At 66.5% G+C, this 40,444-nt stretch carries 36 protein-coding genes, 3 pseudogenes and 1 riboswitch (1 of these 40 only partly in view); of the genes and pseudogenes, 22 read left to right on the forward strand and 17 right to left on the reverse strand.

Annotated features, from left to right (window positions below):
- On the forward strand, positions 1-2,670 hold the 3' portion of the coding sequence (locus tag NFU08_RS02795) for an FAD-binding and (Fe-S)-binding domain-containing protein (protein ID WP_251420590.1). It extends 210 nt beyond the left edge of the window; 2,670 of the gene's 2,880 nt are visible here — the last part of the coding sequence; the start codon falls outside the window, past its left edge; it ends in the stop codon at positions 2,668-2,670.
- Positions 2,671-2,766: 96 nt separating this feature from the next.
- Here NFU08_RS02795 and NFU08_RS02800 read toward each other — a convergent pair whose 3' ends face one another.
- Both NFU08_RS02800 and NFU08_RS02805 read right to left on the reverse strand, forming a co-directional pair.
- Entirely contained in the window at positions 2,767-5,649 is a 2,883-nt protein-coding gene (locus tag NFU08_RS02800) for an ATP-binding cassette domain-containing protein (protein WP_251420593.1), read from the reverse strand.
- Positions 5,646-6,203 (reverse strand): hypothetical protein, encoded by a 558-nt coding sequence (locus NFU08_RS02805; RefSeq protein ID WP_251420595.1) that lies wholly within the window; start codon positions 6,201-6,203, stop codon positions 5,646-5,648. The genes NFU08_RS02800 and NFU08_RS02805 overlap by 4 nt, the downstream gene beginning before the upstream one ends.
- Positions 6,204-6,321: 118 nt before the next feature.
- Here NFU08_RS02805 and NFU08_RS02810 point away from each other — a divergent pair.
- A pseudogene (locus NFU08_RS02810) lies at positions 6,322-6,771 on the forward strand (DUF222 domain-containing protein); the annotation flags it as partial.
- A gap of 309 nt (positions 6,772-7,080) precedes the next feature.
- Here NFU08_RS02810 and NFU08_RS02815 read toward each other — a convergent pair.
- On the reverse strand, positions 7,081-7,554 hold the full coding sequence (locus NFU08_RS02815) for a GNAT family N-acetyltransferase (protein ID WP_251420647.1): 474 nt from the start codon (positions 7,552-7,554) through the stop codon (positions 7,081-7,083).
- A 264-nt stretch (positions 7,555-7,818) separates the two neighbouring features.
- Between NFU08_RS02815 and NFU08_RS02820 the strand changes: the two genes are divergently transcribed.
- From NFU08_RS02820 to NFU08_RS02860, 9 genes are all read left to right on the forward strand, one after another.
- Complete coding sequence (locus NFU08_RS02820; protein WP_251420597.1) at positions 7,819-8,898, forward strand: alpha/beta hydrolase; 1,080 nt, start codon at positions 7,819-7,821, stop codon at positions 8,896-8,898.
- 75 nt (positions 8,899-8,973) lie between these two features.
- Positions 8,974-9,870: a helix-turn-helix transcriptional regulator gene (locus NFU08_RS02825; RefSeq protein ID WP_251420599.1), complete on the forward strand. Its 897-nt coding sequence runs from the start codon at positions 8,974-8,976 to the stop codon at positions 9,868-9,870.
- A 327-nt stretch (positions 9,871-10,197) separates the two neighbouring features.
- Positions 10,198-10,575, forward strand: coding sequence for a cyclophilin-like fold protein (locus NFU08_RS02830; RefSeq protein WP_251420601.1), 378 nt, complete (start codon positions 10,198-10,200; stop codon positions 10,573-10,575).
- A gap of 51 nt (positions 10,576-10,626) precedes the next feature.
- A complete protein-coding gene (locus tag NFU08_RS02835; protein ID WP_251420603.1) occupies positions 10,627-11,898 on the forward strand; it encodes an MFS transporter in 1,272 nt (423 codons plus the stop codon).
- Positions 11,899-11,950: 52 nt separating this feature from the next.
- Positions 11,951-13,102: a sorbosone dehydrogenase family protein gene (locus NFU08_RS02840; protein WP_251420605.1), complete on the forward strand. Its 1,152-nt coding sequence runs from the start codon at positions 11,951-11,953 to the stop codon at positions 13,100-13,102.
- Positions 13,103-13,280: 178 nt separating this feature from the next.
- Positions 13,281-14,141, forward strand: coding sequence for a phosphatidylinositol-specific phospholipase C/glycerophosphodiester phosphodiesterase family protein (locus NFU08_RS02845; protein ID WP_251420607.1), 861 nt, complete (start codon positions 13,281-13,283; stop codon positions 14,139-14,141).
- Between the two features lie 29 nt (positions 14,142-14,170).
- Positions 14,171-15,211: a metallophosphoesterase gene (locus NFU08_RS02850; RefSeq protein WP_251420609.1), complete on the forward strand. Its 1,041-nt coding sequence runs from the start codon at positions 14,171-14,173 to the stop codon at positions 15,209-15,211.
- A gap of 178 nt (positions 15,212-15,389) precedes the next feature.
- Complete coding sequence (locus tag NFU08_RS02855) at positions 15,390-15,863, forward strand: SRPBCC family protein (RefSeq protein WP_251420611.1); 474 nt, start codon at positions 15,390-15,392, stop codon at positions 15,861-15,863.
- Positions 15,864-15,883: 20 nt separating this feature from the next.
- Positions 15,884-16,135 carry a hypothetical protein gene (locus tag NFU08_RS02860; protein WP_285835567.1) on the forward strand — a complete coding sequence of 84 codons (252 nt, stop codon included), beginning with the start codon at positions 15,884-15,886 and terminating at the stop codon, positions 16,133-16,135.
- 527 nt (positions 16,136-16,662) lie between these two features.
- On the opposite strand, the gene NFU08_RS02865 is transcribed toward NFU08_RS02860, so the two are convergent.
- From NFU08_RS02865 to NFU08_RS20945, 3 genes and pseudogenes are all read right to left on the reverse strand, one after another.
- Positions 16,663-18,060, reverse strand: a complete 1,398-nt coding sequence (locus NFU08_RS02865; protein WP_251420616.1) for an aldehyde dehydrogenase family protein — start codon at positions 18,058-18,060, stop codon at positions 16,663-16,665.
- A 22-nt stretch (positions 18,061-18,082) separates the two neighbouring features.
- Positions 18,083-18,694, reverse strand: a complete 612-nt coding sequence (locus NFU08_RS20890) for a hypothetical protein (RefSeq protein WP_397425051.1) — start codon at positions 18,692-18,694, stop codon at positions 18,083-18,085.
- A 113-nt stretch (positions 18,695-18,807) separates the two neighbouring features.
- A pseudogene (locus tag NFU08_RS20945) lies at positions 18,808-18,948 on the reverse strand (hypothetical protein); the annotation flags it as partial.
- A 301-nt stretch (positions 18,949-19,249) separates the two neighbouring features.
- On the opposite strand from NFU08_RS20945, the pseudogene NFU08_RS02875 reads away from it, so the two are divergent.
- Positions 19,250-20,439 (forward strand): annotated as a pseudogene (locus tag NFU08_RS02875) (IS110 family transposase).
- A 68-nt stretch (positions 20,440-20,507) separates the two neighbouring features.
- Here NFU08_RS02875 and NFU08_RS02880 read toward each other — a convergent pair.
- The 6 genes from NFU08_RS02880 to NFU08_RS02900 form a co-directional block, all read right to left on the reverse strand.
- Positions 20,508-20,804, reverse strand: coding sequence for a putative quinol monooxygenase (locus tag NFU08_RS02880; RefSeq protein WP_011689585.1), 297 nt, complete (start codon positions 20,802-20,804; stop codon positions 20,508-20,510).
- 138 nt (positions 20,805-20,942) lie between these two features.
- Positions 20,943-21,869, reverse strand: a complete 927-nt coding sequence (locus tag NFU08_RS02885) for a PLP-dependent cysteine synthase family protein (RefSeq protein WP_285835564.1) — start codon at positions 21,867-21,869, stop codon at positions 20,943-20,945.
- Between the two features lie 456 nt (positions 21,870-22,325).
- Entirely contained in the window at positions 22,326-22,673 is a 348-nt protein-coding gene (locus tag NFU08_RS20900) for a hypothetical protein (RefSeq protein WP_309296824.1), read from the reverse strand.
- Complete coding sequence (locus NFU08_RS20905) at positions 22,670-22,906, reverse strand: hypothetical protein (protein WP_309296825.1); 237 nt, start codon at positions 22,904-22,906, stop codon at positions 22,670-22,672. The genes NFU08_RS20900 and NFU08_RS20905 overlap by 4 nt, the downstream gene beginning before the upstream one ends.
- A gap of 51 nt (positions 22,907-22,957) precedes the next feature.
- Positions 22,958-24,262: an NAD(P)/FAD-dependent oxidoreductase gene (locus NFU08_RS02895; protein WP_251420618.1), complete on the reverse strand. Its 1,305-nt coding sequence runs from the start codon at positions 24,260-24,262 to the stop codon at positions 22,958-22,960.
- Positions 24,263-24,319: 57 nt separating this feature from the next.
- The gene (locus NFU08_RS02900) at positions 24,320-24,676 is read right to left on the reverse strand and encodes a cupin domain-containing protein (protein WP_308421986.1); all 357 of its coding nucleotides are present in this window, start codon (positions 24,674-24,676) and stop codon (positions 24,320-24,322) included.
- Positions 24,677-24,797: 121 nt separating this feature from the next.
- Between NFU08_RS02900 and NFU08_RS02905 the strand changes: the two genes are divergently transcribed.
- The 3 genes from NFU08_RS02905 to NFU08_RS02910 all read left to right on the forward strand — a co-directional run bounded on the left by NFU08_RS02905 (position 24,798) and on the right by NFU08_RS02910 (position 26,465).
- Entirely contained in the window at positions 24,798-25,385 is a 588-nt protein-coding gene (locus NFU08_RS02905) for a TetR/AcrR family transcriptional regulator (RefSeq protein ID WP_251420620.1), read from the forward strand.
- Positions 25,386-25,887: 502 nt separating this feature from the next.
- Positions 25,888-26,022: a hypothetical protein gene (locus NFU08_RS20815; protein WP_268238380.1), complete on the forward strand. Its 135-nt coding sequence runs from the start codon at positions 25,888-25,890 to the stop codon at positions 26,020-26,022.
- A gap of 98 nt (positions 26,023-26,120) precedes the next feature.
- The gene (locus NFU08_RS02910) at positions 26,121-26,465 is read left to right on the forward strand and encodes a hypothetical protein (RefSeq protein WP_174174911.1); all 345 of its coding nucleotides are present in this window, start codon (positions 26,121-26,123) and stop codon (positions 26,463-26,465) included.
- Positions 26,466-26,526: 61 nt separating this feature from the next.
- Here NFU08_RS02910 and arsA read toward each other — a convergent pair whose 3' ends face one another.
- The 3 genes from arsA to NFU08_RS02925 all read right to left on the reverse strand — a co-directional run bounded on the left by arsA (position 26,527) and on the right by NFU08_RS02925 (position 30,105).
- Positions 26,527-28,290, reverse strand: coding sequence for an arsenical pump-driving ATPase (gene arsA / locus NFU08_RS02915; protein ID WP_174174910.1), 1,764 nt, complete (start codon positions 28,288-28,290; stop codon positions 26,527-26,529).
- Positions 28,291-28,412: 122 nt separating this feature from the next.
- Complete coding sequence (locus NFU08_RS02920) at positions 28,413-29,660, reverse strand: NYN domain-containing protein (protein WP_251420622.1); 1,248 nt, start codon at positions 29,658-29,660, stop codon at positions 28,413-28,415.
- Between the two features lie 124 nt (positions 29,661-29,784).
- Positions 29,785-30,105 carry a hypothetical protein gene (locus tag NFU08_RS02925; RefSeq protein WP_174174908.1) on the reverse strand — a complete coding sequence of 107 codons (321 nt, stop codon included), beginning with the start codon at positions 30,103-30,105 and terminating at the stop codon, positions 29,785-29,787.
- Between the two features lie 116 nt (positions 30,106-30,221).
- On the opposite strand from NFU08_RS02925, the gene NFU08_RS02930 reads away from it, so the two are divergent.
- Positions 30,222-31,004: a GPP34 family phosphoprotein gene (locus tag NFU08_RS02930; RefSeq protein WP_251420624.1), complete on the forward strand. Its 783-nt coding sequence runs from the start codon at positions 30,222-30,224 to the stop codon at positions 31,002-31,004.
- A 79-nt stretch (positions 31,005-31,083) separates the two neighbouring features.
- Here NFU08_RS02930 and NFU08_RS02935 read toward each other — a convergent pair whose 3' ends face one another.
- Complete coding sequence (locus NFU08_RS02935; protein WP_251420625.1) at positions 31,084-32,430, reverse strand: rhodanese-like domain-containing protein; 1,347 nt, start codon at positions 32,428-32,430, stop codon at positions 31,084-31,086.
- 166 nt (positions 32,431-32,596) lie between these two features.
- Positions 32,597-32,881: a DUF427 domain-containing protein gene (locus NFU08_RS02940; protein WP_174174902.1), complete on the reverse strand. Its 285-nt coding sequence runs from the start codon at positions 32,879-32,881 to the stop codon at positions 32,597-32,599.
- A 176-nt stretch (positions 32,882-33,057) separates the two neighbouring features.
- Here NFU08_RS02940 and NFU08_RS02945 point away from each other — a divergent pair, with 176 nt between their 5' ends.
- From NFU08_RS02945 to NFU08_RS02970, 6 genes are all read left to right on the forward strand, one after another.
- Positions 33,058-33,393 (forward strand): hypothetical protein, encoded by a 336-nt coding sequence (locus NFU08_RS02945; RefSeq protein ID WP_174174900.1) that lies wholly within the window; start codon positions 33,058-33,060, stop codon positions 33,391-33,393.
- 125 nt (positions 33,394-33,518) lie between these two features.
- A riboswitch (glycine riboswitch) is annotated at positions 33,519-33,616 on the forward strand.
- 161 nt (positions 33,617-33,777) lie between these two features.
- Positions 33,778-36,648 carry an aminomethyl-transferring glycine dehydrogenase gene (gcvP, locus tag NFU08_RS02950; protein WP_251420627.1) on the forward strand — a complete coding sequence of 957 codons (2,871 nt, stop codon included), beginning with the start codon at positions 33,778-33,780 and terminating at the stop codon, positions 36,646-36,648.
- 10 nt (positions 36,649-36,658) lie between these two features.
- A complete protein-coding gene (gene gcvT / locus NFU08_RS02955; RefSeq protein ID WP_174174896.1) occupies positions 36,659-37,792 on the forward strand; it encodes a glycine cleavage system aminomethyltransferase GcvT in 1,134 nt (377 codons plus the stop codon).
- 227 nt (positions 37,793-38,019) lie between these two features.
- On the forward strand, positions 38,020-38,403 hold the full coding sequence (gcvH, locus tag NFU08_RS02960; protein ID WP_251420629.1) for a glycine cleavage system protein GcvH: 384 nt from the start codon (positions 38,020-38,022) through the stop codon (positions 38,401-38,403).
- The gene (glyA, locus tag NFU08_RS02965; RefSeq protein WP_285835565.1) at positions 38,400-39,737 is read left to right on the forward strand and encodes a serine hydroxymethyltransferase; all 1,338 of its coding nucleotides are present in this window, start codon (positions 38,400-38,402) and stop codon (positions 39,735-39,737) included. The genes gcvH and glyA overlap by 4 nt, the downstream gene beginning before the upstream one ends.
- 68 nt (positions 39,738-39,805) lie before the next feature.
- Positions 39,806-40,444 (forward strand): serine dehydratase beta chain (locus NFU08_RS02970; protein ID WP_285835566.1); only part of this gene is annotated, 639 nt, incomplete at its 3' end.

Below are 40,444 nucleotides of genomic sequence, written 5' to 3' on the forward strand. Positions count from 1 at the left end.
GGTGGAACCAGCCTCAGCGGACAGGCCGTCACCGACGGCGTGCTGGTGGACGTGCGGCGCAATTTCCGGGACGTCGAAGTGCTCGACGGCGGTGCGCGCGTCCGGGTGCAGCCCGGCGTCACGGTGCGGGCGCTGAATGCCCGGCTGGCACCCTACGGCCGGAAGTTCGGGCCCGATCCGGCCAGCGAGGCCGCGTGCACCATCGGCGGTGTGGTGGCGAACAACTCGTCCGGCATGAACTGCGGCACCGTGGACAACGCCTACCGTACGCTCGAGTCCCTCACCGTAGTGCTTCCGTCCGGGACAGTCATTGACACCGGCGCCCCGGACGCGGACACCAAGCTGCGCGCGCTGGAGCCGGAGCTTTACCAGGGTTTGGCCCAGCTGGCGGAGCGGGTGCGCGGAAACAGTGAGTCCGTGCGCAGGATCCGGCAGCAGTTCGCCATGAAGAACACCATGGGCTACGGCCTCAACACGCTGCTGGACTTCAGCAGCCCGGTGGACATCATGGCCCACCTGATCGTCGGCAGCGAGGGAACCCTGGGCTTCGTGGCCGAGGCCGTCTTCCGCACCATCCCGCGGCTGCAGCACGCCGCCACCGGGCTGCTCGTCTTCCCGGACCTGCGGGCGGCCAACTCCGCCCTGCCCGCGCTGGTGGAAACCGGCGCAGCCACGGTGGAGCTCATGGACGCGCTGTCCCTCAAGGTGGGCCAGACGCTGAAGGGGACTCCCGCCGTCGTGCGTGACCTGGTGGTGCGGGACCACGCTGCCCTGCTGGTTGAATACTCGGCCGAAGGGCAGGACCGGCTCGCGGAACTGCAGCAGGGCGGTGAAAGCATCCTCAAGGAGCTGAGCCTGTCCGCCGAAGCCCACTTCACGGGTGACGCCAAAGCACGGGCGGGGCTCTGGCACCTGCGCAAGGGCCTGTACGCCTCGGTGGCGGGAGCCCGGCCGCAGGGGACCACCGCTCTGCTGGAGGACATCGTGGTCCCGGTTCCCGTGCTCGGCCGCACCTGCCAGGAACTCATCGGGCTGTTCGACAAGTACAGCTACAGCAACAGCGTGATCTTCGGCCACGCCAAAGACGGGAACGTCCACTTCATGCTCACGGACGGGTTCAGCACAGCGGAGGAGCTGGACAGGTACAGCTCGTTCACCGAGGACATGGTGGACCTGGTGCTGGGGGAGGGCGGCTCACTCAAAGCCGAGCACGGCACTGGACGGGTGATGGCGCCCTATGTGCGGCGGCAGTACGGGAATGAGCTGTATGGCGTGATGCTCAGGATCAAGGAGCTGTTCGATCCGCGCGGGATCCTCAACCCCGGCGTCATCCTGGACGACGATCCCGAGGCGCACCTCCGGCACATCAAAACGGCGCCACCCGTGGCCGAAGAGGTGGACCGCTGTGTCTCCTGCGGCTACTGCGAGCCGGTGTGTCCCAGCAAGGACCTCACCCTTACGCCGCGGCAGCGCATCGTCACCCTGCGTGCCATCGAGGCCGCGCGTCTGGCCGGGGACACGGCACTCGTGGAACAGCTGGAGAAGGACTACGACTACGAGTCCGTGCAGACCTGCGCGGTGGATGGTATGTGCCAGACGGCCTGTCCTGTGGACATCAACACGGGGCTCCTGGTCAAGCGGATCAGGCGATCCGACGCCGGGTCCGTGGCCAACGGCGCCTGGAACGCGGCTGCCAAGCACTGGGAAGGGGTGACCCGCGGCGCTTCGCTCGCGCTCACCGTGGTCAACAAGTTGCCGGCCGCCGCGCTGGTCCCGCCAAACAAGGCAGCCAGGGCCGTCCTGGGCACCGACACCGTCCCGCTGTACTCGGCCGAGCTGCCGGGCGGCGGTTCCGTGCGGAAACGTCCGACGCCGGACCGGGCACCGGACGCCGTCTACTTCCCCGCGTGCGTGGGCACCATGTTCGGGCCCGCCGGTGCGGATCAGTCCGGCACGCCCGGGCCGGGCGTCCAGTACAGCTTCGAGCAGCTGTGCGAACGGGCCGGGATCACCCTGCTGGTGCCGCAGGGCATCGATGGCCTGTGCTGCGGCACCCCCTGGTCCTCCAAGGGCATGGTGGCCGGCCAGGCGACCATGCAGGAGAAGACCCTGGCCGCGCTGCGGGAAGCCACCCGGGACGGCGAACTGGCCATCATCTGCGACGCGTCGTCCTGCACGGAGGGCCTTCGCCAGGCCGTGGAATCGGATGTTCCCTTGCTGGGGCAGCGTCCGCTGCGGATTGTGGATGCGGTGGACTTCGCGGCCGAACGCATCCTGCCCATGCTCCCCGACCACAAGAAGCTGGATTCGCTGGCACTGCACCCCACCTGCTCGTCCACGCGTCTGGGGATCAACACGTCCCTGGGTGCTGTGGCCGGTGCTGTGGCCGAGAAGGTGGATGTCCCCGTGAACTGGGGCTGCTGTGCCTTCGCGGGGGACCGCGGCATGCTCCACCCCGAGCTTACCGAGTCCGCAACCCGGAAGCAGGGGGAGGAGGTCGCGGAGCTGGGCGCGTCAGCCCATGCGTCCTGCAACCGCACCTGTGAGCTGGGGATGACCAGGGCAACCGGGGCTGAGTACCGGCACGTGCTGGAGCTGCTGGAGGAAGTGACGCGGCCCGGGGAAGGCGTTGTAACGATCCCTGAATTTCGCAGCTCGACGGGTGCATAGGAGGGCTTCTGGGCGGGAGGAACCGCCCCGACCTTGAGGTCCGCGAACAGCGCCCTGAGTTTCCCGCAGCGCGAGGGTGGGGTCCCGGCGGTGTGCTCAGACCCTAAGGTGCAGCCGGTCCCCGGCCTGGGTGGATGAAGCCCGCGGGGCGTGCCCGCCGGCGCCTCCACCCGCGCTGGAGACCGGCTTCACCCGCCGCAGCGCGGCGAGGATGGCACGTCCCACCACGGCGATGCCGATGATGGTGGTGACGGCGCGCAGGGTGTCCCAGCCCGCCGTCGACGTCACCAGCGAGTACAGCAGGAAGCTGCTCAGGTTGGTGCCCAGCGGCGCGCCGGGCACGTAGGAGATGCCGGTTCCGGCGCCCACGGCGAACGGCCAGAACCACAGGTTGGTCAGCAGGCCGAACAGGTAGGACGCCACAATGCCGTAGCCGCACAGCATCCACAGTTCCGCCTTGCCGCGGACCCGGCGGGGGAGCAGCCCGGCGCCGGCGCCCACCCACGCGCAGGCGAAGATCTGGAACGGGGTCCACGGCCCGATCCCGCCCCACAGGGCACTTGAAAGGGCAATGGTGGCGGCGCCGAGCAGCATGCCGAACCGGGCACCGAACGCCCGGCCGGCCAGGATCAGCAGGATAAACACAGCCTCCACGCCCCCGACGCCGGTGCTTGCCACCCGCACCGCCGATCCCACCGCTGCCAGGACGCCGAGGAGCGCCACGGTGTGCGCCGAGCGGACCGAGCCGTCCAGGGACACAATGATGGCGACGACGGCGAGCGGCGCGATGGCCAGCGCCGCGTAGGGGAGGGCGGCGGCTGCGTCCTGGGGAAGTGCCGCGGCGAGCAGCGGCCAGCAGAAGGCAGCAAGGGCCAGGAGGTTCGCTGCTGCGAGGACGGCGAGCTCGACGCCGCGCGGCATGCGGACGCGGCGCTTTCGTTCCGCTGCGGGGGATCCTGGTTCGATGGTCTTCGGTTCCGGTCCGGTTGCTGCGTGCCGGGGGAGCGCGAGGAGCGGCTCGGGTTCTTCGGCCGGTGCCGCTTCGGAGGAGGGCGCGACGCCGTCACGCATCGGCAGGATACGGGCGCCGAGGCTGTGGGCGAAGTCGTGGTCGTGGGTGGCGACCAGGACCGCCGCGCCGGAGTCCGCCGCGGCTGTCAAAGCCGCCGCGACGGCTGTGCGCGCCGCAGGGTCGAGTCCGCGGGTGGGCTCATCGATCAGGAGGACCTGGGGATCGTCCATGGTCTGCAGCGCGATGGCAAGGATCCGGCGCTCGCCGGCAGAGAGGTCCCGGGGGTGCTCATGTCCGATGGGGACCGTGGCGCTGCCCCGCAGCCGGGCCAGGCGCGACGCCGCAAAGCCGGGCGCGGGCTGTCCGCCGTTCTTTCGGCGCGCAAGGCGACGCTCGGCCGCGCGCAGCTCGCCCGCCACCGTATCCCTGGTGAAGAGGTCGTCCGAGGCGTCCGGCACCAGGGCGACCCGGCCGCCGTCGAGCGTTGCCACCACGCCTCCGCTTTCGCCACCAGCCCGTAGACCGCCGCTGCCCTCACGCAGGGCCAGCGCCACCAGGAGGGACGACTTCCCGGCACCGTTCGGGCCCACCAGCGCCACCACCTCACCGCGGTGCAGGGTCAGGGACGCGTCGCGCACCAGGGTGTTGCCCTTGCGGTGGACGGCGAGGTTAGTCGCCGTCAGCACCGGGGCGGGGCCGGCTGGCTGAGAAGGGAGCTGGCGGCCTTCGACCGATGCCGAGGTGGACGACGCCGGGACCCCTGCGGTTGGGATCAAGGTGCCGCCCTCGACGGTCCACCAGGAGTCGGCAACCGGGACGAGCGCTGACGCCCGGTGCTCCGCCACGATGACACAGACGCCGGCGTCTCGGGCCAGGGTGTTGAGCACTGCGATGACGTGCCTGCGGGCTGTGGTGTCGAGGTCGGCCAGGGGCTCGTCCACCAGGAGCAGGGCCGGATTTTCCACCGTAGCGGCGGCGATGGCCACGAGTGTTGCCTCGCCCGCGGACAGGGTGCTGACGTTCCGGTCCAGGAGTGCCGCCACGCCGATGCGCTCCGCCACCTCCAGCACCCGGGCCTTGGCAGCCCCGGACGCCACGCCGCGCAGCTCAAGGGCCAGGGAGATTTCGTCCCGGACCTTGGTGGTGGCGAAGGCGGCGCGGGGATTCTGCAGGACGACGCCGACGGCTTGGGCGGTATCGCGCGGCGGCGTGGCGGCGCGGTCCAATCCGGAAACGCGCACGGTGCCGGAGATGTCTCCGCCGTCCACGTGCGAGAGGAGCCCGGCGATGCCGCGCAGGATGGTGGACTTGCCGGAGCCGGTGGGCCCGGTGATCACCGTGATGGACCCGGGCCGCGGCGCGAAGTCCGGGACTTCGACCTGCGCGTCGCCGATGCGGAACTGGGCGTCGCGCACCTGAAGCGGGCCGCCGTCGTCGTTCCCGGGACGGTGCCCTGCCCGGCTCCCGAAGCCGCGCAGCTCCAGGGCCGCGGCAACCCTGCCTGCGTGCTCAAGGGTGCGCTCGAGGACGGGCACCAGGGCGCGAGGCCCGAAGCGTTCGCCCCGCAGCCGGAACGCCAGGCGGACGGAGGTGACGGCGTCGGACAGTGCGGGGAGCGCCGCCCAGGCCACCACCAGCATCCGCCCGATGCCCTGCATGGGGCCGCGGCGGGCCAGGTGGACGAAGCCGCGGGCCACGTCCACAAACGCGTTGAGCAGGCCGAAACCGAGGAACATCGCGGCAATCGGCAGGGCGGACAGGACCGCCGCCCACAGCCCGGGTCCGCTGACCGGGCCGAGGAAAACCACGTGGGCGTACGGGGCAGGCAGGCGCATGGCCGGCAGGTCGAGCAGGACCGGCTCGCCGATGCCCGCCCCGTTGAAAAGGATGCGGTAGACGACCCGCGCCACGATGAAGACGACGGCGAGGGCCGCCGCGGCGCGTAATGGCGCGGGCCGGAAGGTCATGCCGCGGGGGCGGCCGGTTCGCCGTCGACCGTGAAGAGCAGTTCCAGGCTCTCGCCCGGGCTCACCTTCAGGGTGGCGAGGCCCTCCTGGGCGTAGGCCCAGTCACCGGCGGCCGGCTTGACCCAGAGTGCCCAATAGGCGAAGGCGGCGGGCATGCCCTGGCATTCTTCGCGGTACGTGCCCTCCTTGTGCGTGATGTCGAAGTCCGCGGCGGGCACACCGTTGACCCGGCACACCAGTTCGTTGGGGTACTGCGTGGTGCCCTCGGTCTCCACGTCTGCCTCTTCGAGGATCTCGGCAGCGACCGTGGGCCCGTCCACGGGCACGCACACTGAGGTGTCGGCGGCTTCCTGCTTCAGGGCGCCCGAGTCGACGATGACCTTCACGCCGTCGCAGGGAGCGTCGGCGGCGGTGGATGACGACGCGGCCGAAGGCGACGGTGCGGAGGTGGTTGGCTGGGTGGTGGCCGGCGCGGAACAGGCGGCGAGGGACAACAGGAGACCGGCAGCGGCGAGGGAGCTCGCGGCGGCGGTGCGCATTTTAGTCAAAGTCACAGGTTAAGGGTAGGGCGTTGCCTGGCCTGATCCGGAGGCGGCCGCGTTTTGTGACGCTGGGCTTCAGGCAGGGGGCAGGCGCGCCTCTTGACGCCAGCGGACGACCGCGGGAGGTTAGGTGGCACAAGTCGCATGCGCGCTCACCATCGGCGAACGCGCCGCAGCCGCCCTGCTGGGAGAATCCCACGCGCTGGCCACGTCCTTGCCGGCGGCACTCGATGCGCTGCAAACCGGCGCCATCGGCTGGCAGCACGCACGCACCGTGGTGGATGAGACAGCCGGCCTCACTCCCGCAGCAGTCTCCGCCCTGGAGGCCCACTTCTTCGGCCCGGACGCGGGCCGCGGCGCCGCGCCCGGAGAGCTGGTGCCCGCCCGGTTCCGGCGGAAGCTCCGGGCCTGGCGTGAACGCCACCACCCTGAGTCGCTCGAGGAACGCCATGCGAAGAGCGTGGCGGACCGCCGAGCGGAGTTCAGTCCGGACCGGGACGGCATGGCCTGGTTGTCGCTCTATCTTCCCGGCGACACGGCCTTGGCCGTCTGGAACAAGTCGACGGCACTGGCCCGCGGCCTGCAGGGCCCGCGGGAACCCCGCAATCTCAGCCAGTTGGGCGCCGACATTGCGGCAGGGCTGCTGCTGGGCAGCGCGAACCAGGACGTTGGAGACGTGCCTTCCCCCAAGGCTGATGTCCTGGTGACCGTTCCGGTCCTCTCCTTCCTCGGCATTACCGACGAACCGGCCGAGATCGACGGGCTGGGGCCGGTCCCGCCGGTACTACCCAGCCGAGCACCCGGACCGGGAACCTCCGCGCTCTTCGCCTGCCTAAGCAGCGCCGCCTGGCACCCCGCGCTGTGTCCGCTGTGTCCGCTGGAGCAGGTCCTACAGGCGGAGCTCCATGAAGACGCTGTTGGGGTCCAGGACGTAGCTGGCGAACGGCGGGCATTCCGTGAAGCCGTTGCGGGCGTACAGCCGGCGCGCGGGGGCGAAGTAGTCCTCGGTGCCAGTCTCAAGGTAGACGCGCTCGAGGTTCCGGGCGCGGGCGTCGTCGAGGATATGGCGGAGCATCAGGGTGGCCACGCCGCGTCCCCGGGCGCTTGCCGCAGTGCGCATCGACTTGATCTCGCCGTGCATCGGTGATCCGGGACTAGCTTCAAGAAGTTTGAGTGCGCCGCACCCCAGCAGCCCGCCGTCCTCACGGGCCGTCCAGAACGAGATCGACGGGGCGGACAGGGCGGAGTGGTCCAGGGCATGGACGCTTTCGGCCGGGGAGGTGGCGAACATGTCCGCCAGGTGTTCGCTGAGGAGCTGATGGACGTCGCCGCGTGAGGGGTCGTCCCGGTCAATGGAAATCACCGAGCCAAATTTACCGGCTGACGCTGCGGACTTCATGACGCCACTATCCGAGGCCGGTTCGCCGCAGGAACCTTTTCGCATCGTATCCCAAGGGGGCTCTGGCAGGACCAGCCTTAGCAGGGACTCCCGCGGGCCGTTCCGCCGTGGTCTGCTCGAAAGGACGACGAAGTCCACCAGGATACGTAACCGACGATCACGAGGATGAAGACGATGAGCACGGACTGCAACGCACAGGACCCTACGACCCAAGGAATCCAGCCCGGCGTGTCACGCCGCAACATCATCAAGCTGACAGGTGCAGGCGCGGCGGCCATCGGGCTCTCCAGCGCGGCAGGGCTGGCAGGAGCCGGGCCGGCTTTCGCTGCCCCCGCCTCCCGGAAGGACCTGGAACCGGGCGACACTTCCAACGGTGCCGACAACTTCTACACCAGTGACCAGGTCACGGTGAAGAAGATCTCGTTCAAGAACAAGTACGAGATGAAGGTGGTGGGCAACCTCTTTGTCCCCAACAACCTGAACCGGGGGACCGCCCACCCGGCACTGGTGGTGGGCCACCCCATGGGCGCGGTGAAGGAACAGAGCGCCAACCTCTACGCCACCAAGATGGCGGAACAGGGCTACGTGACGCTCTCCTTCGACCTCTCGTTCTGGGGTGAGAGCGCCGGCAAGCCCGGAAACTCCGTCTCGCCTGACATCTACGCCGAGGACTTCAGTGCCGCCGTCGACTACCTGCGGGCGCAGGCTTTCGTCGACAAGGGACGCGTCGGGGCGATCGGGATCTGCGGCAGCGGCAGCTTCGTGATCAGCGCGGCAAAGATCGATCCGCGGATCAAGGCGATCGCCACGGTGAGCATGTACGACATGGGCGCCGCCAACCGCGACGGGCTGAACAAATTGGTAACCCTGGAACAGCGCAAGGCGTTCATCGCGCAGGCTGCTGCCCAGCGTGACGTCGAGTTCGCCGGCGGCGCGATTGAGTACACCGGCGGCACACCGGATGAGCTCACGGCCGACTCAACTGCCGTGGACCGCGAGTTCTACGACTTCTACCGGACCGCGCGTGGCTACCACCCGAACACCACCACGCACCCGGCCCTGGCCACCAACACCAAGTTCATGAACTTCCACCCGTTCAACGACCTGGACCTGATTGCCCCGCGGCCGCTGCTGTTCATCGCCGGCGACCAGGCGCACTCGAGGGAGTTCAGCGAAGAGGCGTACCGGCTCGCCACCGGCCCCAAGGAACTCTTCTGGGTTCCCGGAGCCGGCCACGTGGACCTTTACGACCGCACCGGCCTGATCCCCTTCGACAAGCTCACGGACTTCTTCCGTACCCAGCTCTAGGAAGGCAGGGGCCTTCCGGAGGGAGGCCCTGGAAGGGACTCCCTCCTGCCCGGGGGTTGGCCTAGCGTGGAAAGCATGGACAACCGAGCTGAAGTACGCGAATTCCTCGTTTCGCGGCGTGCCCAGGTTTCGCCCCAGCAGGCTGGTTTACCTGCCGGGGCGAACCGGCGCGTCAAGGGTCTCCGGCGAAGCGAAGTAGCAATCCTTGCCGGTTTGAGCGTTGAGTACTACACCCGCCTGGAGCGCGGGGCCATCAGCGGCGCCTCTGGCCAGGTGCTGGAGAGCATCGCCAGGGCTTTGCGCCTGGACGACGCCGAGCGGGCGCACCTGTTCGACCTTGCGCAAGCTGCGGGCCCGGCCGCGCGGCCGCCGCGGCGGCGGAGCTCGAAGTCCTATGTGCCGCACCAGAGCCTGCAGTGGGCCCTTGATGCGGTCACGGCCGGTCCCGCGTTCGTCCGCAACGGCCGGATGGATCTGTTGGCCGGCAACCCCCTGATGCGAGCGTTCTACAAGGACTGCTACGACATGCCCGGCCAGCCACCGAACATCGCCCGGTTCACGTTCCTGGATGAACGGGCCCGCCGGTTCTATCCGGATTGGGATGCCTTTGCGCAGGTGACTGTTTCGATCCTGCGGACGGAGGCTGGCCGGGATCCGCGCAACAAAGAACTCCATGACCTCGTCGGTGAGCTGGGAACCCGCAGCGAGGAGTTCCGCAAGCTGTGGGGTGAGCACAACGTCCGTCATCACGGCACCGGGTTCAAGACCTTCAACCACCCCATCGTGGGCGAGATGACCCTGGCGTTCGAGGGATTGGAGATGGCCGCCGAGCCGGGACTGACGCTCACGATCTACACAGCAGAGCCCGGATCGCCGTCGGCTGAGCGCATGCAGCTGCTCGCCTCCTGGGCGGCCAGCGAGTACGGGAATGCCGTCCATGCTGAACCTGGACGGACCCGGACAGAGAGCTGACGAGCGCCGCCCACCAGCTACGAGGGAACTGGCCGACGGCGGTCATCGTCACCGGTATCGGTAGGGGCCCTCCCAGTACCCCTCACAACAGGGGCTCCCACCCAGCCTTGGCAACTGCTTGGCTGGAATGGACCGAACTTTTCTGACTGGAACGGATCAGCTCCCATGCACCTGAAGGCATTGGCCCTGGCTGCGATCATCGCGCTCGTATTACCCCTGGCCGGGTGCAAGACTTCGCCAAACGGACCGGCCCCCATCACTGAGCCGCCGACCTCCCCGCAGGAAACATCCTCGACGGCGGCCGGGTCGTCCCCGCCGTCGCAAGGATTGTCCGCCGCAACAGCAGCAGAAACCACTCCGATCACCATCGACATCGACGGCGGGACCGTGACAGGTGCCTTGTCCAGCAACGCAACTGCACGCTCCCTGATCCAGCAGCTTCCCTTGACGCTCTCCTTCAGGGACTACGGCGGCCAGGAAAAGATCGCAGAGCTGCCGGAGGCGCTTTCGCTCGACGGCGTGCCCGCCGGGGACAGCGCAGAACCACTGACGATCGGCTACTACGCGCCCGACCAGGCCCTCGTCCTCTATTACGAGAGCGTCGGATACTCCCGCGGAATTGTGCGGATCGGATCGTTCGATGACCTCGCGGCGATCCGGGACCAAACAAGCGGTTTTACCGCCAGGCTGGCTCCCGCTGACTGAGCGGGATGACACGGCTGCTCCAACCATTCTCCACAAAAGAACGGAACCGTTTTGACCCGAGCAACCCTTGAGGATGGCGCCCGCGAGGCGCCCATCGATGCCCTGCCCTCCGAAAACACCAGCATCACTGACGAAACAAAGAATTTGGGCCCGGCAAGCGATCCTTCCGTGCCGGCCGGGCGCTTTCCTTGGGCGGCCCTGCTGGTCATGGCCTTGATGGGATTCCTCCTGATTTCCACCGAGACCATGCCCGCCGGCCTGCTGCCGCAGATCGCCTCGGGACTGGACATCACCGAGGGGACCGCGGGACAGTTTGTCAGTGCCTACGCCCTGGGAACAGTCCTTGCGGCCATGCCCGCCGTCGCGTTGACACGGGGCCTGCGCCGGAAGCCTGTTTTCCTCGCCGGGATCCTCGGCTTCCTGGCCGCGAACCTCATCACGGCATTCTCCACGGACATCGTCCTCTCCCTGGGAGCGCGGCTCCTGGCCGGTGCATTCTCCGGCCTGCTGTGGGGGATGACTGCCGGCTACGCCCGGCGTATCACGGCGCCGCACCATGCCGGCCGCGCCTTGTCCGTTGCGTCGGTTGGAACCCCCGTGGGCCTGGCAGTGGGAACGCCCTTCGGCTCCTGGCTCGGCGCGGCCTTCGACTGGCGCTGGTCCTTCGGCGTACTTTTGCTTCTCACGGTTGCCACCTTGCTGCTGGCGTTCTTCATGGTCCCGGACGCGCCCGGCCAACGGGCCGGGACACGGGTACCCCTCGCGCGGGTCCTGGCCATCCCGGGCGTGGCGGTTGTCCTCGGCGTCATCGTCAGCTGGATGCTTGGGCACAACATGATGTACACCTACATTGGCTCCTACCTCCGCGCGGCAAGCCTGGATCTCCCGGTCGACGTCGCGCTCGTGGTGTTCGGTGCGGCCGCCATTGTGGGGATCGCCATCACCGGTGCCGTGATTGACAAGGGCCTTCGACGTTTGGTCCTGCTCAGCCTGGGGAGCTTCATGGTGGCCGGTGTGATCTTCATTGTTGGCCACGCATCCGTGGTGGCAGTCCTGGCAGCGATCGTCCTCTGGGGGATCGCCTTCGGCGGCGCAGCAGCACAGCTGCAGACGGCCATCAGCGCTGCAAGCGGGGACAATGCCGACGTCGCCAACTCGATGCTCGGCGTCGCGTTCAACCTTGCGATCTTCGCCGCGGGTGTGGCCGGCGCGGTGGTGATCAGCACCTTCGACGGGATGGTCCTGCCGGCCGCGCTGGTGGGACTTGCCGCCGTCGCGCTCGCCGTCGCTGTTGCCGGACGCCGCACGGCATTTCCCCGGTAGCCAGCAAGGCGGCGCCAGCCAACAGCACACTGCAACGAACAAGGAGAGACCCATGAACGCCATCCCCCTCCGCCGGCCCACCCTGTTGGCCGCCGCCCTCGGAGCCGGCCTGCTGCTCTCGTCCTGCACCACCACGCCGCCGGCGGCATCCCCAACGCCGGTTTCTCCCGCGGCGACGTCGGAAGTTCCGTCTCCGTCATCCTCCCCAGCAGAGACAGCGGCGAGGGCGGGAAATGCCACCCCGACAAGCACGCCCCGGGCCGTGGCCACCGGGCTGGAGGCTCCCTGGTCCGTGGTGTTCCGCAACGGCACTCCGTTGGTCAGTGAGCGGGACAGCGGGCGCATCCTCGAGCTCAGCCCTGACGGCACCACGCGCACAGTTGGAGACATTCCCGGCGTGGCGGCTGTGGGGGAAGGCGGGCTGCTGGGCCTGGCCGTGGACAGCCAGGGCCGCCTGTACGTGTACTCCACCGGGACAGACGGAAACAGGCTGCAGCGCTTCGGCGTCACCGGCGAACCGGGATCCCTGGCGCTGGGGCAGCCCGAAACGCTCCTCGAGGGGATTGCCTCCGCGAGCTATCACGACGGCGGCCGGATCGCCTTTGGGCCCGACGGCATGCTCTACGTGGCGATCGGAGACGCGGGCCGGCGCGACAGTTCCCAGGACCTGGATTCCCTGAATGGGAAGATCCTGAGGATGACCCCCGACGGCGGCGTCCCGGGCGACAATCCCTTCCCGGACTCGCTCGTCTACAGTTACGGACACCGCAACCCGCAGGGCCTGGCCTGGGCGGAGGATGGCACCATGTTCGCCACCGAGTTCGGGCAGAACACGTGGGACGAGCTGAACATCATCATCGCGGGAGCGAACTACGGCTGGCCGGCCGTAGAAGGGATAGCCACCACAGGGGACTTCACCGACCCCGTTCAGCAATGGGAGCCCACCGAGGCCAGCCCCAGCGGCATGGCGCACATTGACGGGACCCTGTTCATCGCCAACCTGCGCGGACAGGTGCTCCGGGCGGTTCCCGTGGCCGACCCGTCCACGTCGACCACGTACTACGACGGCGAATTCGGCCGCCTCCGCGATGTCACTGAGGCTCCGGACGGGAAGCTCTGGTTCGTCACCAACAACACCGACGGCCGGGGCAGGCCCGGGCCCGATGACGACCGCATCCTCAGCGTGGACCTGGCCCTGCAGTAATTCGGGTGCCCGTGCGCCCCACCGCCAACCGCAACCCTGTCGATGTCCCGCCCAATTCACCCGCTGGCAACCCGCCGGCCCCGAAGCGTTCTCCCGCAACCAGCAGTCTTTTCACGCCCCCTTTTGCCCGGCACCCAAACAGCCGGGCGGACATTCCAGCTGTACGTAGGAGTACTCCGTGTTCGTGAAAAGCACCCTCGCCGCCGTCGCCGTCCTCGCCTCCCTGGCGGGAACAGCGGCAGCCCCGGCCCAAGCTGAGGCAGCCAAGCCGGCTCCCGTCGTCGTCGGCCAGCCCCTCGCCCAGGCCCATGCGCACAACGACTACGAGCATGGGCGTCCCCTGTTCGACGCGCTCGAGCACGGCTTCACCAGCGTCGAAGCGGACGTGTGGCTGGTGGACGGCGAACTGCTGGTGGCCCATGACCTGGAGGACGTCCAGCCCGGCGTCACGCTCGAAAGCCTCTACCTTGATCCCCTCCAGGACCTGGTACGGAGCCAGCCCGGCCACGGCGTTTACCCGCACTGGGACGGCAGCCTGCAGCTGCTGATCGACATCAAGAGCGAAGGCGAAGCCACCTACGCCGCCATCGAGCAGGAACTGGCCGAGCACCGCGACATCATGAGCCGCTACACCAACGGCACCGCCAAGACCGGCCCCGTCACCGCCGTGATCAGCGGAAACCGCCCGCTCGCCACCATGCAGGCGCAGGAGAAGCGGTTCAGCTTCTACGACGGCCGCTCAGCCGACCTCACCTCCGGCAAACCCGCCGCCCTCATGCCGCTGGTCAGCGACAACTGGACCAAACTCTTCGCCTGGCAGGGCGTCGGCCCCATGCCGGAAGCCGAGCGCGCCAAGCTGCACGCGTACGTGGCCGAGGCCCACGCCAGCGGCTACCGCGTCCGCTTCTGGGCCACCCCGGACCAGCCCGGCGCAGCCCGCGACGCCATCTGGACCGAGCTCGCCGGGGCCGGCGTGGACCACATCAACACCGACGACCTCGCCGCGCTGCAGCAGTTCCTCACCGTCCGCGCCGCCTAGGCCCTTCCAGCAGAATCAGGAACACACCCATGCCTTCAAAGACTTTGAAAACGACGACGGCGGGAGCCGTCCTGGCGCTCGGCCTCCTTGCGTCCCAGCCCGCCCACGCGGTCAGCAACTCCTCCAACAGCGAGGCGTTCACCTTCGGCGTCATCGGCGACATCCCTTACGGCGACGCCGAAGTTGCCAAGTTCCCCGCCCGCATCCAGGACATCAACGCCGATCAGGACCTGGAGTTCGTCACGCATGTTGGCGACATCAAGAACGGCTCCTCCGTCTGCTCGGACGAGTACTTCGCCAACATCCGCACCCAGTTCGACACGTTCGAGCATCCGCTGGTCTTCACCCCGGGCGACAACGAATGGGTGGACTGCCACCGCACCAACAACGGCGCCTACAACCCGCTGGAACGGCTGGACAAGCTACGGGAGGTCTTCTTCAATGAACCCGGCAAGACCCTCGGCGCCACCATGCCGGTGAAGACCCAGGAGGACGTTGGGCTTCCGGAAAACGTCCGGTTCACCGAGAACCGGGTGGCCTTCTCCGTGCTGAACATCCAGGGCAGCAACAACTCCCTGCAGCCGTGGACGGGCCTCGGCGAAACCACGGCCATGCCGGAACAGCTTGCTGAGGTGGAGGCCCGGACGGATGCCGCGCTGGAGCAGATACGCGGCACGTTCGCTGATGCCGAGCGCCGCAACGACCGTGCCGTGGTGCTCATGACGCAGGCCGACATGTTCGATCCGTCGCTGCTCGCCGCAGCCACCGCCAACCCGGAGATCATGTCCGGGTTCCGGGCGATCGTGGCTGCCATCGTCGAGGAGACCAACAGCTTCGATGCCCCGGTGTACCTGATCAACGGCGACAGCCATGTCTTTGCCGAGAACCAGCCCCTCGCCGCCGGCTCACCCTGGCTGGAGATCTACGGGCAGCCCGCCGCGGACAACCTGCAGCGCGTCACCGTGGACGGATCCGCCAACGCCACGAACTATGTGCGCTTCTCGGTCGCGGGCAACAGCGCCGACGGCGGCCCTGTCCTGAGCTGGGAGAAGGTCCCCTTCAGCTCCTAGGCACCAAACGTAAGCGGACGACGGCGGGCGCCTCCCGCCGTCGTCCGCCGGGGAATTGCGGGGGTCTGGACACCGGTGGCAGCCGGACTTATCGTGCAGGAGTGGCGGCTGCCTGACTGGCAGGATGGCAAGCTCTGCCGGTCCGCTGTTGCGGCCGTCCGTCATGAGGAGGAAGCAGATGGAACGCGTTGAAGAGACCGTCGAAGTCGATGTCCCGGTGCGGACCGCGTACAACCAGTGGACCCAGTTCGAGTCCTTTCCACAGTTCATGTCCGGTGTGGAATCCGTAACCCAGCTGACGGACACCACCAACCACTGGGTCACCAACGTGGGCGGCGTCCACCGGGAATTCGACACCGAGATCGTCGACCAGGAGCCTGACGACCGGATCGCCTGGCGCAGCATCGACGGCAAGTCCCATGCCGGCATCATCAGGTTCACCCCGCTGGATGCCAACCATACGAAGGTCAAAGTCCACTTCGAATGGGCGCCGGAAACCGCCACGGAAAAGGCAGGCGCGGCACTGAAGATCGACGAGATGCAGGTCAGGGCCGACATGCGGAAGTTCAAGGACTTCATCGAATCGCGCGGCACCGAAACCGGCGGCTGGCGCGGTGAAGTCAAGGACAGCGGCCCCGCCGGGCAGCTCTGACAAACAGAAAGCGCCAGGCTCTGGCCATACTGGCAGTCTTCGCATACACCTTCACGGTCACGTGGGTGATTGCAAAGGTCCTTGACCTGACCATGGGCATCCGGGTTGCGGGGCCGGTGGAGGCGAAGGGACTCGACATCAGGCTCCACGCCGAGAACGCCTATGAAAATGGTGAAGACAAGGCGCATGCCCCGCGCGGCCACGCCGAACAGCTGCACCATCTGGTGGGCCAAGCAGCCGTTGGCGAGAAGCCGGAACCAACCACCCGCTAAAGGTTGTTGGGGGACCGGCGCATCAGCCCGCTGTCAGATCAACGGGGTGCCCGGCTTTCTCAGCCGGCCGGTAACCACTCATCAGGTCCGGAGCAGTGTCTTGAAAAGCTTTAGTTTTTCGAGACACATGAGGGATGAGAGGTTGGCTCTCGAACGAAGCCGGTGTCGGAGGATCCGACGAGCAGTGTTTGCGGCCGAAGTCTATTGTTCAGCTCGGGCGGTTCGGGACTGGGCGCCAAATTCGGTGGGTTTCGGTGTGGGGCAGCCGCCTTTCCCCGATCTTTGGCCGGTGGATCCATAGAACACCGAGCTCGGGAGCTGTTATTTCAACATATGCCGGGTCCGGGCAGTGGAGATCGTCGGAGATAGCGACTGCGTCGCCCGGCTGCAGGGATGACCAGCCGGTGACTTCCTGATGGGTTCGGTGATGGGATTTTGACATGTTTATCCTTTGCAGAGGCAGATATAGACGGATAACCCGCCCCTGACCGGTGGTGGCCAGACGCGGGCTATCCAGAGGGGAAAAATCAGCCGTTGATTACTTGGGGGACGCCGAGGTGTTTGAGTCCTTCGACGCCGAATTCGAGGCCATAGCCGGATTGTTTTGCGCCGCCGAAGGGGATGCGTGGGTCGACGGCGCCGTGTTTGTTGATCCAGACGGTACCTGCTTGAATGCGTGCTGCGACCTTGCGGGCTGCGGCAAGGTCTGAGGACCAGACAGAGGCGCCGAGGCCGACGTCGAGGGCGTTGGCCTTTTCCACGACCTCGTCGATGGTGTTGTAGCGGATGATGGGCAAAGCAGGGCCGAATTGTTCTTCGGTGACGAGTGGGTTGTCGTTGTCAATGTCGGCCACGAGGGTGGTGGGGTAGAAGTAGCCGGGTTGGTCAGTGTCCGGGTTTCCGCCGAGGAGCACGCGGGCACCGGACTCCTTCGCCGTTTCTACGAGGTTCGCGACGATCTCGTACTGTGCCTTGTTCTGCAGCGGTCCCAGGACGTTGTTCTCGTCCAGGCCATTGCCCATCGGCATGGCCTTGGCCACGGTCGTCAGTTCTTCACACACGGCGTCGTAGATGTCCTCATGGACGTACAGGCGCTTGAGCGCGGCGCACGTTTGGCCGGTGTTGATGAACGCCCCCCAGAACAGGCCTTCGGCGATGGCTTTGGGGTCGGCGTCGGGCAGGACGATGCCGGCGTCGTTACCGCCGAGCTCCAGGGTGAGCCGCTTGATGGTGTCCGCGGAGGATTTGATGATCGCCTTGCCCGTTGCGGTGGAGCCGGTGAACATGATCTTCCCGATGGAAGGGTGTGAGGCGAGGGCTTCGCCTACATCGCGTCCGCCGGAGACCACGGTGAGGAGCCCTTCGGGCAGGGCGTCGTTGATGGTTTCAACGAGGGCAATCACGCTCAGCGGGGTGTATTCGGACGGTTTAACCACCACAGCGTTGCCCATCCGCAGGGCGGGGGCGACCTGCCACACGGTGATCATCATGGGCCAGTTCCAAGGACCGATGGCCCCGACAACACCGATGGGCCGGTAGTGCAGTTCGGCGCGGGTCTCGCCGTCATCGACGAGGGTTTCGGTCTTCAGCGGTGTGCCGGCCGCGGCGCGCAGCCAGGCCGCGCAGGCGCCCACTTCGAAGCGGGCATTGGGGCCGTTCAACGGTTTGCCCTGCTCGCGGGAAAGCAATTGGGCGAGTTCCTCTGCGTGGGCCTCGATGGCGTCGGCTGCTTTCAGGAGTGCTGCGGACCTGGCCTCGTGCCCAAGCGCTGCCCATGCCGGCTGGGCGGCCAGGGCATTGTCGACGGCGTGTTGAAGGTCCGTGACGGTGTGGACGGGTGCTTCGCCGACGGGTTCGCCTGTGGCGGGGTTGAAGATGGTCCGGGTGGAGACGGCGTCCTGGGTCAGGACAGCTGTGGTGTTCATGAGATCCCTCTTATCTGCGTATTCAGTTGCTTGGAGCTGGCGGGACGAATCGTGCTGTAGTCCCAGCGGGTTCGGCCGTGACGGCGGTGTCGGTGAACTCGATGGTGTGTTCGCTTCGGTTGCGGCGCTCCAGGACCATGCCGGCAATGAAGGCGACCGGGACCATCACGAGCAGCCAGTTGGCTGTGACGGCGTCACCGCCGATGAGGGTGGTGAAGTTGCTGACCACCGACCAGAGCACCGCGGTCATCAGGATTACGGCCAGGATCGGGGCGAGCAGTGTCTGCCAGATCCCCTGCCCGCCGTGGCGGCGGAAGAAGACGACGACGGCCACCGACGCCAGGACATAGAGGACCAGCAACGCAACCACTGCGACGCCGGCGAACCAGGCGAAAAGGGTCAGGACCGGGTCCAGCCCCAGGATCGCGAACGGCATTGTCATCACCACGGCCATCGCGGTCTGAACGTACGCGGCGGCGTAGGGTGCGCCGTGGGAGTTGGTCCGGGCCAGGCGGGCTGGGACGGAGCCGCGTTGGGCCAGGGAGTGGAGGTAGCGGTTGATGGCGTTGTGGAAGGCGATAATGCCCGCCAGGACCGAGGTGATGAGGAAGGCACGCCGACCGGGCCGGCCCAGGCACCGAGTTTGTCGACGGCTGCTGTGAAGAAGAACGAGGTGGCGTCACCGGATTCGACCGCTGCGCCGGCGGCTCCCTGTACGGCTGTCGGGCCGTAGTAGGAGACGAGCATCCAGGTGATGAAGGCGAAGAAGATCGCAATGACACTGACCGAGATGTAGGTGGCCCGGGCAACGGTGCGCCGTGGATCTTTCGCCTCGTCGGAGTAGATCGCGGTCGATTCGAAGCCGAACATGGACGCTACGGCGAACATGATGGCCACCCCCGGTGCCCCGGCTGCGATCGCGGCCGGTGAGAAGCTGGCGGAAAAGCTGATTCCTTACGGTGATTGAGGCTGGATTGGGAGCATTGTAGGCTCTCGACCAACCCAGGGGTGCCGGGTATGGCTAAAAGCTAAATGGCCGGACTTTGCATCACGGCTCCGAAGGAATGGCCGCCCGACACCCCGCGATGGCTCGACCGCTAATTGAGAAAAGCGACCCGATCGCAATGTAAGGACACGACGGCGCGGCCATCTGCTTGGGCCTTACCAGGACAACGCGATGGAGGGACACATGCCTGAACTCTGGGCCGGCATCGACGCCGGAAAAGCTCATCACCACTGCGTGCTCGTCGACGACGAAGGAAACCGGCTGCTCTCCCGAAAGGTAGCCAACGACGAAGCCGCACTCACGGAACTTCTCACCGAAGTGGCGGACCTCGCGGCAGGCCGGGAGGTCCTCTGGGCCACCGACCTGAACCGAGGCGGGGCCGCGCTGTTGATCGGCCTGCTCGAAGCCCAAAACCAGACCCTGGTCTACATCCCAGGAAGAACCGTCTACCACGCCGCCCGCACTTACCGGGGCGACGGCAAAACAGACGCCAAAGACGCGGCAATCATCGCCGACCAAGCCCGGATGCGAAGGGATCTGCAACCCGTCCGCAGCGGCGACCAAATCAGCACCGACCTGCGGCTGCTCAGTTCCCGGCGCACTGACCTGGTCTGCGACCGAACCCGCGCCCTCAACAGACTCTGCGCCACATTGCTCGAGTACTTCCCCGCCCTGGAAGCAGCATTCGACTACGCCATGGTCAAAGCCGCGGTAGTGCTATTGACGAAGTACACAACCCCGGCATCCGCCGGGCAGGCGAAACGCGTATCGCAACGTGGCTGCGGAACCAGGGCTGCTACAACGCAAAGGCAATCGCCGCCAAGGCCGTCGCAGCTGCTCAGGCGCAGCGCATCACCGTTCAGGCCCAGGACATCGGCGCTGGGATGGTCGCCGCTCTCGCCCGCACCGTCCTGGATTTGCATGATGAGGTGGCGAAGATCGACAAGCAGATCGAAACCCGGTTTCGCGAACATCACCACGCCCAGATCCTGCTCAGCATGCCCGGCTTCGGCACCATGCTCGCAGCCGAATTCCTCGCCGCCACCGGAGGCGACATCACCGCATACGAAAGCGCAGCCCGCCTCGCCGGCGTGGCCGGCCTCGCACCAGTCCCCCGCGACTCAGGACGGATCAGCGGCAACCACCACCGTCCCAAACGCTACGACCGCCGACTCCTCAATGCCTTCTATCTCGCCGCCCAATCCGCAGCACGCTACTCCCCCCAAAGCCGCACCTACTACCAACGCAAACGCACCGAAGGCAAAAACCACAAACAAGCCGTTCTATCCCTGGCCAGACGCCGGCTCAACGTCCTCTGGGCCATGCTCCGCGACGGCACCCCCTACCAAGAACCCAACGCCAAAGCTTTCTGAGCGCCGGCTAAGCTCGTGGCCACGCCACGCAGAAGACGGATGGAATGGTCCTGGAAACCCAGGACGGCTTACTTAACGGCGATCAGCTCAACTATCCGGATGTCCGGTTCCGCTGCCAGCATCGCCGGGCCGTGTTCGCCGAGGGCGGCGGGTATTGCCCCGCTGAGGTGGGCCTGGCGGTCTTCCTCGGTGTCAAAAGTGTCGAAGATGCCGAAAGTGGTTTCACTGGCGCGGAAGGCATACCAAGTACGTGTGCCGGGTTCTCCAAGCACGATGTCACGGCCACCGTTCAGGAAATCCCACACTTCCTGCTCCTTCCCGGGTTTCGCCTCAACCAATGCAAGCACTCCGAATTTAGGCGCCACCGTGATCTCCTTAGTCATCGTCCGAACCGGTAAGCTGCCGGCCTGACCGAGTATAGGCCTGCGCCTGCCGAGCAGGCAACGGATCCCTCCGCCAAGCTTCCTGGCCGTTGGAATTGCAGGCGCCCACTGGTTTGGAGGCTAGATTTTTTCGGGTCGGTAGAGCTCGGTGGAGAGGTAACGGAGTCCGGAGTCGCAGAGGATGGTGACGATTGTTGATCCAGGCCCCATACGTTCAGCGGTGTGAAGAGCGGCGACAACATTCGCCCCTGAGGAAGTGCCAGCAAAGAGCCCCTCTTGCCGGGCCAGGCGCCGCGCCATATCCATTGCCTCGTCGGCGGATACGGTGAGGATGCCATCGACGGCATCCGGTTCCCACAGCGGGGGAACAAAACCGATACCAATGCCTTCGATCCGGTTGGCACCGGTCGGTTGACCGGACAGGACAGCGGATTCGGCCGGTTCGACTGCAAAGACGCTGATGTCCGGATTGTGCGCTCGGAGCGAGCGCGTGACCCCGTGAATGGAGTGAGCGGTTCCGACCGTGTGCACGAACGCGTCGATCCGGCCTTTTGTCTGTGTCCAAATTTCTTCCCCCAGGGGCAGATACCCGGTGACCGCGTCATGGTTATTCAACTGGTCACACCACCACATGCCCGGTTGTTTCGATACTTCAGCGGCCCGGGCGATCATCCGCTTGATCAGCGTTTCGGTGATTGCGCCATTGTCACTTGGAACATCCTCGACGGTGGCGCCAAACGCAAGCATGGTCCGGCGTTTTTCGTCACTGAACGCGTCGGAGAAGACGACGTGGAGGCCGAAACCAAGCACAGCGCAAGCAAACGCAAGCGAAATGCCGGTCGTGCCAGCGGTGTATTCGACGACAGTTCCTCCCGGGACAAGGCGCCCGTCACGCACCGCGCCTTCGACCGCCGCGCGGGCCATCCGGTCTTTCATACTCCCTGTCGGGTTGGCCCACTCCAACTTGACGAAAATCCGGGCACCGTTAGCCGGCACCACCCTCCGCAGCTCCACGAGGGGGCGTGTTCCCAATCCCCGCGAACGCACCCACTGAATCGTTCATCTCCGAAGACCCTCTGCTCGTGTGACGGCTGGTAGAAGATATCGTGGCACCCTGGTAAGCCCACTACAACAGAACACGGAAGGCACCGCGACCATGCGCTCTGAACGATGAGAGCGAGCGCATTTTCAACCGCAGCGACCCGGCGAAGAGATCTATGGAAACACCCCATCGAGATCAGACTCACACCCGTAGCGCTGGGCCGGATTCATCCTGTATTGCCAATGCTCTTCGGAATGCCTCCGATACTCACAGCCGGGGACAAATCCTCGTGAGTTATCCACCGCTACCGCTGCCGAGGGAGCTCTCCAAACGGCTCCCAAAAGAATCAGCCATGGATAATCCGAATTGACCCCAGCCACGGATAGCTTTAGGGGCACCTTGGGTGCCGCGCAGCACTGCTGGAAACGATGATTGTCCTTGACAATCCCTATTGAGATTCCTTACGGTCCTCCTCCTGAGGCCAGCACGCTGATGCCGAAGGCGAGCAGGATGGCAACCTCGGCACCCACGAGGAAGGCCAGGAACTTGGCCCCGAGTTCAACATTCCTTGAACCCAGGAGCTGGACGGCGCCCATGGTGACCAGCACCAGCAGCCACCACGGGATGGTCACTCCGGTGTACGTCGCGATGAGGGCGCTGAGACTTGCGCCGTAGAGCCCGTACATGCAGGCCCGGACGGTGCCGTAGGCCAGCAGCGCCAGCCAGGCGGCGCCGGCACCTGTATGCCGGCCCAAACCTGCCCCGACGTAAGCGTAGAAGGCGCCGTTGGCGCGGAGCCTGCGGCTCATGGCGATGAATCCGACGGCGAAGATGATGATGACGCCGTGAGGTAGGCCCCGGGAGCCCCGGCCCCGTTGCCGAGGAACACCGTGAGGCCGGATGCCCCTGCGATTCCGGTCAGTGGTGCCTGGGCGGAGAGGACGAAGAACAGGATGCCGAGGACCCCGATGGAGCCCTTTTTCAGGTCAGTGCCCGGCGTCGTTGCCGCGGTTGAACCCGTGGATGTTTCTGTCTTTGACATGGTGGATGTCAACCTTCTTTGAGGATTCTTTGGGGGTGTAGCCGTGCAGGCTTAGGCGCGGCGCTGGGTGATAGCGTGTGCTGCTTCCATTCCGCTTTCAATGGCTCCGTCGATGAAGCCACCCCATCCGTTGGCGTAATCGGAACCTGCGAACAGCAGGGGCCCGTGTGGCTGCTGGAAACTGGGCAGGGATTCGGTGAGGAATCCCGTGCGGTGCATGGGCCAGGTCTGTCCCGAGAGGGGATCGCTGGTCCAGTCGTGGCTGGCGACGTCCAGGACCTCAAGGTCCGGCACAAGGAGGTCGACGGCGGCCTGGACCTGCTGGAGGTCGGTCGCATCGAGGCGGGCGGTGTCGGGGCCGAAGGCCACCAGGATGGTGTTGCCATCGTGGTCGTATTCCGCCTGAGCGTAGTTCAGGGGCCAGTCCGCGGCCCCGAGGGCAACGAAGGGCTTGACCTCGCCCTTAACGGTGATCCAGGCCTTAATGCCTTTGGAGACCTGGCCCTCGGTGATGGCCTGCTGCTCCGGTGCCGGCAGTGCGGGCTGGAAATCGATGGATCCCAGAGCGCCCAGGGGCACGGTGCAGATCACCTGTCCTGCCTCGAAGGTGTCGCCGGTGCTGGTGATAACGGACGCTTTTTCGCCGGCGTACTCGACCGCGGCGACCGTCGTTCCGAGCCGTACGTCAGTGCCCTCGGCGATGCTGTTGATCAGTTTGCCGGTGCCGCCCTGGATCTTGAACGTCGCGCAGGCTTCGAAGTTGACCATCCAGTCGCCGTTGGTCAGCGCCACCCACCGCAGGGCCTGGGTGAAGGCTGCGTGGTCAACGGGGCCGTTGAAGTTCAGTGCCCAGAACGATTCCAGGATGTCGCGGGAGTAGGGCGAGAGTCCGAGTTCGGTGAATTTCTCGGACAGCGAGACGTTATCAATACTTTTGATGTCCGGGCTGATGAACGGGCTGAACGGCTGCGGGAAGTAGGTTCGGGACTCTTTCATGAGTATCCGGTTCGGTTCGTCAATATCGCCCAGCAACTGCTCCGGGGTGCCCTCGTGGCGCTCACCGCCGGCCCACCAGTAGGCCGACTCAGCGACCGGGCTTTGTACGGTACCCAGCCCGTAACGCTTCATCTCGGACCAGACATAGGGCTGGGTCCAGTGCACCCATGTCCCGCCCATCTCCAAGGGACGGCCCAGTTGCTCGTCCAGCCAGGTGCGCCCTCCGATCCTGTCCCGTGCTTCGAGGACAACGACGGAGTGCCCGGCCTGGCGGAGCTCGCGGGCGGCGGTGAGACCAGCGAAGCCAGCACCGATGATGATGACGTCCGCTTGCTCCGCGGTTGGGTTGGTGTTAGTCACGTTCGGCTCTTTTGCTTTCAAAAAGATTCTGGGAATTGATCAGCTGGCGGCTGTTGATCAGGAGTAGACGAAGAACTCGGTGGTGTCTTCAATGACGGTCCATCGGGTCTGGGTGCCCTTATTGAAGGAAGCCGCGGAGCCGGGACGAAGGTCGAAGCTTTCTCCGCCTTCAACTTCAATGTGGAGGTGGCCCTCAATGATGTGGAGAGTCTCGTCGGCCTCGATCAGAAGATCGAAAGGCTCCGGAGCCTCTTCAGTAGTGACGTGCCAGAAACCGGCAGAGAGCGCAGGCCGGTCCCCGTCGCCCGGGCTGCGGACCCACTGGACCTGGCCGAGGATGAACGGCTCGTACTTCTGCGGATCAAAGGAGTCGTGGACGGTGAAGCCAGTGGTGGTGGGGGAAGTGGACATCATGGTCTCCTCGAGAGAAAGAATAAGTTCTGCTGAGCCCCTGCTTAGTTCTGTGCTGGATCACATCTAAGCACCTGCTGAGTATTTACGTCAATAGACGCTCTGGGAAAGCTAGAATCAAGCCATGAACGGGGAGAAGCACAAGGGGTACGGCACAGGCCGAGAGGCGCTGCTGGTCGCGACAGTGCACGTCGTGGCGCGCAAGGGCCTGAGAGGCCTGACCTTCCGCGCCGTGGCGGAGCAAGCGGGGGTCAACAACACCCTGGTGGCCCACCACTTCGGCACCCGGGACGCGCTGATCAAGGCAGCTCTCGATTGGTCGGTCCAGCAATCCATCGGACTCTCGCAACTGGAAAAACTCCCCGCGACGGAAGAAGAGTTTTGCGAAAGCATCCTCGCGCTGATCGCCGAAAATCCCGACCTGCAAATCTTCCAGTACGAGATGATCCTGGAATCACGGCGCAGACCCGAACTCGCTGAGGCCGTGCAACAGTTGTACGCAAGCTACGTTGCCGCGTTCGCAGAGGGTTTACGTCGAATCGGATTCGGTCAGGAAGAGGGTGCGGCCCAGGCTGCCTTCGCGTCACTGGATGGACTGGTGCTGCAACTCTTGGCAGGCGTCGACCGGCAAGGCGTGGAAAGGTCAATCCGCTACCTCTGGTTGGCATTAGGCGGCCACGTCAGTGCCGGCGCGGTCGGCGCGGCTAACTAGCGGGCTCCGCTGCCGGGGCTGCTTATCCATGTGCGCTACTGGCCACCGCTCCACCGTCGTGGGCGTAAGCCATTCCTCTTGCAGAACTACCTCATGCGCCAGGTAGCGTCGTGAAAACGCCGTCATTTATCGCCGAAGGTCACATCCCTTGTGCCCCCAAACCCATCCCCTCAGATAGGTTCGCGTAGCATAACGGCTGGTTCCAACGCCCGTCATGGAATGAGCCAGGACTCTCTTTTGCGGGGCTCGTTCGGAGATTCGGAAGCATTCAAGAGCAGAAAGTTGATGCTTTTTTGTTTTCCCTGGGCTGCTATGGCAAGAAATTCCTGCAAAAGTGGTTTGGTTCGAAAAGGTGGAAAGTGCAGTCGCTGTTTGCGTCAAGGTCTTGCGGCGAGCCGACGGGCCTGCTGCCCCCGGAACTACGGGATTCTCGCCGACTGGATTAAAAAATATAAGTAGGTATGGTACTGGGTATCGCAAAGCACAGAAAGGCGTGATTCCGATGTCCGGAAAATCCCCCAAAAGCGGCGCAGTAAAAAAGGCCGGCAAGACAATTCTCGAAAAGCGTGCCGATAAAAGGGCCAAAAACGAGAACAGCGAACTGAATTTCGCAAAGCCGCGCAAGAACCAGCGCTAACAAGCCCGCGGGCAGCCGGGACCGGAACTCCTAGCCCGCCCGGCTGCCCGCGCTCCACCCGTCTGCAAACCCCCCGTGCTCAGTTCCAAGGACACGCCATGAACTTCTCCTGCAACGCCCTGGTGGTTCCGGCCCGCCTGGCCCACCCGGTGCACCTCAAACCCCTGGACCTGGACGCCACAGCACTTCAGCGAGTGGCTGCCGGAGACATCGGGTACATCGCCGGCCGCGGTTGGCGCGCCTACCTGAACAATGACGGAAGCCGGTCCTTTCCCAACCTGCGGGCGGAAGTCCTCATCCGCGAAGCCGGCGTCGAGCCGGATGACACCATTCACGGAACGGCGCTCTTCCTGGGCTACGTGGACCCGGGCGAAGAGACGGACGCACCCCACCACCTCATCAGCCTCGCCGAGCAACTGTTCGACATGCCGCTGGCCGCGTAAGCGTTGCAGGAGGCAAGGCGCGACGGCGGGAGGTCCCGCCGTCGTCCTTTCCCACCTTTTGCTATACGCGCTCGCTGGTGAAGGCCGTCAGCGCCGTCAGTTTCGCCTCGCCAATGGGCTCTTCCGGCAGCAGGGGAATGAGGGCAACCCTGTCCGCGATTGCCCGCACTTTCGTGATCTGGTCCGCCTCATGGGCGGCGCGGGCCCGGAGGAACGGCGAGCGCGGGTGGGCGGCGGCGATGGAGTTGTTGATGACCCAGGCCCACGGATGGATTCCGGCCCGTTCCAGATCGGCCTTCAGTTCCTCCGCCTCCAGCACGGGCGTGGTCTCGGCCAGCGTCACGAGGATGACCTTCGTTCCCACCGGATCCTGCAGGCGCATCAGCGGCGTCACGAACCCCAGGGAGTTCCCCACCTGCCGGGAAATCTCCCGGTGGTACGAACCCGTGGCATCCAGGAGCAGCAGCGTGTGCCCGGTGGGAGCGGTGTCCATCACCACGAAATGCCGCCGGGACTCCTGGACCACCCGGGAGAACTGCCGGAACACGGCGACCTCGTCCGTGCAGGGCGACATTAGGTCCTCCGCCAGGGCCGCGCGGCCCTCATCGTCCAGGCTCCGGCCCTTGGTGTCCATCACGTGGGCCCGGTATTCCTGGATGGCCGCCGCGGGGTCGATGCGGGACACGGTCAGCCCCGCGACGGAACCGTGCAGCGTTTCGGCCAGGTGCGCCGCCGGATCGGTGGTGGTGAGGTGGACCGCGTGCCCCCTTTTTGCCAGGGCAACCGCGATGGCCGCAGCCACCGTCGTCTTTCCCACCCCGCCCTTGCCCATGCACATCACGAGTCCATGCCGATCGGACTCGATGCCGTCCACCAGCGCGGCGAGGGGTGAGTCTTCGATATCAATGGCCGACGACGGGCCCTCCCCAGCATCCGCGCCGGACGCGGGATCCACCAGCGATTCGAGCGCCGGAATGCCCACCATGTTGCCGGGCTTGAGCTCGAGGACGTCGCGGGGGAGCTCCGCGACCACTCCTGGAATGGCCGCCATGGCCGCGGCCTCCCGGGCACGCAGGGCCTTCGCCAGCTCCTCATCGCCCGCGGCGTCGGGCAGGACTCCGTTCACCACGAGGTACCCGCCGCGGATGCCGATCTGGTTGAGCTCGAGGTAGGTCCGCTCCACCTCCTTCAGCGACGACGGCTGCGCCCGCGTGACCAGGACAAGGCGGGTGCGCAGGGGATCAGCGAGTGCCCGGACCGCCCTGGCATACACCTCCTTGTGCTTGTCCAGCCCGGACAGCGGGCCCAGGCAGGACGGTTCCCCTGCACCCGTGGCAAGGAAATCCGTCCACGAGCCGGGCAGCTGCAGCAGGCGAATGGTGTGGCCTGTCGGAGCCGTATCGAAAATGATGTGGCCGTACTCCGCGTAGGCGGCATCGTCCCCGAGGAGGCTGGTGAACTCGTCGAAGGAGGCCACCTCCGTGGTGCAGGAACCCGAGAGGCTCTCGGCCACGCCTGCCAGTTCGGACTCCGGCAGGACTCCCCGGACGGGGGCGAGGATCCGCTCCCGGTACGCCTCCGCTGCCTGCTCCGGGTCGATTTCCAGGGCAGAGAGTCCGGGCACGTCCGGAATTGCGGTGACGGTGTTTCCAACAGCCAGGCCGAAGACCTGCCCGATGTTGGACGCAGGGTCAGTGCTGACCAGCAGCACCTTCCGGCCGGCCCGGGCAAGGGAGAGCGCGGACGCGCACGCCACGGAGGTCTTGCCCACCCCGCCCTTGCCGGTGAAGAACAGGAAGCGCGGCGGGTTGTGAAGGAACTTCATGCACGCCAGTCTTCCAACACGAGGGGAACGGCCCCAGAGCCGAACGTCCCTGTATGCAACACGCGCGGTACCCAACGCACGCGGTACCCAGCCCACCAGAAGCCGAAACCGCCGTCGTCCGCTTAAGCCTGTCCGTTCTCCAGCAGTCCGCCGCTCGCCCAGCGCCGGACCGCAGCCTTCTCGGCGGCGTCGAACTCCAGCAGCGCCACCCGGCAGAGTTCCTCCACGTTGGCCGTCCACGCCGCTGCCAGTTCCGCCGCCGTCGCCTTGTCACTGAGCTGGAAATTGGCGTAGGCGAGGCCCTGCAGGACAAAACTGACCGCATTGCGGGAGACCGGCTGGCCGGCGCTGACGCAATCGTCCCGCACCTGCCGGGAGAGCTCGGTGCGGTTGAGCGCGGGCAGGTCCCGGAGCCGGGCAGCCATGGCCTTGAAAATCTGCCGGAACTGGGCGGCGGAGAGTGCCGGGACGTCCGTCACGCGGGTGACCTGCTCCTCGACACCCGGCTGGAGGTCCGCCGGTACGGGCATGTCCTCGCTGGAGAACCTCTTCGCGTCCCACACCCAGCCGCCCTGCGCTGCCGAATATTCCACGTCCTTGCCGATCTGCGAGACCCACGTCCCGAACTTCCCGAAGCCGCCCCAATCCGTCTTCAGCGAGGGATCGGCCGTCAGCGCCCGGTGGGCCACCATCGCGCCAACCACCGGTCCCGGCGCGGACCGGACAAAGTCCAGTACCTCGCGGATGGCGGGGGAGCTGGCTTTGGCCTTCGCCTTGGAAGCGGCTGGGGCCTGCGGCTGCTTCGGGGACGCCACCGCGTGGATGGGATCAACGGTGGTGCCGTTGAGGATGGCCACGAAGTCGTGCGATTCCACCACATGGTCCGCCATCTCCCGGTAGGCGAAGGCCACGGCGCCGGCAGCGATCACGGTGGTCATCCGGTCTGCGGCCCTGAACCGCTGGATCAGGGATGTGAAGTCGGCATCGGCCGAGGCGATGAAGAACTCCTCGATCCCGCCGCTGCCGGACAGGGCGTCCATCGCGTCCAGCACCAGGTTGATGTCCGTGCTGCTCTTGCCCCGCTGGGTCAGCGACGGGCAGTCGATCACCCGGAAACCGGCCCGGGTCCAGTAGGTCCGGTACTTCGAGTACACCATCGGGTTCAGGTAGCAGTTGCGGATCAGGAACCGGCGGGTGCCCTCCCCGGACCCTCCGGCTGACAAGGCATCCGCCCAATGCTTGGGGTCCTCGGCAAACCGCTTGGCCGCCAGCGGATCCAGGGCCTGCAGGCCGGTGAACACATTGTCGAAATCAACAAACATCGCAGCCCGGATGCCGGGACGGCGGGAGGGGGAGAGTGCCTCGTTCATTGGCTTAGTGTGCCAGCATCGCGGGGCGCGGGCACCCCCTCCGGGTGCGACACGCAAGCGGACGACGGCGGGGAGGTTCCGCCGTCGTCCGCTTCCCCTTCGCTGCGCCCAGGTGTTCAGGTGTTTAGGTGCTGAGGTTCCAGTGGACCCGGATGGCCTCAGCAATGGGTGCCGCCTTGACGTCGACCCGGAAAGCGACGGGCGCGGTTCCTGTTTCCTCGATGACGGCGTCACGGTAGACGCGCCCGCAGGAGGGGCACAGGGTGTAGAGGTCCTCGTCTACGGGCCACTCCGCCAGCTCCGGCGGGGCAGGGGCATCTCCCGAGTGGACGGGGATGCCCTGCGCGTTGGCCTGGATCAGCCCGTCCTTGCTGACGGTGTTCCCGCAGACGCAGGTGATGGTGGTGACGTCATGGTCGACCACATCGGCGGTTTCGGTGTCCACGGCGGCCTCCGCGGCGCTGGAAGGGACTTTGTGGTCTCAGCATAAGCCCGCACTTCCGCAGGAAGACAGGTATTTCGGCCGTAGTGGGTGCCGCTGTGCGGGCGCACCATGGTGCTATGAATGCGGAAACTCCCCAAGCGGTTGAACTGAGCCTTCCCCAGGCCTTCCTCCTCCTGGCCACCGATGACAAAGACGGCAAACCCGAAGTTCCGGTGTTCGCACTCAGGACCACGGTGGCAGGGGCAATCCTGGCCGAACTGGACCTGGTTGGTGCCATTGAGCTGCAGGGCAAGCACGTCCGGGCCACCGGCGCCACACCTGGAACGGAGCTTCAGCACGAGCTGGAGCTCATCCGCGGCAAGTCACGGCCGCACAGCGCCAGGCGCTGGGTCTCCATGCTGGAAGGCCGCGCCCAGACGCAACGCATCTATGAACAGATGGCGGCGGCGGGCATCGTGGAACACGTCGGCGAGAAGCATCTGGGCCGGTTCCGGGCCGTGCGGTATCCGGAAAAGGACCATGCCCCGGAGGCTGCGCTGCTTGAAAAGATCCGGACAGCGCTCAGGGCTGCCCCGTCCGACCTCCAGCCGCCGGAAACCGGCGCGGCCGAGGACGCAGCGGCCGGCGCAGCGGCTGCAGGCGGTGGGCCGGAAGCGGCAACGCAGGATGCCACGCCAGGCTCGAAGCCCGGAACCCCGAAGCCCGGGACCAAAGCGCCCGAGGCCAGGACCATAGCGCTCATCGCCCTGATGCAGGCGGCCGGACTGCTCGGCAAGCTCTTCCCGGAGGCGGACCGGGTCCGGGCCAGCGAGCTGGCCAAGGACTACTGGCCGTCCCGGGCGGTGGAGGATGAACTCCGCATGATCAGGCTGGCGGAGGAGGAAGCCGCAACCCTGTAGGCGGCACCCCTTCAGTCGGGGCACAACGCAAGCGGACGACGGCGGGAGGTCCCGCTGTCGTCCGCCCCCCTTCGCTGGTTCACGCCATGGTGAAGCCGGCCTTGTTCACGTCGCGGAAGCTGGCGTCGATGTGCACCACGTCGCGGCCGGCGCGCTGCAGCAGGCTCGCAGCCACGGCGGAGCGGTACCCGGAACCGCAGTGCACCCACAGCCGTCCGGCGGGGACCTCGTCCAGGCGCCGGAGCAGCTCATGGAGCGGGATGTTCACTGCGTCGCGGATATGGGATTTTGCGAACTCGTCGGTGCGGCGGACGTCGATGATGGGGTCGTCCTCCGGCTTCTGCAGCACTTCCTGCCAGCCGACGCTGTCGTAGGAGGAGGTTGCCGCCCCGGGCGCAAGCTCCGCAGGTCCGGAGCCGATGGCCGCATCCGGGTTGTCGATGCCGATGCGGGACAGGTCCCGGATCGCGTTCTCCACGTCCCGGCGCGCGCCCACGAGCGTCAGCTGTTCGTCCCAGGGCAGGACCCACCCCAGGAAGGCGGTGAACTGCGTGCCGTCGCCGTACTCGAAGCTGACGCTGCCGCTCAGGTGGGTGTTGGCGAAGGCCACCCGGTTCCTCAGGTCCACCACCCACTCGCCCCTCTCCAGCCGGGACACCAGCTCATCCTGGTCCAGCGAGTCGGGCAGGTCCAGGTCCGGCGCGGTGGGGCCGGCCATGTTGATGGGGGCCATGTGGGCGTAATAGGACGGATAGGCCGTGAGGTTGTGGATCAGCTCGCGGACAAAGTGGTCCTCGTCCGGGTCGGTCAGGGCATGGTTCCCGCTCAACTGCTCGCCGATGGTAGAGGATTCCGCCCCGCTGGCCGGGCCCGAGGAGCAGAAGGAGCCGAAGCCGTGGGTGGGGTAGAGCCCGGCGTCCCCACCCGCTTCATCCACCAGCCGCCGGACCGACCTGTACTGGTGGTGGGTGAGCGGCACGGTGTCTTCCGGGCTGACCAGGTCGGTGCGGCCCACGGAGCCGTAGAGCAGGCTTCCACCGGAGAACACCGCCTGGCGGTCACCGTCCGTCACGATGTAGGAGAGGTGGTGGTGGGTGTGCCCCGGCGTGGCCACGGCTTTGAGGACCATCCGTCCCACCTGCACCGTGTCCCCGTCCGAGATCGGCTGGCGGCTGTACGGGACGTCGTCCGCTGCGTTGACCAGGTAGGCGGCGTTGTGGTCCTGGGCCAGCTGCAGCCCGCCGGTGACGTAGTCGTTGTGGATGTGCGTCTCGGCCACGTGGGTGATCCGCACCCCGGCGTCCGAGACGGCCTTTTCCACCCGGTCCGTGTCCCGCTGGGGGTCAATGACCACGCCCACCGCGCCGTCATGCACCAGGTAGGTACGGTCGCCCAGCTGCGGCGTTTCGATCGTGATGATTTCCATGCCGGGTTCCTCCTTGAACGGGTGTCAGCCTGATCGCCACGTTACCCCCGGGCATCACCGGCCGGTAGGCCCGTCCGCGCCACCCCCACAACAGAAGCGGACGACGGCGGGAGGTCCCGCCGTCGTCCGTTTGGTTCAGGCAGCTCCCGCCTGAGGTGGGCGCCTGCTAGCCCTCGATGGTGACACCGCGCCAGAAGGCGATCCGGTCCTCGATCTGCTTGGCGCGGGGCTTTGGCTCGGGGTAGAACCAGGCCGCGTCCACGTTGACCTTCCCGTCCACTTCCAGCGTGTGGTAACTGGCCCGGCCCTTCCACGGGCAGACGGAATACAGGTCGCTGTCCCTCAGGTAGCCGGCGTTGACGGCGTCGCGGGGAAAATAGTGGTTGCCCTCCACCACCACGGTGTCCGTGGATTCGGCAATGACTTTTCCGTTCCAGATAGCCCTGACCATGTGGTTCCGTTCTGTTGGGTGCCGCGCAGTGGGCGGCGGAAGTGTCGTAGGTATCCCAACGCTGTGCCCGGCGGGCTTGTTCCCGGAGGCTGGGCTCGTTCCCTGGCCTCGGGAGGGCGGCCCCGGAGGCGGACCGCGGCGCGGCTGCGGCCGGCAGCCCGGCTAGACTCGCCTGCATGGGGGACAACAACACACCTGATCACGAACGCGCGCCCGAACAACGCGAACCACGGAAGCCGGCCCGGGTACCTGGAGTGGTCCTGCCGATCGCAGGGCTCGTGGTCCTGCTGGCCGGGTGCCTGGTGGCTTGGCTCAACCGGAACACCTACATTGGCTGGTTCGCCTACGCGCCGCTGAGCAACCAGCCTTTCTCCGGCACCGGGATGGCGTTCCTCAGCCCGGGGACGCAGGCGGGCCTGGCAATCGCCGTCGTGGGCCTGCTGCTGCTTGCCTTTTGGGCGGGCTACAGAACCGGCAGGAAAGCTGCGCCAACAACTCCTGGCCAGCCCTAAGCCCAAGCGGCCGACGACGTCGCGTCCCGCCGTCGCCATCCCGCCTCTGCGGGTCCGGAAGTTTGGATCCCGGCGCGCATCTTGGTATCCTGTGAGTCGTGTCACCCACCAGTGGCACATGCTTATGATCTGCGGCGGGAGAGTCCTGCCGGTACGTTCAGCAGGCGCCGTAGGAGCAAATCCTCCCCAGGAATCTCTCAGGCCCACGTACCGCCGCGGCAAGGCAACTCTGGAAAGCAGTCCGGGCAACCGGGCTCACCGACGGTGCAAGTGGCGCCCTGCTGAACAGCAGGGCAACGCAAAACTCTCAGGTCCAATACAGAGCGGGGAGGAACCCGAATCAACGTGGTGCTAAGGCGCCACCTGAATTATGGAGTTCCCCTCATGACGGTTCACTCGTCCCCAACCACCTTCGCAGACCGCCATATCGGCGCGCGCCGCCAGTCCGACGTCGACACCATGCTCAAGGCGGTCGGTTACGACAGCCTTGATGGCCTGGTGGACAGCGCCGTCCCGGACTCGATCCGCCAGGACAAGCCCCTCACACTCGAGAGCGCCCTCAGTGAAGTCCAGGTTCTTGCCGAGCTCCGCAAGCTGGCCGGCAAGAACAAGATGGCCGTGCAGATGATCGGCCAGGGCTACTACGACACCGTGACGCCGCCGGTGATCCGCCGCAACATCCTCGAAGCCCCCGCCTGGTACACCGCCTACACCCCGTACCAGCCGGAGATTTCCCAGGGCCGGCTCGAGGCGCTGCTCAACTTCCAGACCATGGTCCAGGACCTCACGGCGCTCCCGGTGGCCAACGCCTCCCTCCTCGACGAAGCCACCGCTGTGGCCGAGGCCGTGCTGCTGATGCGCCGGGCGAATAAGAACAAGACGGCCAAGGACGGCAAGACCGTCCTGGACGCCGACCTCCTCCCGCAGACCATCGCCATCGTGCTGGGCCGCGCCGAGGCCCTCGGCTTCGAGGTGGAGGTCGCCGACCTCACCAACGGCTTGCCGGACGGCGACATCAACGGCGTGGTCCTCCAGCAGCCCGGCGTCTCCGGCCGGGTCTGGGACCAGTCCGCCGTGATCGCGGAAGCCAAGGAACGCGGTGCACTGGTCACGGTCGCCGCCGACCTCCTGGCCCTCACCCTCATCACCCCTCCTGGCGAGCAGGGGGCGGACATCGCCGTCGGCTCCACCCAGCGCTTCGGCGTGCCGTTGTTCTTTGGGGGACCGCACGCGGCCTACATGGCCGTCCGCGACGGCATGGAACGCACCCTCCCCGGCCGCATCGTCGGCGTTTCCAAGGACAACGCCGGCGTCCCGGCCTACCGCCTTGCCCTGCAGACCCGCGAGCAGCACATCCGCCGCGAGAAGGCCACGTCCAACATCTGCACCGCCCAGGCACTGCTGGCCATCGTCTCCTCCTTCTACGCCGTGTACCACGGCCCCGACGGGCTGAAGGCGATCGCCGAAACCGTCCACAACAACGCCCGCGCCCTGGCCGCCACGCTGAAGCATGCAGGCCGCGAGCTGGTGTCCGAGACCTTCTTCGACACCATCACCGTCCGCGTGCCCGGCAAGGCCGCCAAGGTGATCACCGCCGCCGAAGCCCGCGGCATCAACCTGCGGCTCATCGACGCGGACACGGTTGGCGTGTCCGTCGATGAAACCACGACGCCGGAGGTCCTCTCCGCGGTTGCGGTGGCCTTTGGTGCCGGTCCGGTTGTGTCCGGCCAGGGCTTTGAACTGCCGGAGTCCGTGCTGCGCACCTCCGACTTCCTGCAGCACCCGGTGTTCAATACGCACCGTTCCGAGACCCAGCTGCTGCGCTACATCCGGAAGCTCAGCGACCGGGACCTGGCGCTGGACCGCACCATGATCCCGTTGGGTTCGTGCACCATGAAGCTGAACGCCACGGCCGAGATGGAAGCCATTTCCTGGCCGGAGTTCGCGTCGATCCACCCGTTTGCCCCGGATTCGCAGACTGAGGGCTGGCGTGAGCTGATTGCGGGCCTGGAGGCGGACCTTGCCGAGATCACGGGCTATGACCAGGTGTCCATCCAGCCGAACGCCGGGTCCCAGGGTGAGCTCGCCGGGCTGCTGGCGATCCGCGGCTACCACCATTCCCGCGGTGACCAGCAGCGCAACGTCTGCCTGATCCCGGCTTCGGCGCACGGCACCAACGCCGCGTCCGCGGTGCTGGCCGGGATGAAGGTTGTGGTGGTGGCCACCGCTGCGGACGGCACGATCGACCACGCCGACCTGGAAGCGAAGATCGAGGCCCACAAGGACGTCCTCTCGGCCATCATGATCACCTACCCGTCCACGCACGGCGTGTACGACTCCGACGTCCGCGAGGTCTGCGACGCCGTCCACGCCGCCGGCGGCCAGGTGTACGTTGACGGCGCGAACCTGAACGCGCTCGTTGGGCTGGCGCAGCCGGGCAAGTTCGGTGGCGACGTCTCGCACCTGAACCTGCACAAGACCTTCTGCATCCCGCACGGCGGCGGCGGACCCGGCGTCGGACCGGTTGCTGCCAAGGCACACCTGGCACCCTTCATGCCCGGTGATGCAAACAAGGCCGCCCATGAAGCCGGGCATGGCGTTGCGATTTCCGCTTCGCGCTTCGGTTCTGCGGGTGTGCTCCCGATTTCCTGGGCCTACGTGAAGCTCATGGGCGGGACCGGCCTCACCGAGGCCACCAAGTCCGCACTGCTCGCGGCCAACTACGTCGCGGCACGGCTGAACGACTACTTCCCGGTCCTTTACACCGGCGAAAGCGGCCTGGTGGCGCACGAGTGCATCCTGGACCTGCGCGACCTGACGGCCCAGACCGGCGTCACCGCGGAGGACGTGGCCAAGCGGCTCATCGACTTCGGCTTCCACGCCCCCACGCTCTCCTTCCCGGTGGCGGGCACGCTCATGGTGGAGCCCACCGAGTCCGAGGACCTCGCGGAGATCGACCGCTTCATCGAAGCCATGATCACCATCCGCAAGGAAATCGACCAGGTGGCCAACGGCGACTTCACCGTGACCAGCAGCCCGCTGCGCAACGCACCCCACACGGCCGCCGCCGTCGTCTCTTCCGACTGGGACCGCGCGTACCCGCGCGAGCAGGCAGCCTTCCCCGTGTCCTCCCTCCGGCAGGACAAGTACTTCCCGCCGGTTGGCCGCATCGACGGCGCCGCCGGTGACCGCAACCTGGTCTGCTCCTGCCCTCCCCTCGACGCGTTCGAGGACAAAACTGCATTTGAGAACTAAGGATTTCCTGATGACTGAGAACTACACAGCGCTCTATGAGCAGCACAAGCTGGCCGGCGCCTCTTTCACCGACTTCGGCGGCTGGCAGATGCCCCTTAAGTACAGCTCCGAGCTGGCCGAGCACCACGCCGTCCGTAACGCCGCCGGCCTGTTCGACCTCTCCCACATGGGCGAGGTCTGGGTCACCGGCCCGGACGCCGCAGCCTTCCTGGACTACGCCCTGGCCGGCAAGCTGTCCGCCGTGGCCGTGGGCAAGGCCAAGTACTCGCTGATCTGCCAGGAAGACGGCGGCATCATTGACGACCTCATCTCCTACCGCCGGAGTGAAGAGAAGTACCTGGTGGTCCCCAACGCCGGCAACGCCAAGGTGGTGGCCGCTGCCCTGGCCGAGCGGGCCGCCGGCTTCGATGTCACCGTGGAGGACGTCTCCGCCGAGACCTCCCTCATCGCCGTGCAGGGCCCGAACGCCGAAGCCATCCTCCTGACGCTGGTCCCCGCCGAGCAGCACTCCCTGGTGACTGAGCTGAAGTACTACGCGGCCGTCGAAGTAGGGATCACCGTCAACGGCGCTGTCCAGGACCTGCTCCTGGCCCGCACCGGATACACCGGCGAGGACGGCTTCGAGATCTACGTCCCGAACGGGGACGCCGCCGGCCTGTGGGAAGCGCTGCTGGAAGCCGGCGACGGCCACGGGCTCATCCCCGCCGGCCTCGCCTGCCGCGACTCGCTCCGCCTGGAAGCCGGCATGCCCCTCTACGGCAACGAACTCTCCCGTGAAGGCAACCCCTTCGCCGCTGGCCTCGGCCCGGTTGTCTCGCTCAAGAAGGAGTCGGACTTCGTGGGCAAGGCGGCACTGGCGGAGCTCAAGGAGCTTGGTGCCGGTTCCACCTCCGGCCGCAAGCTCGTGGGCCTCAAGGGACTGGGCCGCCGCGCCGGCCGCAGCCACTACCCGGTGCTCAAGGACGGCAACGTCGTGGGTGAGGTGACCTCCGGCCAGCCAAGCCCCACCCTCGGTTACCCGATCGCCCTGGCCTATGTCGACGTCGAACACTCCGAACCCGGCACCGCCTTGGACATCGACCTCCGCGGCAAGCCAGAGCCCTTCGAAGTAGTAGCCCTGCCCTTCTACAAGCGCCAGAAGTAACGGACGCCGACGGCCCGTCGGGTCCGACCTCCTCTGCATGCTCGGTCGCGAAGACGCCCGCTGAGCGGACGTGACGCTCCCTTAGACGCATGCTGCCGGAGGTCGGACCCGAAGGGGCCGACGCTCTCTCACTTGATGCGCGGTTTGGCCCGACGCTCTCTCACTTGATGCGGCTTTTGGCCCGACGCTCTCTCACTTTTCAAACACCAGATTGAAGGAAACACACCATGGCAAAAGTTGTTGCTGAACTGAAGTACTCCGCCGAGCACGAGTGGGTTGCTGTTGATGGATCGGGACCGGTGAACATCGGAATTTCCGCCGTCGCCGCCGATGCCCTGGGCGACATTGTGTACGTGGACCTGCCCGAGGTCGGCTCCACCGTGACCGCGGGGGAAACCTGCGGCGAGGTGGAATCCACCAAGTCCGTCTCCGACCTCTACGCCCCGGTCACCGGCGAGGTTGTGGAGATCAACGACGACGTTGTCTCCGACCCCGCGTTGATCAACAACGATCCCTATGGCGCCGGCTGGCTCTTCAAGGTGGCCGTCACCGAAGAGGGCCCGCTGATGTCAGCTGAAGAATACGCGGCAGCCAACGGCGGCGAACTGTGAGCCCCGCGGCTGCAGGCGCCGGCACAGTGGCCGCCGCATTCGAACAGGTGGTGTCGCCGTCGCTGGACGCCAACCTCGCCGCGCTGGACCCGGAGATCGCCGCGAAGATCGACGACGAACTCACCCGCCAGCGTGACGGCCTGGAGATGATCGCCTCCGAGAACCACACCGCCGTCGCCGTGATGCAGGCGCAGGGATCGGTGCTGACCAACAAGTACGCCGAAGGCTACCCGGGCAAGCGCTACTACGGTGGCTGCGAGCACGTGGACGTGATCGAACAGCTCGCCATCGACAGGATCAAGGCGCTCTTCGGTGCCGGGTTCGCCAACGTCCAGCCGCACTCCGGCGCGCAGGCCAACGCCTCGGTCATGCACGCGCTGATCAAGCCCGGCGACACCATCATGGGCCTGAACCTGGCCCACGGCGGCCACCTCACGCATGGCATGAAAATCAACTTCTCCGGCAAGCTCTACAACGTGGTCCCCTACGGCGTCCGCGAGGACACCCACACGGTGGACATGGCAGAGGTGGAGCGCCTGGCGCAGGAGACCAAGCCCGCGCTGATCGTGGCCGGCTGGTCCGCCTACGCCCGGCAGCTGGACTTCGCCGAGTTCCGCCGCATCGCCGACTCCGTGGGCGCCTATCTGATGGTGGACATGGCGCACTTCGCCGGCTTGGTGGCCGCGGGGCTGCACCCGTCGCCGGTCCCGCACGCGCATGTCACCACGTCCACCACGCACAAGACCCTCGCCGGTCCCCGCGGTGGCATCATCCTGACCAACGACGCCGACATCGCCAAGAAGATCAACTCGGCTGTGTTCCCCGGCCAGCAGGGCGGCCCGCTGGAGCACGTCATCGCGGGCAAGGCCGTGGCGTTCAAGATCGCCGCGTCCGAGGAGTTCCGTGAGCGGCAGGAGCGCGTCCTGGCCGGCGCCCGGATCCTGGCCGAGCGCCTGGTCCAGCCGGACGTCACCGCCAAGGGCATCAGCGTGGTGTCCGGCGGCACCGATGTGCACCTGGTCCTCGTCGACCTGCGCAACTGCGAGCTCGACGGGCAGCAGGCCGAGGACCGGCTCGCGGCCATCGACATCACCGTCAACCGCAACGCCGTCCCCTTCGACCCGCGCCCGCCGATGGTCACCTCCGGCCTCCGGATCGGCACGCCGGCGCTCGCCACGCGCGGGTTTGGTGAGGCTGCCTTCCGCGAGGTTGCGGACATCATCGCCGAGGCATTGACGGCCGACGCCGATGGGGATCTTTCCGGGCTGCGTCACCGCGTCGAGGGACTCGCCAAAGCACACCCGCTCTACCCGGGCGTCGCACCACTGTCCTGATCGTCTGGTCACCCTTGGCCCGGTGGGGCCGCGCTATCTCACCTTCTCCGTCCAGTTAGGAACACACCATGGCAGTCGGCGTTTTTGATCTGTTTTCGATCGGGATCGGGCCTTCTTCTTCTCATACTGTGGGGCCGATGCGGGCTGCTGCTGTTTTTGCGGAGGAGCTTAAGGCTTCCGGCGCCCTGGCGGAGGTGGCCTCGTTGCGGGTGGATCTTTATGGGTCTCTGGCGGCGACCGGTCATGGGCATGGGACGATGACGGCGGTCCTGCTGGGCCTGGAGGGCTTCCATCCGGAGCTGATCCTGCCGGAGGAAGTGGAGGAGCGGCTGGCCTCGATCGCCGAGACCGGAACTCTGCAGCTGGCCGGTGCGGTGGCATTGCCCTACGGGGTGAAGGACATGGTGCTGAGGCCGTTGACGGTCCTGCCGCGGCACACCAACGGGATGACGTTCACGGTGTCCGACGCCGGCGGCCAGGTCCTGCACACCGCGACGTTCTTCTCGGTGGGTGGCGGGTTCATCGTCCGCGAGGGTGAAGAGGACGCGGCGCTGCAGGAGCTGGAGGAGTCCAAGAAGGAGCTCCCGCTGCCGTTCCGGACCGCCGCGGAGCTGCTGGAGCACTGCCGGGCGACCGGTCTGGGGATCAGCGACGTGATGCGGGTCAACGAGGAGGACAGCCGCACCCCTGAGGAGATCCGGGCGGGC

Source organism: Pseudarthrobacter sp. NCCP-2145 (genome assembly GCF_023708005.1).
In the GTDB taxonomy this organism is placed as follows: domain Bacteria; phylum Actinomycetota; class Actinomycetes; order Actinomycetales; family Micrococcaceae; genus Arthrobacter; species Arthrobacter oxydans.

What these genes read in the sequence shown, in the direction of transcription:
- NFU08_RS02800 (WP_251420593.1), bottom strand. Translation starts at nt 5,649, where the DNA reads ATGACCTTCCGGCCCGCGCCATTACGCGCCGCGGCGGCCCTCGCCGTC.
- NFU08_RS02825 (WP_251420599.1), top strand. Translation starts at nt 8,974, where the DNA reads ATGGACAACCGAGCTGAAGTACGCGAATTCCTCGTTTCGCGGCGTGCC.
- NFU08_RS02840 (WP_251420605.1), top strand. Translation starts at nt 11,951, where the DNA reads ATGAACGCCATCCCCCTCCGCCGGCCCACCCTGTTGGCCGCCGCCCTC.
- NFU08_RS02850 (WP_251420609.1), top strand. Translation starts at nt 14,171, where the DNA reads ATGCCTTCAAAGACTTTGAAAACGACGACGGCGGGAGCCGTCCTGGCG.
- NFU08_RS02855 (WP_251420611.1), top strand. Translation starts at nt 15,390, where the DNA reads ATGGAACGCGTTGAAGAGACCGTCGAAGTCGATGTCCCGGTGCGGACC.
- NFU08_RS02865 (WP_251420616.1), bottom strand. Translation starts at nt 18,060, where the DNA reads ATGAACACCACAGCTGTCCTGACCCAGGACGCCGTCTCCACCCGGACC.
- NFU08_RS20900 (WP_309296824.1), bottom strand. Translation starts at nt 22,673, where the DNA reads ATGAGCCGCAGGCTCCGCGCCAACGGCGCCTTCTACGCTTACGTCGGG.
- NFU08_RS20905 (WP_309296825.1), bottom strand. Translation starts at nt 22,906, where the DNA reads ATGTCAAAGACAGAAACATCCACGGGTTCAACCGCGGCAACGACGCCG.
- NFU08_RS02900 (WP_308421986.1), bottom strand. Translation starts at nt 24,676, where the DNA reads ATGATGTCCACTTCCCCCACCACCACTGGCTTCACCGTCCACGACTCC.
- NFU08_RS02905 (WP_251420620.1), top strand. Translation starts at nt 24,798, where the DNA reads ATGAACGGGGAGAAGCACAAGGGGTACGGCACAGGCCGAGAGGCGCTG.
- NFU08_RS20815 (WP_268238380.1), top strand. Translation starts at nt 25,888, where the DNA reads ATGTCCGGAAAATCCCCCAAAAGCGGCGCAGTAAAAAAGGCCGGCAAG.
- NFU08_RS02910 (WP_174174911.1), top strand. Translation starts at nt 26,121, where the DNA reads ATGAACTTCTCCTGCAACGCCCTGGTGGTTCCGGCCCGCCTGGCCCAC.
- arsA (WP_174174910.1), bottom strand. Translation starts at nt 28,290, where the DNA reads ATGAAGTTCCTTCACAACCCGCCGCGCTTCCTGTTCTTCACCGGCAAG.
- NFU08_RS02920 (WP_251420622.1), bottom strand. Translation starts at nt 29,660, where the DNA reads ATGAACGAGGCACTCTCCCCCTCCCGCCGTCCCGGCATCCGGGCTGCG.
- NFU08_RS02930 (WP_251420624.1), top strand. Translation starts at nt 30,222, where the DNA reads ATGAATGCGGAAACTCCCCAAGCGGTTGAACTGAGCCTTCCCCAGGCC.
- NFU08_RS02935 (WP_251420625.1), bottom strand. Translation starts at nt 32,430, where the DNA reads ATGGAAATCATCACGATCGAAACGCCGCAGCTGGGCGACCGTACCTAC.
- NFU08_RS02940 (WP_174174902.1), bottom strand. Translation starts at nt 32,881, where the DNA reads ATGGTCAGGGCTATCTGGAACGGAAAAGTCATTGCCGAATCCACGGAC.
- NFU08_RS02945 (WP_174174900.1), top strand. Translation starts at nt 33,058, where the DNA reads ATGGGGGACAACAACACACCTGATCACGAACGCGCGCCCGAACAACGC.
- gcvP (WP_251420627.1), top strand. Translation starts at nt 33,778, where the DNA reads ATGACGGTTCACTCGTCCCCAACCACCTTCGCAGACCGCCATATCGGC.
- gcvT (WP_174174896.1), top strand. Translation starts at nt 36,659, where the DNA reads ATGACTGAGAACTACACAGCGCTCTATGAGCAGCACAAGCTGGCCGGC.
- gcvH (WP_251420629.1), top strand. Translation starts at nt 38,020, where the DNA reads ATGGCAAAAGTTGTTGCTGAACTGAAGTACTCCGCCGAGCACGAGTGG.